Annotated in this window: 52 protein-coding genes and 7 tRNA genes (2 of these 59 running past the window's edge); 33 read left to right on the top strand and 26 right to left on the bottom strand. The window is 35.6% G+C overall.

Annotated elements, in window-relative coordinates; genetic code table 11:
- The 8 genes from ACICP9_RS06110 to der all read left to right on the top strand — a co-directional run.
- On the top strand, positions 1 to 429 hold the 3' portion of the coding sequence (locus ACICP9_RS06110) for a glycerophosphodiester phosphodiesterase (protein WP_071662793.1). 351 nt of this gene lie to the left of the window's left edge; only the last 429 of its 780 coding nucleotides appear in the window; its start codon lies beyond the left edge, outside the window; it ends in the stop codon at positions 427 to 429.
- A 220-nt stretch (positions 430 to 649) separates the two neighbouring features.
- Positions 650 to 1,081 carry a nucleoside-diphosphate kinase gene (ndk, locus tag ACICP9_RS06105; RefSeq protein WP_395497598.1) on the top strand — a complete coding sequence of 144 codons (432 nt, stop codon included), beginning with the start codon at positions 650 to 652 and terminating at the stop codon, positions 1,079 to 1,081.
- Complete coding sequence (gene rlmN / locus ACICP9_RS06100) at positions 1,081 to 2,202, top strand: 23S rRNA (adenine(2503)-C(2))-methyltransferase RlmN (RefSeq protein ID WP_395497596.1); 1,122 nt, start codon at positions 1,081 to 1,083, stop codon at positions 2,200 to 2,202. Before ndk ends, rlmN begins: the two co-directional genes overlap by 1 nt.
- Positions 2,203 to 2,227: 25 nt before the next feature.
- Positions 2,228 to 3,025: a type IV pilus biogenesis/stability protein PilW gene (gene pilW, locus ACICP9_RS06095; RefSeq protein ID WP_071662790.1), complete on the top strand. Its 798-nt coding sequence runs from the start codon at positions 2,228 to 2,230 to the stop codon at positions 3,023 to 3,025.
- 2 nt (positions 3,026 to 3,027) lie between these two features.
- Positions 3,028 to 4,314 carry a histidine--tRNA ligase gene (gene hisS / locus ACICP9_RS06090; protein WP_395497594.1) on the top strand — a complete coding sequence of 429 codons (1,287 nt, stop codon included), beginning with the start codon at positions 3,028 to 3,030 and terminating at the stop codon, positions 4,312 to 4,314.
- A complete protein-coding gene (locus ACICP9_RS06085) occupies positions 4,307 to 4,936 on the top strand; it encodes a YfgM family protein (RefSeq protein ID WP_395497592.1) in 630 nt (209 codons plus the stop codon). Before hisS ends, ACICP9_RS06085 begins: the two co-directional genes overlap by 8 nt.
- Before the next feature lie 11 nt (positions 4,937 to 4,947).
- Entirely contained in the window at positions 4,948 to 6,108 is a 1,161-nt protein-coding gene (bamB, locus tag ACICP9_RS06080) for an outer membrane protein assembly factor BamB (protein WP_395497590.1), read from the top strand.
- On the top strand, positions 6,081 to 7,457 hold the full coding sequence (gene der, locus ACICP9_RS06075; RefSeq protein ID WP_395497588.1) for a ribosome biogenesis GTPase Der: 1,377 nt from the start codon (positions 6,081 to 6,083) through the stop codon (positions 7,455 to 7,457). The genes bamB and der overlap by 28 nt, the downstream gene beginning before the upstream one ends.
- Before the next feature lie 28 nt (positions 7,458 to 7,485).
- Here der and ACICP9_RS06070 read toward each other — a convergent pair whose 3' ends face one another.
- Entirely contained in the window at positions 7,486 to 8,286 is an 801-nt protein-coding gene (locus ACICP9_RS06070) for a Dam family site-specific DNA-(adenine-N6)-methyltransferase (RefSeq protein ID WP_395497586.1), read from the bottom strand.
- A gap of 176 nt (positions 8,287 to 8,462) precedes the next feature.
- Here ACICP9_RS06070 and ACICP9_RS06065 point away from each other — a divergent pair, with 176 nt between their 5' ends.
- Positions 8,463 to 10,742 carry a hypothetical protein gene (locus ACICP9_RS06065; protein WP_395497584.1) on the top strand — a complete coding sequence of 760 codons (2,280 nt, stop codon included), beginning with the start codon at positions 8,463 to 8,465 and terminating at the stop codon, positions 10,740 to 10,742.
- Here ACICP9_RS06065 and ACICP9_RS06060 read toward each other — a convergent pair.
- From ACICP9_RS06060 to hisC, 3 genes are all read right to left on the bottom strand, one after another.
- Positions 10,732 to 11,517, bottom strand: coding sequence for a class I SAM-dependent methyltransferase (locus ACICP9_RS06060; RefSeq protein ID WP_395497582.1), 786 nt, complete (start codon positions 11,515 to 11,517; stop codon positions 10,732 to 10,734). The two genes, ACICP9_RS06065 and ACICP9_RS06060, sit on opposite strands and share 11 nt — an antisense overlap.
- The gene (locus tag ACICP9_RS06055; RefSeq protein WP_071662782.1) at positions 11,514 to 12,071 is read right to left on the bottom strand and encodes a class I SAM-dependent methyltransferase; all 558 of its coding nucleotides are present in this window, start codon (positions 12,069 to 12,071) and stop codon (positions 11,514 to 11,516) included. Before ACICP9_RS06055 ends, ACICP9_RS06060 begins: the two co-directional genes overlap by 4 nt.
- Before the next feature lie 80 nt (positions 12,072 to 12,151).
- Complete coding sequence (hisC, locus tag ACICP9_RS06050) at positions 12,152 to 13,219, bottom strand: histidinol-phosphate transaminase (protein WP_395497580.1); 1,068 nt, start codon at positions 13,217 to 13,219, stop codon at positions 12,152 to 12,154.
- A gap of 58 nt (positions 13,220 to 13,277) precedes the next feature.
- On the opposite strand from hisC, the gene ACICP9_RS06045 reads away from it, so the two are divergent.
- Complete coding sequence (locus tag ACICP9_RS06045) at positions 13,278 to 14,066, top strand: type III pantothenate kinase (protein ID WP_395497578.1); 789 nt, start codon at positions 13,278 to 13,280, stop codon at positions 14,064 to 14,066.
- A gap of 24 nt (positions 14,067 to 14,090) precedes the next feature.
- On the opposite strand, the gene ACICP9_RS06040 is transcribed toward ACICP9_RS06045, so the two are convergent.
- Positions 14,091 to 14,762 (bottom strand): YdcF family protein, encoded by a 672-nt coding sequence (locus tag ACICP9_RS06040; protein WP_395497576.1) that lies wholly within the window; start codon positions 14,760 to 14,762, stop codon positions 14,091 to 14,093.
- 586 nt (positions 14,763 to 15,348) lie between these two features.
- Here ACICP9_RS06040 and ACICP9_RS06035 point away from each other — a divergent pair.
- From ACICP9_RS06035 to ACICP9_RS06015, 5 genes are all read left to right on the top strand, one after another.
- Positions 15,349 to 16,896 (top strand): IucA/IucC family protein, encoded by a 1,548-nt coding sequence (locus tag ACICP9_RS06035; protein ID WP_395497574.1) that lies wholly within the window; start codon positions 15,349 to 15,351, stop codon positions 16,894 to 16,896.
- Positions 16,893 to 18,080 carry an MFS transporter gene (locus ACICP9_RS06030; protein WP_395497572.1) on the top strand — a complete coding sequence of 396 codons (1,188 nt, stop codon included), beginning with the start codon at positions 16,893 to 16,895 and terminating at the stop codon, positions 18,078 to 18,080. The genes ACICP9_RS06035 and ACICP9_RS06030 overlap by 4 nt, the downstream gene beginning before the upstream one ends.
- A gap of 70 nt (positions 18,081 to 18,150) precedes the next feature.
- The gene (locus ACICP9_RS06025; RefSeq protein WP_395497570.1) at positions 18,151 to 19,542 is read left to right on the top strand and encodes an ArnT family glycosyltransferase; all 1,392 of its coding nucleotides are present in this window, start codon (positions 18,151 to 18,153) and stop codon (positions 19,540 to 19,542) included.
- Entirely contained in the window at positions 19,512 to 19,946 is a 435-nt protein-coding gene (locus tag ACICP9_RS06020) for a GtrA family protein (RefSeq protein WP_395497568.1), read from the top strand. Before ACICP9_RS06025 ends, ACICP9_RS06020 begins: the two co-directional genes overlap by 31 nt.
- Before the next feature lie 8 nt (positions 19,947 to 19,954).
- Positions 19,955 to 20,902, top strand: coding sequence for a glycosyltransferase family 2 protein (locus tag ACICP9_RS06015; protein WP_395497566.1), 948 nt, complete (start codon positions 19,955 to 19,957; stop codon positions 20,900 to 20,902).
- A 7-nt stretch (positions 20,903 to 20,909) separates the two neighbouring features.
- Here ACICP9_RS06015 and ACICP9_RS06010 read toward each other — a convergent pair whose 3' ends face one another.
- The 5 genes from ACICP9_RS06010 to ACICP9_RS05990 form a co-directional block, all read right to left on the bottom strand.
- Positions 20,910 to 21,065 (bottom strand): hypothetical protein, encoded by a 156-nt coding sequence (locus ACICP9_RS06010; RefSeq protein WP_395497564.1) that lies wholly within the window; start codon positions 21,063 to 21,065, stop codon positions 20,910 to 20,912.
- A gap of 162 nt (positions 21,066 to 21,227) precedes the next feature.
- Positions 21,228 to 21,303 (bottom strand) — tRNA-Lys (locus ACICP9_RS06005).
- Positions 21,304 to 21,308: 5 nt separating this feature from the next.
- Positions 21,309 to 21,384: transfer RNA gene (locus ACICP9_RS06000), tRNA-His, on the bottom strand.
- Between the two features lie 29 nt (positions 21,385 to 21,413).
- Positions 21,414 to 21,490 (bottom strand) — tRNA-Arg (locus ACICP9_RS05995).
- 218 nt (positions 21,491 to 21,708) lie between these two features.
- Positions 21,709 to 21,785: transfer RNA gene (locus ACICP9_RS05990), tRNA-Pro, on the bottom strand.
- A 321-nt stretch (positions 21,786 to 22,106) separates the two neighbouring features.
- Between ACICP9_RS05990 and ACICP9_RS05985 the strand changes: the two genes are divergently transcribed.
- Positions 22,107 to 25,538, top strand: a complete 3,432-nt coding sequence (locus tag ACICP9_RS05985; protein WP_395497562.1) for an acyl-[ACP]--phospholipid O-acyltransferase — start codon at positions 22,107 to 22,109, stop codon at positions 25,536 to 25,538.
- A 9-nt stretch (positions 25,539 to 25,547) separates the two neighbouring features.
- Here the strand turns inward: ACICP9_RS05985 and ACICP9_RS05980 are convergent, their stop codons facing one another.
- The 10 genes from ACICP9_RS05980 to rplM form a co-directional block, all read right to left on the bottom strand.
- Positions 25,548 to 26,849, bottom strand: a complete 1,302-nt coding sequence (locus tag ACICP9_RS05980; protein WP_395497560.1) for a replication-associated recombination protein A — start codon at positions 26,847 to 26,849, stop codon at positions 25,548 to 25,550.
- A 55-nt stretch (positions 26,850 to 26,904) separates the two neighbouring features.
- Complete coding sequence (gene rimK, locus ACICP9_RS05975) at positions 26,905 to 27,786, bottom strand: 30S ribosomal protein S6--L-glutamate ligase (protein ID WP_395497558.1); 882 nt, start codon at positions 27,784 to 27,786, stop codon at positions 26,905 to 26,907.
- Entirely contained in the window at positions 27,783 to 28,232 is a 450-nt protein-coding gene (locus ACICP9_RS05970) for a RimK/LysX family protein (protein ID WP_071662772.1), read from the bottom strand. The genes rimK and ACICP9_RS05970 overlap by 4 nt, the downstream gene beginning before the upstream one ends.
- 1 nt (position 28,233) lies before the next feature.
- Positions 28,234 to 28,620: a ClpXP protease specificity-enhancing factor gene (locus tag ACICP9_RS05965; RefSeq protein ID WP_071663025.1), complete on the bottom strand. Its 387-nt coding sequence runs from the start codon at positions 28,618 to 28,620 to the stop codon at positions 28,234 to 28,236.
- Between the two features lie 4 nt (positions 28,621 to 28,624).
- Positions 28,625 to 29,275, bottom strand: coding sequence for a glutathione S-transferase N-terminal domain-containing protein (locus ACICP9_RS05960; RefSeq protein ID WP_071662771.1), 651 nt, complete (start codon positions 29,273 to 29,275; stop codon positions 28,625 to 28,627).
- Between the two features lie 37 nt (positions 29,276 to 29,312).
- Positions 29,313 to 29,957: a cytochrome c1 gene (locus ACICP9_RS05955; RefSeq protein WP_395497556.1), complete on the bottom strand. Its 645-nt coding sequence runs from the start codon at positions 29,955 to 29,957 to the stop codon at positions 29,313 to 29,315.
- Between the two features lie 134 nt (positions 29,958 to 30,091).
- The gene (locus ACICP9_RS05950) at positions 30,092 to 31,336 is read right to left on the bottom strand and encodes a cytochrome bc complex cytochrome b subunit (protein WP_395497554.1); all 1,245 of its coding nucleotides are present in this window, start codon (positions 31,334 to 31,336) and stop codon (positions 30,092 to 30,094) included.
- An 87-nt stretch (positions 31,337 to 31,423) separates the two neighbouring features.
- Positions 31,424 to 32,002 (bottom strand): ubiquinol-cytochrome c reductase iron-sulfur subunit, encoded by a 579-nt coding sequence (gene petA, locus ACICP9_RS05945; RefSeq protein ID WP_395497552.1) that lies wholly within the window; start codon positions 32,000 to 32,002, stop codon positions 31,424 to 31,426.
- A gap of 76 nt (positions 32,003 to 32,078) precedes the next feature.
- The gene (rpsI, locus tag ACICP9_RS05940; RefSeq protein ID WP_395497550.1) at positions 32,079 to 32,531 is read right to left on the bottom strand and encodes a 30S ribosomal protein S9; all 453 of its coding nucleotides are present in this window, start codon (positions 32,529 to 32,531) and stop codon (positions 32,079 to 32,081) included.
- Positions 32,532 to 32,534: 3 nt separating this feature from the next.
- A complete protein-coding gene (gene rplM, locus ACICP9_RS05935) occupies positions 32,535 to 32,972 on the bottom strand; it encodes a 50S ribosomal protein L13 (RefSeq protein WP_071663023.1) in 438 nt (145 codons plus the stop codon).
- Positions 32,973 to 33,145: 173 nt separating this feature from the next.
- Here rplM and hemB point away from each other — a divergent pair, with 173 nt between their 5' ends.
- The 10 genes from hemB (at position 33,146) to ACICP9_RS05885 (ending at position 42,757) form a co-directional block, all read left to right on the top strand.
- Positions 33,146 to 34,147, top strand: coding sequence for a porphobilinogen synthase (gene hemB / locus ACICP9_RS05930; RefSeq protein WP_395497548.1), 1,002 nt, complete (start codon positions 33,146 to 33,148; stop codon positions 34,145 to 34,147).
- A 40-nt stretch (positions 34,148 to 34,187) separates the two neighbouring features.
- Positions 34,188 to 34,274 (top strand) — tRNA-Leu (locus tag ACICP9_RS05925).
- A gap of 43 nt (positions 34,275 to 34,317) precedes the next feature.
- On the top strand, positions 34,318 to 35,646 hold the full coding sequence (gene tig / locus ACICP9_RS05920) for a trigger factor (protein WP_395497546.1): 1,329 nt from the start codon (positions 34,318 to 34,320) through the stop codon (positions 35,644 to 35,646).
- A gap of 88 nt (positions 35,647 to 35,734) precedes the next feature.
- Positions 35,735 to 36,400 (top strand): ATP-dependent Clp endopeptidase proteolytic subunit ClpP, encoded by a 666-nt coding sequence (clpP, locus tag ACICP9_RS05915; RefSeq protein WP_395497544.1) that lies wholly within the window; start codon positions 35,735 to 35,737, stop codon positions 36,398 to 36,400.
- Positions 36,401 to 36,601: 201 nt separating this feature from the next.
- On the top strand, positions 36,602 to 37,921 hold the full coding sequence (gene clpX / locus ACICP9_RS05910; protein ID WP_395497542.1) for an ATP-dependent Clp protease ATP-binding subunit ClpX: 1,320 nt from the start codon (positions 36,602 to 36,604) through the stop codon (positions 37,919 to 37,921).
- A gap of 20 nt (positions 37,922 to 37,941) precedes the next feature.
- Positions 37,942 to 40,431 (top strand): endopeptidase La, encoded by a 2,490-nt coding sequence (lon, locus tag ACICP9_RS05905; RefSeq protein WP_071662762.1) that lies wholly within the window; start codon positions 37,942 to 37,944, stop codon positions 40,429 to 40,431.
- Between the two features lie 250 nt (positions 40,432 to 40,681).
- Positions 40,682 to 40,960: an HU family DNA-binding protein gene (locus ACICP9_RS05900; RefSeq protein ID WP_071662761.1), complete on the top strand. Its 279-nt coding sequence runs from the start codon at positions 40,682 to 40,684 to the stop codon at positions 40,958 to 40,960.
- A gap of 42 nt (positions 40,961 to 41,002) precedes the next feature.
- Positions 41,003 to 41,078, top strand: a tRNA-Val gene (locus ACICP9_RS05895).
- Positions 41,079 to 41,089: 11 nt separating this feature from the next.
- A tRNA-Asp gene (locus tag ACICP9_RS05890) sits at positions 41,090 to 41,166 on the top strand.
- Between the two features lie 130 nt (positions 41,167 to 41,296).
- Complete coding sequence (locus tag ACICP9_RS05885; RefSeq protein WP_395497539.1) at positions 41,297 to 42,757, top strand: SurA N-terminal domain-containing protein; 1,461 nt, start codon at positions 41,297 to 41,299, stop codon at positions 42,755 to 42,757.
- A 27-nt stretch (positions 42,758 to 42,784) separates the two neighbouring features.
- Here the strand turns inward: ACICP9_RS05885 and ispD are convergent, their stop codons facing one another.
- Positions 42,785 to 43,492 (bottom strand): 2-C-methyl-D-erythritol 4-phosphate cytidylyltransferase, encoded by a 708-nt coding sequence (gene ispD / locus ACICP9_RS05880; protein WP_395497537.1) that lies wholly within the window; start codon positions 43,490 to 43,492, stop codon positions 42,785 to 42,787.
- Between the two features lie 165 nt (positions 43,493 to 43,657).
- Here ispD and cysQ point away from each other — a divergent pair, with 165 nt between their 5' ends.
- On the top strand, positions 43,658 to 44,455 hold the full coding sequence (cysQ, locus tag ACICP9_RS05875) for a 3'(2'),5'-bisphosphate nucleotidase CysQ (protein WP_395497535.1): 798 nt from the start codon (positions 43,658 to 43,660) through the stop codon (positions 44,453 to 44,455).
- Between the two features lie 36 nt (positions 44,456 to 44,491).
- The gene (locus ACICP9_RS05870) at positions 44,492 to 45,484 is read left to right on the top strand and encodes a malate dehydrogenase (protein WP_395497533.1); all 993 of its coding nucleotides are present in this window, start codon (positions 44,492 to 44,494) and stop codon (positions 45,482 to 45,484) included.
- Between the two features lie 401 nt (positions 45,485 to 45,885).
- Here the strand turns inward: ACICP9_RS05870 and ACICP9_RS05865 are convergent, their stop codons facing one another.
- The gene (locus ACICP9_RS05865) at positions 45,886 to 48,192 is read right to left on the bottom strand and encodes a DNA translocase FtsK (protein ID WP_395497531.1); all 2,307 of its coding nucleotides are present in this window, start codon (positions 48,190 to 48,192) and stop codon (positions 45,886 to 45,888) included.
- A gap of 283 nt (positions 48,193 to 48,475) precedes the next feature.
- Between ACICP9_RS05865 and trxB the strand changes: the two genes are divergently transcribed.
- From trxB to ACICP9_RS05845, 4 genes are all read left to right on the top strand, one after another.
- Positions 48,476 to 49,435, top strand: coding sequence for a thioredoxin-disulfide reductase (gene trxB, locus ACICP9_RS05860; RefSeq protein ID WP_395497529.1), 960 nt, complete (start codon positions 48,476 to 48,478; stop codon positions 49,433 to 49,435).
- A gap of 30 nt (positions 49,436 to 49,465) precedes the next feature.
- Positions 49,466 to 50,197, top strand: coding sequence for a VacJ family lipoprotein (locus ACICP9_RS05855; protein ID WP_395497527.1), 732 nt, complete (start codon positions 49,466 to 49,468; stop codon positions 50,195 to 50,197).
- 99 nt (positions 50,198 to 50,296) lie between these two features.
- Positions 50,297 to 50,776 (top strand): Dps family protein, encoded by a 480-nt coding sequence (locus tag ACICP9_RS05850; RefSeq protein ID WP_071662753.1) that lies wholly within the window; start codon positions 50,297 to 50,299, stop codon positions 50,774 to 50,776.
- Between the two features lie 155 nt (positions 50,777 to 50,931).
- Complete coding sequence (locus ACICP9_RS05845; protein ID WP_071662752.1) at positions 50,932 to 51,336, top strand: RNA-binding protein; 405 nt, start codon at positions 50,932 to 50,934, stop codon at positions 51,334 to 51,336.
- A 37-nt stretch (positions 51,337 to 51,373) separates the two neighbouring features.
- Here ACICP9_RS05845 and ACICP9_RS05840 read toward each other — a convergent pair whose 3' ends face one another.
- On the bottom strand, positions 51,374 to 52,111 hold the full coding sequence (locus tag ACICP9_RS05840; protein ID WP_395497525.1) for a ComF family protein: 738 nt from the start codon (positions 52,109 to 52,111) through the stop codon (positions 51,374 to 51,376).
- Between the two features lie 272 nt (positions 52,112 to 52,383).
- Between ACICP9_RS05840 and glmS the strand changes: the two genes are divergently transcribed.
- Positions 52,384 to 54,210 (top strand): glutamine--fructose-6-phosphate transaminase (isomerizing), encoded by a 1,827-nt coding sequence (glmS, locus tag ACICP9_RS05835; protein WP_395497523.1) that lies wholly within the window; start codon positions 52,384 to 52,386, stop codon positions 54,208 to 54,210.
- Positions 54,211 to 54,218: 8 nt separating this feature from the next.
- Here the strand turns inward: glmS and glmM are convergent, their stop codons facing one another.
- The 3 genes from glmM to rlmE all read right to left on the bottom strand — a co-directional run.
- Positions 54,219 to 55,559, bottom strand: coding sequence for a phosphoglucosamine mutase (gene glmM / locus ACICP9_RS05830; protein WP_395497521.1), 1,341 nt, complete (start codon positions 55,557 to 55,559; stop codon positions 54,219 to 54,221).
- 28 nt (positions 55,560 to 55,587) lie between these two features.
- Entirely contained in the window at positions 55,588 to 57,501 is a 1,914-nt protein-coding gene (gene ftsH, locus ACICP9_RS05825; protein WP_395497519.1) for an ATP-dependent zinc metalloprotease FtsH, read from the bottom strand.
- A gap of 139 nt (positions 57,502 to 57,640) precedes the next feature.
- Positions 57,641 to 57,671, bottom strand: partial view of a 23S rRNA (uridine(2552)-2'-O)-methyltransferase RlmE gene (rlmE, locus tag ACICP9_RS05820; RefSeq protein ID WP_395497517.1) — the final stretch only. The gene runs 596 nt beyond the window's last position; 31 of the gene's 627 nt are visible here — the last part of the coding sequence; its start codon lies beyond the right edge, outside the window; it ends in the stop codon at positions 57,641 to 57,643.

The following is a 57,671-nucleotide window of genomic DNA, read 5'->3' as shown; positions in this document are numbered from 1 at the left end:
AAACAAGTTATTAATATAGAGATAAAGCAGAATGATCCACCTATTGTGGCTGCATTAAGAGAACTTATAAATCAGCATAACAAAACTAAACAGATATTAGTGTCTGCTTTTAATTCGCGTACTATGAAAGTGATGCGTAGACTTTGTCCTAAGATTGCTACAGCGGGGACACAAGCTGAGGTGGATCGCTTTTCAAAATTGAGCAAGCTGTTTTTAACGCGCCCTTTTTTATTGTCTGCTACAGCCCTAGAGGTCCCTTATGAGATAGTAACTGCACATTTTGTAAAGGCAGCACATAAAAAAAATATACGGGTGGACGTTTGGACTGTCAACGAAGTCGAAGAAATGGAAAGGGTATTAGCTTTAGAAGTAGATGGTGTATTAACAGATTTTCCGGATAGGTTGCTTAATTTGGTTCGCAAGGCTTAAGTGAGCTTGGGTTAGGTAGATGGCATTCAAAAGAAGCGTCTAACCTAATTTTGAAATGCGATCGGGTTAGAAGCTTCTAGGATATTCCCCAAAAACCTCAAAACTCCCATTAAAAAGCAATAGACATATAAAAGCCTATATGTGCCTGGCTATTAAGTCTGTATAATACTTTCTATCCTTAAAAATAGATAATTTGTTAGAACAAAAGTAAGAGGCATTTATGAGCATTCAAAAAACCCTTTCTATTATCAAGCCTGATGCGGTTAGAAAAAATTGTATTGGCGAGATTACTAAAAGATTTGAAGATTCGGGGTTAAAAATTATTGCAGCTAGGATGGATCATTTGAATAAAGATCAAGCTGGGAAATTTTATGAAATCCATAAAGACAGGCCTTTTTTTAATGAATTAGTTGAGTTTATGTGTTCAGGGCCCGTGATGATACAGGTTTTAGAAGGGCCTAATGCGATTCTAAAAAATCGTGAATTGATGGGTGCTACAGATCCTAAACAAGCATCCACAGGTACAATTCGAGCTGATTTTGCAGAAAGTGTAGGCCAGAATGCAGTTCATGGATCCGATAGTATTGATACGGCTAGGCAAGAAATAGCTTTCTTTTTTACATCCGATCAATGTTTTGGCGGTTCTGAATAATGAATGCACCACTTAAAAATTTACTCGATTTTGATCGAGAAGAAATGCAACTTTTTTTTCAAGGATTAGGAGAAAAACCTTATCGAGCACAACAGGTTTTAAAATGGATTCATCAAATAGGTATCAAAGATATCGAAATGATGAGTAATTTAAGTAAGCTATTGCGTAACCAACTAAAATTGATAGCACAAATCGATTTACCGGAAACTGTTTTTGAACAGAAGTCGGAAGATGGGACTAGAAAATGGTTATTGCGACTTAGTGATGGTAACTGTATCGAAACAGTTTTTATACCTGAGGTCAATAGAGGAACTTTATGCGTTTCATCACAAGTAGGTTGTGCATTAAATTGTAGTTTTTGTTCAACTGCGCAACAAGGATTTAGTCGTAATTTAACCGTAGCTGAAATAATAGGACAAGTATGGTTGGCAGTGCGGAGTTTATCTGATGAATCTTTACGCCACGATCATACGGTGAGTAATATTGTGATGATGGGGATGGGTGAACCTTTATTAAATTTTGATAATGTCGTTAAAGCAATGAATCTTATGATGGATGATTTTGCTTATGGTTTTTCTAAGCGACGGGTTACTTTAAGTACTTCTGGTGTAGTTCCCGCATTGCGACGCTTATCAGAAATAAGTGAAGTGGCACTTGCGGTATCCTTACATGCGCCTAATGATGAACTAAGAAATCGTCTAGTCCCTATCAATAAAAAATATCCTCTTTCAGAGTTGTTAGAGGTTTGTCGGAATTATTTTAAAGGAGATAGTCGAAGACGTATCACTATGGAGTATGTCATGTTAGAAGGAGTTAATGATCAACCCGAACATGCACGGCAGCTAATTAAAATTTTAGAAGGTATACCAGTTAAAGTAAATTTAATTCCCTTTAATCCGTTTCCTAATACGATTTATCGTCGCTCTTCTTTGGCGGTAATTGAAAATTTTAAAAGTATTTTAATGAGGGCCGGACTGAATACGATAACGCGAAAAACTAGAGGGGAGGATATTGATGCCGCATGTGGTCAATTAGTAGGTCGCGTTCAAGATCGGAGTTACCATAGCAGGCAACATCAAAAAGTGATTCCTATTTTACTTAAATCATTAGCTGCAATTTAATGGAATTAAAAATAACGGAGGATAAATGGTATCGATATTAAAGCAATTCATCATCATTTTTTTTATAATTACGTTGACGGCCTGTAGTATTTTTTCTAAATCAAAAACTCAGCTATCGGGTTCTCAAGCGTCCGATGTTAATGTACAGCTAGGTCTAGCTTATTTACAAAATGGTGATGTGCAACGCGCACATCAGAAATTATTGCTTGCTGAACAGCAAGCACCTGGATCCTTGCAGGCACAAGGTGCCATGGGCTATTTTCTAGAAACTACAGGAAATCTTTCTTCTGCAGATGCTTACTATCGTAGGGCGATAGCACTTAATCCAAAATCCGGTGCCGCACAAAATAATTATGGTACTTTTTTGTGTCGCCGCGGTCGTTATTCTGAAGCAGATCAGCATTTTTTATTGGCATTACAGGACCCGACTTACCTTAACACAGCGCAAGTCTATGAAAACGCAGGTTTATGTGCTATGCAGATACCGGATGCTAGAAAAGCAATGGGTTATTTTACTCAAGCTATTACTCAAGATCCTAAACGTGCGTTGTCTTGGTTGGAATTAGGAAGAATAAGTTATCAAACAAAAAGCTATCAACAAGCTCAGCAATATTTAGATCATTATATGCAGCTCGTTAAAGAGCCTACAGCCAATGCTTTATGGTTGGGTGCTGTTTTAGCCAGAGCTTTAGGGAATCCAATAGCAGCAGGTAGTTACACACTAATGTTACAAACAAGATTTCCTAATTCTGATGCCTATAGGGCATTAATACGAACACCTAAACCAAAACCCAAACAAAAAAGCAAACAACTTTATTATTAATTATGGTAGAGAAAATACAAGCAATACGGGGTATGAATGATATTCTGCCCATGCAAATTTTTATTTGGCAGAAAGTTGAAAGTATATTGCGTAAACTGACCAAGCAATATGGATATCAAGAAGTTCGTTTACCTATAGTTGAAAAAACGGAATTGTTTAAACGTTGTATTGGCAATGTAACTGACATTGTTGAAAAGGAGATGTACACTTTTATTGATCGTAATGGAGATAGTTTATCGTTAAGACCTGAAGGGACTGCGGGTTGTGTTCGTGCCGGTATAGAACAAGGTTTACTTTATAATCAAATTCAACGCTGGTGGTATTTGGGCCCTATGTTTCGGCATGAGCGACCGCAAAAAGGGCGATACAGACAGTTTCATCAATTTGGCGTCGAAGTGTTTGGTATAGCTCAACCATATATCGATGCAGAATTAATTTTGATGACAGCGCGGCTTTGGGATGAATTAGATTTAAACCATCAATTAAGCTTGCAAATAAATTCGCTGGGGTCATCGGCAGCACGCAAGGCACATAAAGAGAGTTTGGTAGATTATTTTACACAACATCTAAAGTATTTAGATGAAGACTCTCATCGTCGATTACAGACCAATCCATTACGTATATTAGATAGTAAAAATCCTGATATGCAGGAGCTTATTGAAAAGGCCCCTCAGTTACTTGATTATCTTGATTCCGAATCTCACCAAGACTTTTGTATTTTACAAGAAATACTCATTAATGCAGATATATGTTTCAGCATTAATCCTCGTTTAGTCAGAGGATTAGATTATTACAATAAAACAGTTTTTGAATGGGTGATTGCCGGTGAACGGCAAGCTGCGCAAAATACAGTTTGTGCAGGAGGACGTTATGATAATCTGGTAGAACAATTGGGTGGGCATGCAACTCCAGCAGTGGGTTTTGCTATAGGTTTAGAACGCTTAATTAACTTATTACCTAAATTAAATTCGGCGACATTTCTCGCAATGCCAGATTTATACTTTATTACGATTGGCGATATTGCTATACAAAAAGGATTGATTTTAGCAGAATATTTGCGTAAAAAGTTAACAGCTATCAATTTGATACTTGATGTGACTGGAGATGGAATTAAATCTCAGTTTAAACGTGCAGATAAAAGTGGGGCGCGTTTTGCTTTAATTTTAGGAGACGATGAAGTAAAGTCTGACACTTACATTATTAAAAATTTAAGGGAAAAAAGTCCACAAGAAATCATACCTCAAGATCAAGTGATACAAAAATTGCAGGATTATTTAGCCTATGAATGAATTAGTTGCAATAGAACAAGCTGAATATGTAAAAAAATGGTGTCGTGAATACGGGTTTGGAATTTTAATAGGCATTATTTTTGCTGTTTTTATTAGTTGGGGTTGGAATTATTGGCGCCAAGCAAAAGAAAATAATTTACTTAAAGCATCGATGCAATATGAACGCCTAATAGCAGCGATAACCACGAGTGAAAATACAGTTATATTAAATAAACTGGCAGATGGATTGTTAAAAAATTATTCATATACGCCGTATGCTTCCTTGGCGGCTTTACAGTTAGCCAAACTAGCAATTAATCAAAATAATTTATCTGATGCTGCGAATAGATTATTTTGGGTTATCGATCATGGTCACAATCACGCTTTACAATCTATCGCACGGTTACGGTTAGCGAGAATTTTCTTAGCACAAAATCAGGCAAAAGAAGCCTTAAATATACTAGCTAAAAATGAAGATAAGACTTATTTTCCAATCTTTTTGGAAGAAAAGGGAGATATTCTTAATAATTTAGGGCATAGCAAAGAAGCATTGCAAAGTTATTTAGCGGCTAAACGAGCTTTTGGAAATAGTATTGGGCGACCTCTATTAGAAATGAAAATTAATAATTTGGCTTACGTTTGATGAGAACTATAATGACTAAAATTTATGTTCATTGCAGTATTTTTTTGTGCTTGTTATTTTTAACAGGTTGTGCAGGTTTAGGCGATGATAATACCCCTGTTCCAGCACCTTTGACTGCTTACCCTTTTCAATTTCAACCCGTATTATTATGGTCTAAAGCAACAGGCAGGGGTATGGATGAAGATTATCTACGGTTAAGTCCAGTCATTAAAGGAGACCAAATTTTTGTTGCGAGTAAATCCGGTCTTGTTACTGCTTTAGAATTAACTCGTGGCCATAAATTATGGCAAAAAAATATTAAACAAATTATAACGAGCGGCCCAGCAGTCGGTGAAGGGGTAGTGATCGTTGTTACCAAGCAGCCGCAAGTAATTGCTTTAGCAGCGGATTCAGGAGATATTTTATGGCGAGCAATATTGCCAAATCAAGTATTAGCCCCTCCCACAATCGGAAAAGGTCGAATTATTTTTAAAACGGTAGATGGGCAAGTAATCGCATTAGAGTTACAAAACGGTGAGTCACTATGGGCTTACGAGCATGGTTCACCACTGTTAATTCTAAGGCCGAGTAGTGCCCCACAAATTATAGGTAATAAAGTTGTGGTAGGTTTTTCTGATGGTAAATTAGCTGCGCTGAACCTAAGAAACGGCAGTTTATTGTGGGAACGAACGATTGCATTTCCACAGGGAGTGACTGCCGCTGATCAATTAATTGATATAGCGGCAGATCCTTTATTATCTTGTGATGTAATTTATGTGGTAACTTATCAAGGTCAGCTAGCGGCTATTTCTTTAAGATCCGGTCAAATTTTATGGCAACGAAATTTCTCAAGTTATTCGGGTCTTACTGTTGGCAATAATTTATATATAGCTGATACCAAAGGCGACGTCTGGGCCTTTGATCGTTCTACAGGTGAGTTGATTTGGCGACAACAGTTTTTAAGACATCGTGGTTTAACTGCGCCAGTTATTTTTGGAAATAGTTTAATTATAGGAGATCAAGAAGGCTATATTCATTGGTTAGCTCAATCTGATGGACATCCATTAGCAAGAGATCTTGTTCATGATAATGCTAGTATCATAGCTAATCCAGTTGTGGATTATCCGATAGTATGTATCTTAACCAGAGAAGGTGGTTTATCTGCGTGGACTCACGCTACTTTACCTGTATGACCACTTCTTCTTTGCCAAGTATTGTTCTTGTAGGCCGACCTAATGTAGGAAAGTCGAGCTTATTTAATCGCTTGACGAAAACTCGGCACGCTTTAGTGGGAGATATTCCCGGTTTAACTCGGGATCGACTTTATGGAAAAGGAGTCGTAGGAAATCGACCTTATATAGTGGTAGATACCGGAGGATTAATTGGGAGTAAAGAAAAAAATATCACTTTTCTAATGGAACAGCAAACCCAACGTGCCATCAGAGAGGCTGATCATGTTTTATTTTTAGTCAGTGCAAGGGAAGGTCTGTCCACATTGGAACAGCAATTAGCACAATTATTACGTCGACTCAGTAAAAAAATTACATTGGTTATTAATAAAGGTGAAGATTTAGAGCCGGCTTTATTACAAAGTGAGTTTTCGCTATTAGGTTTTGATGCAGCATCACTTTCTATTATTTCCGCAATTCATGGCTACGGTATTCAAGAATTAATGGAAAAAGTATTAGGTTATTTTCCTAATATTGAAACCTCAACCACTGAACCAGCATTGACAGAAGAAGCTGTTATTTCAAGAATAAAAGTATCGATTATAGGGAAACCAAATGTAGGTAAATCAACCTTGTTAAATAGAATTTTAGGTGAAGATCGAGCCATCGTTTTTGATCAACCAGGGACCACACGTGATAGTATTGCAAATGATGTTGAGTATCGGGGAAAATTATATACCTTCATTGACACAGCGGGAATTCGTCGAAAATCAAAAACAGTACAAAATATCGAAAAATTTTCTGTCATTAAAAGTTTGCAGGCTATCGAGGCAAGTAACGTTGTTTTATTGATAATTGATGCGCAGGAAGGCATTAGTGAGCAAGACTTACATCTTCTAGGTTTTATTCTAGAAAGTGGAAAAGCACTCATCATTGCTGTAAACAAATGGGATGGTTTATCAAAAGAACAAAGAGATCAAGTCAAAAAAGAGTTGGATCGACGTTTACAATTTGCACCATTTGCTAAACTTATTTTTATTTCCGCACTTCATGGAACGGGTGTTGGTAATTTATTTACATTAATTCAACAAGCTTATCGATCGGCAACACAGAGTTTATCTACTTCACAGTTAACACGCTTATTAGAACAAGCGGTTAATGCACATCAACCGCCTTTGAGTCGTGGGCATACTGTTAAGCTACGTTATGCTCATCCCGGAGGGTATAATCCTCCAATAATTCTTATTCATGGCCAATATGCTAGTTTTTTACCCGAATCTTATCGTCGCTATCTAGAAAATTTCTATCGCAAGTCACTGAAAATTATTGGTACTCCAATTCGGATTGAGTTTAGGGATAAAATGAGTTCGTAGTTTTCTCCTAAAAGAGATATTATATCTTTTAGGAGAAAATTGCTAAGAGCTCCTTAGCTTTTTTTCGTTCTGACCCTTTGCTACTAATGTTGCGTTGCACTATTAATGAAACAATAGTTGCACTTTTATAAATATCTCGCGTAAATTCTGTATCATGATTAGAAATTATTACCTGAATGCCTTGTGAGGCTAAATGTTTTGCAGTGTTTGCTAAGAGCACTTGTTGTGTGTGACTAAATCCTTCCGATGTATATTGAGTAAAATTTGCGGTTTTAGATAACCCGACATAAGGAGGGTCACAATAAACTACATCTCCTTGCTTAACGTACTCCAGAGTAGATAAAAAATCTCCATGGATGAATTTTGCTTTTTTTGCATGCACATAGAAATATTGCATTTCTTTCTCAGGAAAATAGGGAGTTTTGTAGTAGCTAAAAGGAGTATTAAATTCACCTTTTCGATTAAACCGAGCTAAGCCATTGAAGCAGTGTTTATTTAAATATAATAATAAAGCAGCTCTTTTGCGGCGCTCCTTACTATCATTAAATAAACGACGTAAGCGATAAAATGCGTCAGCATTATTTAAATTTTCATGAAAAAAAAGACGACAATAATCGATAAAAAACTGACCTTCTTGCTGAAGATATTTATATAATTGGATTAAATCAAGATTGTTATCACTTAATAGATAGGCTGGATAAGACGTATTAAGAAAAACAGTGGCTGATCCTAAAAAAGGCTCTATTAAACGATCTTTTTTAGGTAAATAGGGTTTTAATTTATTGAGAATGCGATGTTTATTTCCTGCCCATTTCAAAAAAGATTTCATATTAAACAGAGTCTAAACGAAATAAATTATAAAAAAAAGTTTTAAATTTATTTAAGAATAATTAAAAATTATTAATTATGATAATTAAATTTACAAAAAAATTAATATATACTAATAATAAAAAATTATAGATAAAAAACTAGTATTATAATTTACCAATTCCAAAAGGAGCTCATATGGACGAACAAGTTTCCATTACAAGAAAAGAACCTCGGGAAGTAGGAGTGACATCCGAAATTGGTAGAAACAGTTCTCTTTCTAGAAGCTTAGTAAGACAAATAAGTTTATCAGGGCCAGGTTCAGAGGGTGAAAAATCACTGCTAAAAAAGAATCCAGTTTGGTTCGTAAGTTCTAAAGCAAAAACTCCAATTTTTAATGCTTGTCTCAGTTCTTTAGATGAAGTAGTGGCTACGCCTTCTTTCAATGTAAGTGTGATTAAAAGTGCATGTGACCAAGACTGTAAATTTTTTGATGATATTAATAAAAGTAAATATGTCGGATATATCGATGCTGGATTGGCAAGTCTTGGTTTGTTTGCTGTTTCGATAGGTATTTATGTTATTAAATATTGTAAATTACGTGAAATAGAGCGAATGAGTCATTATTTTTATTTTAGCCGATTATTCAAAGCAGATGAAGAAGCTATTAAAAAGAAAATGGGTGAAATTGTTCAGGAAAGTAATGAGATAAAAAAGTGTATCACATACGAGCATTTATGTGCTGCAGCCTACTTTTATCCACCAGATATCCCAAAAATTGCATGCTGGAGACGTCGTTTTTTTGCTTTTGGGAAAGAAAAAAAGCAACTGAAAGCATTAAATAATTTTTTGAAAGAAAATACAAAAAAAGAAATGCTTGATATGTTACACAAAAAAAGCACAGAAAAAGTATGTCAATTATTGAACAAATCCAAAGCAAATAAATTTAAAATAAGTTTATATAAAAATAATTGGATTATTAGCTTGACGAATGGATATGCAGATAATTTTTTTAAACATGTAGATTCTTTAATCAATCATAATTCGAGAACAACGCTAGAAAAAAATAAAGCTAAAAAAAATAAAAAATTTATTCCTCCTATTTTGGCTGCGTTGGGACAGGCTAGTTTTATTTATTGGATTTTAATGTTTATTTTTTGCTTTATTCCTGCAGCTCCTGTTATAACTACTGCGTTGATTTCGATCCTCCCTTTGATTTTTGCTTTTTGTACTGCTTTACCGCTACTGTTATTTTTAAATATAAAAAATGTTCTCGAGATAAATAATACTAATAAAAACATGACAGAGGCTGCTATAAATGAAGAAGATAAACACATGATTGAAAAGAAATTAGTGGACTTAAATAAACAAACCATATTTTTAAAATATTTGGAAAATAAAGAGGCTAACTCCACTATAGAATTAAAAAACTCCCCTTTAATGACTGATTTAAAAGCAGTACTTAAAAATCGTCGTTTTAATAAATATCATGCCAGATGTGTGGCTTTTCTTGACGGTTGTTTTTTACCGTTGTTTGCGGGCTGGTTATTCCTAGACGGAACTAAAGTTATACTGACTTATGCCCTTTGTCCTGCAGCAGTTCCATTAGCAAGCTTTACACCCATAGGCCTTCTAGCAACTGCAATCATAGCCGGAGTCATTCTTCTAATGGGTATCAGTTATGGTATTTATTCAGCGTATAAAGCGAATCAAGTTCATGAAGTTAGATTTAATGACTTACAAAATAAGATTAAAGTATTACAAGATAAGGTGCCTACTAAAAAGATATTAAATAAATCATTAAGAGATTATGATCGTGTATTACGTCGTTTCAGCGATGAGCAACCCCTTTGGACCAATATTAAGAAAGGCTTAAGTCGATTTATAATAATCATCAAACGTTTAGGTACTGGAAGTTTGGTTTTTCGTCTAGTTATATGGAGTCCTATAACGGCAGCAGTTGCAGCCTCTACTATGGTACTGCCCACTTTTTTCCCTATCATTTTAATGATAGGAACAGCGATAGGTGCATGTGCTCTAGCAACTTGGTATTTATATGCTTACAATCTTGAAAGTAAAGCCGCTCAAGCAGGAAGAATAGTCGAGCATTTAGTGCAAAGTGAACAACTAGCTTGGATTGACAAACAATTACCAGCGATACTATCTGAAGAATGTTTAAACTTACATGAGTCAAACTCAAAAAACTTAACAGTAGCACCCGATAAAATAGTTAACTGTAAAAAAGAGGATACGCCCACAGAATGTTTACAAGATAATGTTTCTTCTACTGCTAAAAGTATTAACTCAGCTGGGGTTAATGCAATGACAATTCAAACTGAAACGGGTATACAAAAAAATAATAGTAATTCAAGTTTGCACGCAGGATTATTTGCTAATATTTCTCCCTATATAGAGAATAGGAATCAGAATAGCGATATAGAGCCTGATTTAAGCCGCATAGTTGTTCCTAGCTATTAAAAAAATGAGTTAAATAGACGTCTAAACGATGTTGTTTCCCGAGTAGGCTATGATGAGGTTTTATATCTGCTAAATAACCAGACAAGCGTGGTCGTTTTACTACGACCCGTTGTTTTGCATAGGTGATTGCTAATTTTAATAAGCTAGAGGCATCATTATCATCACCAACAAGGAGTCGAAGAAAACGTATTTCCTTTTTAGCTAATGCAGATTTATTAGAATGAGGATACATAGGGTCGAGGTAAATAATTTCAGGCGATGGGTGCATACGGAGGCTTATTTGCTTTAAATAAATAAGCGCATCAGTTTTTATTAGTTTAATTGACAAGGGTAAAAATTTTGGGTGATTTAAGGCGCGCTTTAAAGCATCTTCCAATAAAAGAAAAATTGTCGATGACCGTTCCAATAAAGTGACGTGGCAACCTAATTGAGCTAAAACAAAACTATCGCATCCAAAACCTGCTGTCGCATCTAAAACGACAGGTTTAAAATTCGGTTTTAATCCAATTGCCTTCGCCAATAGTTGCTTTTGATTTTGAAGATAGCGTAACCGGTAAGCTAGTTTTCCCTGAAGAAAATCGATTTTTAACGAACCCAGTCCTTTTTTGACATCCTCTAAGTATAAACCTGTTGAGCGTAAAGCTAGGACATAATCAAAGTTTTCTTTTTCAAAATAATTTATATAAGGTAAAGTGTTTTTTTTTGCTAACTCGAGTGCGGTAGATAATAAAGAAATTTCAAGGCTAGTTACTGCAATAGAAAGAGGAATATTCATTCGTGACGAAATACATCAATACGAGCAGGAGGTAAATTTTGCCATACCCATTGTTGGTGGATCAATTTTAGTTGTGGGGAAGGGTATAAAGGCTTCCCCCATAAACTATAGGTATACTGAATATATAAACCGTCTTTTATTAAAACCCGATTAATCTCAGTACCAATTTTATTTACAATAGAAGGAGATAAGGTGCGTAAAGGTAAACTAGAAACGATAGCTTGTATTGGGGTAGAGGTAGATTGATTAATTAGTTTATGTAACTGGCGGGCATCTCCTTGGATAATGCTTAATTCAGGAAAGCGCTGCGTTAAATGATTAGAAAGTTTTTCCGATCGCTCAATAACGATAAGTTGATGAAAAAGGTTTTTTTGATTAATTAGAGCAGCTGTAATAGCACCTGTTCCGGCCCCCAATTCAACGACCACCCCAGGTGGATTAGCTGATATTTGTTGGGTTAAGCTATAAGCAAGTCTTTTCGAGCTGGGAAATAATGCTCCCACCATACTAGGATGCATGACAGCTTCGAAGAGAAATAGAGTAAAGGCCCTCATTATTTTTTATCCTGATGAAGTCTATTGTTTTAATTATTCAAAAGCTTATTTTAAATGAAAAGCCCTTATCTAGATAGCACTTACCCCAATTGGAGGGTCGATTTAACTAATATTTTTTCTAATATGCTTAAAAAGTATTGGTTTTGCTTCAGGGTACCGATAGAAACCCGTAAAAAGTTACATAATCCATAGTCAATCAAAGGTCTAACGGATATACCAGATAATAAAAGTTGCTGATAGATCGGCCAACTAGGTGACTTTAAATCTATACATAAAAAGTTAGTATAAGAAGGTAATGTTTCTAAACCTAAATTTTGTAAGCCTTTGGAGAGTTGGGAGTGTCCTTGTCGATTCAATGAACGGACTAAATTAATATGCTCTTGATCTTCGAGGCTAGCTTCTGCTGCGGCTAGTACAACAGCGTTAATCCTGAAAGGTAAGGAGCTAAAATTTAAGATAGAGGTTATTTCAGGCCGGCTAATGGCATATCCTAGTCTCAATCCCGCTAAACCGTAGAGTTTGGAAAAGGTCTTAAGGATAATTAAATTAGAATATTGCCTTAACAATTGGATACTATTTGGGTAATCATTTGCTTCAACATATTCAGCATAGGCCTCATCTATCACTACTAATGTATTTTTCGAGATATGTTTCAATAGATATAACAACTCTAATTTATTCATATAATTGCCAGTAGGGTTGTTTGGATTAACAATAAAGATAATTTTGGTCGTAGGTTCTATTGCTTCTAGTAAGCTTAGTGCTGAGATATGGGACAGTGAATTTTTAGCGATTTTAATTTTTACATTTGCTTTTTTTAAGATTTTTGAAATCCCTGTAAAGCAAAAATTTGGAATAACAGCTGAATTTAATGGGCCTAAAGTATTATTGACAATAAGTTCTAATAAACTTTCTGAGCCATTGCCTAGAGTAATATTTTCAAGGAGAATATTTAAATGTTTCGCTAGAGATTTTTTTAAAGAGAGCCCATGGCTATCTGGATAACGATGGCAGTTAAGCAGGGCCTTCTGACCCGCAGCTATCGCAAGGGGGCTTGCACCTAAGGGATTTTCATTAAGATCGAGCTTTATAATTCCAACGGATTTTATTGGACTAAAATTAGAGTTTTTCTTTGATGAGATTGTCATTGGGAAGATACTTTAAGTATAGTGGGTTAGTTATTTTATACTCTTTTAGGTTTAATTTATGCTGTTATGTTTGGATGTAGGCAATACGCACATGTTATGTGGTGTATTCACTAAAGAAAAACTTATTTTACGTTTTCGCTATGCGACCCCTTTATTGGGAACAGCCGATCAATTCGGAATTTTTTTAATAAATATACTTAAATATAATAAACTGGACCCTTTGAAAATTAAGGCGGTTGCTATTTCTTCTGTAGTTCCAAATTACGATTATACGTTGCGACGTAGTTTTTTCCAGTATTTTAAAGATGCTGATTATTTTATCTTACAGCCGGGCGTTAAAACAGGCTTAAATATCCGCTGTAAAAATCCAAACGAAGTAGGAGCTGACAGGATTGCGAATGCCATAGGAGCAATAGCTTCTTTTCCTGAACAGGCACTCATTGTTGTTGATATGGGGACGGCTACGACCTTATGTGCCATTACCAAGGATCGAAATTATTTGGGCGGTGCTATTTTGCCAGGGTTACGACTTTGTATGGAAGCCCTAAGAAATAATACCGCTAAATTGATGACTGTGGACATAGAAATGCCCAGCAGTTATATGGGTAGAACAACACGTGAAAGTATACAAAGTGGTCTTTATTATGGGCATTTAGGATCACTTAAAGAAATTATTTTAGGGTTTAAAAAAGAAGTTTTTCATGGTGAAGCCGTCAAAGTCATTGGTACAGGTGGTTTTGCTCAGCTTTATGAAGAAACCTGTTTATTCGATACACTTATTTCAGATTTAGTTTTACAAGGCTTACGTAAAGCATATGCATACAGTCAAATAGAAAAAAATAATTAAATTAATCAGATTTTTTATCTGAAGTTATTTTTTGTTCCATCCCAAAAAATTATAAATATAAAAACGGAATATTCCTATATTTTCGTGAATTGCAAAATCATTCATCGCAAAGTTGTAACCTAATGGGAATTTAGAAATTGGGATAGTAATAAAATCTGAAGGAATAGGTTTTGGATAAAGATTAAAAAAAGAAAAGTATAAAAGTGCACGTTTTAAAGCTAATGCAGAATTAACTAATAACAGTTGTTCGCTAAATTGTTTTTTTAAGAGAGTACTAGAAAATTTAGCATTTTGATAAGTATTTTTACTTTGAGTCTCCAATTGAATATCTTTGGAATCAACGCCTAAAGATAATAAACTTTCTTGATAGGTTGTTGCTTCTGATTTTCCATGATGTAATGGGTCGCCACCGCTAATTAGAATATAACAGCTTACCTTAGCTTTTTTACATTGCTGATAAATTATTGCAGTTTCTGCAATTCTTGAAAATGCCAATATGCTGGGTTTTATTTTATTCGATCTTGGATCTTTACTGGTGCCTCCCCCTAATAAAATAATGGTGTTAGTTTTTTTCCATTTGATAGGAGTAAATTGATTATAGGGTGATTGTAAATTGTGTAATAGATAAGCAGGGAAAAAGCCATCACCTATAACGAGATAACTTAAAACTAAAATTGATCCTGTTATTAAACTCATTTTTTTATAATTAAATAGACTTAAGACAACACATATTAGAATTAACAGAAACATAAAAAATGTTGACATATTTAAGTTTTACTTAATCTGTAAAAAAACATAAAGCATATATTAAAAGATAAGAAAACCAAATAGTTCAGTTGGAATTCTTGACTCAACTCTAAAACCATGAATAATAGCTATCTTAATATATATTATTGGAATATTTAGTAGTTAATTACTACTCAGATAATCTGATTTGGCTTCTAAGGAATGAATTATGCATGTGATAGACAGGATATCTGCTCAAGAAATAAACTTCAATGAGCAATACAAGCTTTATTCAAAAACTTTTAATCTTTCAATCAAAGAATGTATTTCCGAAGTCAATAAGCACTCTCTAAAACAATTTTTATTGGCATTTTTACGGGAAGCTATTTTACCCTATCATTATCAAAATGCTACTGTAATTTTTGATCTTCAACGATCCAATTATTTTATGTATGTTACTAATGTTAAATTACAGTCACTTTTACGTTTTACAAATTTTGATAATGTAATTTTGAAACATAAACCAACAAGTTTGAAACAAATCATTAGTGACCCCATGAAATTATTGCAAATAGCAAAAGAGGAATTAGAAAATATTTTAAATATGGATCAGTGGTATAAATTTTCAAATGAAGTTGCAAATCACCTTCAAAATTCTTTACTTACTACCTGTAAAAAATATAGTATAAGAAAATTATTTGAGACCGACCAAAAAAAATCTAATGATCCGTATAATGTTTTTTTAAAATCCCCTAAGCATATTATTAATAGTTCATTAGAATTTGAACAATCGGTATTTATTGGGCATCCATATCATCCTTGTGCAAAAACAAAAATATGGTTTTCTATTGAAGATATACTAAATTATTCCCCTGAATTTAGCCCTCGAGTTTCAGTTATTCTAAGTGCAGTCCATAAAAAATATGTGCATATACAGAAATTGAGCGATAAACCAAATTTTGTTGACTGGTTTGCTGAATATTTTCCCGATATCTATGAAAGTTGGATGAGAAGATTGCCCAGTCTACATTTAGATGAAAATGATTATATTCCTTTTCCCGTCCATCCTTGGCAAGCAATTAATATTATACCTAATTTATTTTTGGATTATTTAAAAGAAAAAATTATTTTTTTATTTGAAAACATCAAACTGGATATGAGTCCAACTTTATCTTTACGTACCTTAGTACCTATTGAATATTCGCATGCACCCTATATTAAATTTTCAATTGCCATTCAAGCGACAAGTGACATGAGACCTTTAACAAAAGCTTCGACTGAGAATACGCCTAAAATGACTTATGTTTTAGAAGAAGTTTTAAAAAAAGAAAATTATTTCTCTCAGAAACTATTTATTTTGCCTGAATATTATGGGTTAAATCTAAAAGATATTCCCGAGGATAAATCAAAACATTTTACTGCTATTTTTAGAGAAAATATTAACAAATATTTATTTAAAGGCGAAGATGCTGTTACAGTTGCTTGCTTGTTTGAGGATTTTTATCCAAAAAAAATAAATTTGTTTATTGGGTTTCTACAAGATGCAGGATTTTTTACAAAACAGGATGCGCTCAATTACTTTAAAAAATATGTTGACTTAGTTTTGAATGGATATTTAGATCTTTATTTATTATATAGTATAGCTTTAGAAGGCCATCAGCAAAATACGCTAGCTATTTTTGAAAAAGGACAGATTAAACGGTTTATAACAAGAGATTTAGATGGAACTAGAGTTTTCGCTAATACTTTAAAATTTCAGAATGACAAACTTAGTAATCACCTTACAGAACCATTTAGAGATAAGATACATGTTCGTAACTTATTATTGCATACGGTTTACCAAATGCATCTTGGAGAGCTGGTTTTATTAGCTCGATATTATAACTGCGAAGATATTTTTTTTTGGGAAATAGTTCGAAAAGAAACAGTTTGCCGGTTTGATAAATTGAAATATAGAATGGATCCTGAAACTTGGGAAAATGAATTTGATGCTATTTTAAAAACGGATTGGCCAGTAAAAGCATTAATGCGTAGGCGTTTGGAAAAGCAACATATACAAGGAGGTATGTTTTCTCATATAGCTAATCCATTAAATTTTAAATGAGCAATTTGAAAGGTTATTCGTGGCGTAACCAAATAAATTTAATCATTGTTGCACAGTTTATTGTAATAGCCGTACTGGGCATGAGTGATCCATACTGGCCGCTTATTTTAGCTTCTTTCAATTCATTTGAGGCAACTACTTTGCAATATTGGAGTGGAGCAATATATATGGCTCCACTATTAGCAATTATATTTACTACACTATTTTGGGTAAAAATTGGGGAGCGCATAGGTTATAAAAAAATGATTTTGCGCGCTGGATTTGCTTTGGCAGCAAGTCAATGGGCTTTAATTTTTTTCCATAAGCCCTTGCTAGTTTTTTTGATACGATTAATTCAAGGGGCTTTTGCCGGATTTACAACAGCAACGCAGGTATGGTCACTTTCGATAGCACCTATTAATGTACACAGCCAAATTGTAGGTCGTATTCAAGCTGCGACAGCTGGAGGAACGATTGTTGGCCCAGTTTGTGGTGGAATTTTGGCAAATTACTTTGGATATTTATCTATTTTCATTACAGCAGGATTTACTTGCTTATTAATTTCAATCGGATTAATTTATTTCCTTGAAGAAACTAGAAATAAACAATCTTTAAAAGGTAAATTAACAAAAATAAAAAAAATTTGTGCTAATGAACGCTTTTTATTATCATTAATTTGTTTGACGCAAATTGCAAAATGGATGTCCAAACCCTTTTTTGCTTTATATGTGGCAAAGCAGTTACATGCAAGTACGTTAACTTTAGGTTTAATTTATGCATTAATTGCTTTGGCTATGTCTTTAACAACGCCCAGTGTAGGCTGGATTGTTGACCGAAAATCTCCTAGGTTTGTCTTTACCAAGAGTGCTTTGATTATTTCTTTTTTATTATGTGGCGCAGTTCAATGGTGCTATGCCTACATCTCACACGCCTATTGGGCTTTTATTTTGAGTATTGTGTTGGGAATAAGTTTAGGAATTATTGCACTATTGTTATTCAGCTTTTTGCTCAAAGGTGCTGAGGAAAGTAGTAGAGGAAAATTAGTAGGGTTAGCAAATACGACGTTAAAGATTGGAAACCTATTCGGCATTATCATAGGAACTATTGTGCAAGCTCAGTATAATTTTTTTATAAGTTTTTTATCTATTGGTTCTTGTTATTTTGCTTTAGCGGTTTTAACTACGCGCTTTAAACAAACCAATTAAATAATTTGATTAAATAAATATAATTCTTTTATTAAAGCTTGTTTTATTTTTTCGCAAGAGATTTATATAAATGCAAAGTACAAATTTGCCAACTATTTTAAAATTTCTTTTTTTATTAGCTTTAATTAGTTTTTTTCTAACTTTGTTTTTTCCTTATTTGGGTGAAGAAGCGGTGTATACTATTTCATCTTATGAAATGTGGTATCAGCATCACTACCTTTATCCAACAACTTACGGATTACCTTATTGGCGACCTCCACTTTTTAATTGGTTGATCATTTGTTTTGCCAGTTTGATAGGCTGGAAGCATATGTTAGTTGCTTCTCGTTTAGTTGCAGCGTTAGCAACGATCGCGACAAGTTTTATGCTAATCTGGTTTGCAAATCGTTTATTTAAAACACCTTATTTTGGACTATTTGCCGCATTAGTGTATCTCACTAGCGATGCTTTATTTTATCATGGCTGGCTTGCTTACTCGGATCCATTATTTGCTTTTTTTGTAGTGAGTGCAATTTCCTTTTTATGGATAGCAAATTTAGAACAGCGATATACCTTTGTATGGCTATCTGTAATTGCCTTAATTGCCGCTTTTATGACGAAAGCATTAACAGCCTATGTATTTTATATAGTTTCGTTTATTTTAATTGTTTATTATGATGGAAAAATTAAAGCGTTTCTTTTAAAGCCTATCAATTTTTTACCTTATTTTTTTTCCATTTTTTTTTATTTTTTTTGGAATATAGCCTCGCATAAAATAACCGAAATAGGTATGTGGACTGATATTTTTAGCAAGTTTCATACTGATTATTGGCGCGGATATATTCAGCAGCTGATAATTTTTCCCTTGGAAGTTTTCTGTCGTTTTTTGCCCGCATCAGGGCTTGCAGTTTATTATTTTTTCAAGAAAAAAATTGTAAAAATAAAGTTTAATCTATATCTAATACAAATACTATTAGGGGTAATTTTAGTTAATTTTATCCCCTACTGGTTGGCCCCGCATACCAGTATTCGATATATACTACCACTATATCCGTTTATTGCTTTATTATTGGCGATAGGGCTTTGGTATTTGCCTATAAGACAAATAAAAACAGTCATTTTTTGGTTAGCATTCGCTATTTTAGTTAAGTATGTTGCATTAGCGCTAATATATTATTATCAGCTTTATTATAGAGGAGATTATACGGTCGCTGCTAAGCAAGTTATACTACTAACAGAAAGGTTTCCAGTCTATTCAAATGATGCTGTGGCTACAGGATTAAGTATCACAGCTGAAATTGATAGATTAATTTATCCTAGCCCTCCTTTAAGAGATGCTCAATTTGCGAAGGAAAAAAATTATTTTGTCATTAATGATAAAATAGATTCTAAATTGGGGAAATTGTACAAGCATTTAAAGTTAGGTCAGCAAGGGACGGCTATTTATTTATTATGTCAAGGCAATGCGTGTTATTCCCACTAGGCACCATAACTTTTATGAAAGCGATTACAAAACAATTTTCACATTTTTTTATAGTAGGTGCGCTATCCGCATTAATTCAGTTTTCAATTTTAATAAGTTTTGTTGAATTTCTCTTTATAAAACCTATTTTGGCTTCTACTGTGGGTTATATTGCTGGAGCTTTGCTTAATTATACTTTAAATCATTACTTTACTTTTAAAAGTAGTCTATCGCATAAAAAATCATTAGTAAGATTTACAATAAATTCCTTGTTTGGACTTTTTCTTAATTTTTCATTAATGAAAATTTTTCTTATTTATTATACCTATATTATAAGTCAAATCTTAGTATCAAGTGTTATTTTATTCTGGAATTTCTTGATACATCGATATTGGACCTTTGGTCCTAACAAACATTCTCTATGAAAGAAACTATGTCTTTACCTATATTTTTAACTGTAATAATTCCAGTTTATAACGAGCATGAAGTTTTAAAAAATTTTCATTCGCGTCTTATTGCAGCTATAGCGTCTATTCATAAATCTATCGAGATCTTATATGTTGATGATGGAAGTCAGGATGGCTCTGACAAAATTATTAAGCAATTGAAACAACATGATTCACGCATTTCATATTTGGCCTTAAGTCGAAATTTTGGTAAAGAAATTGCATTAACTGCTGGTTTAAATTATGCTCAAGGCGAATTTGTTATGATTATGGACGCAGATTTACAGCATCCTCCAGAATTAATTCCAAAATTTATTCAAGTTGCCAAACAAGGATATGATATTGTTTATGCTAGACCCATGAATCGTGAGATTGAATCATGGCTTAAAAGAAACTTAACCGATATTTTTTATAAAACTATTAATTCAGTAGCAAAAATTTACATCCCTAGCCATGCAAGCGATTTCCGACTACTAAGTCGTCGTGCGGTTGATGCAGTAAAAAAAATAAAAGAACAACATCGTTTTATGAAAGGTTTATTTGCATGGATAGGTTATCCACAAAAAAGTATTGATTATAAAATGGATGGGCGTTTTGCAGGGAAAAGTAAATGGAGTTATTTCAAACTATGGAATTTTGCTTTAGAAGGAATAACCTCTTTCACTATTATGCCACTTAAATTGGCTAGTTATTTGGGTCTAATTACTGCCTTCATTGCATTTATTTATGGGATTATTATTATTAGTAAAACCCTATTGTTTGGCGATCCTGCTAGAGGCTACCCTTCTTTAATGGTGGTTATTTTATTTTTAGGTAGTATACAACTATTTACCTTAGGTATTATTGGTGAATATTTGGGGAGAACTTTTAATGAAACTAAAAGTAGGCCTCTTTATTTTATAAAAAATTATTTTCCAAATAATTTTGATATTTAAAAAATAACTATTTTTTTCTTTTGATTGTCTTGGTTTTTTTTCTTGCCATACTATAAGCAATAGCAACGGCTTGTTTTTGGGGCTTCCCAGCTTTAATTTCCTGTGTGACATTGGCTGAAAATCCTTTGCGAGTTTTGGCGGCTTTTCCTTTAACAAGAGGCATATTGATTTCCCTAGATAAAATTAACGATACACTTTCAGCTTAGTGAAAAAAATTGCAATATACCAATTATCTAGTTTAAATAGTGCGCATGCGGATCCCTTCGTAAATAATTAAAATTATTAAGTTATTTGCGTAAGTTTTTTTATTAATTAAAATATCTTTTGGTGGGCCGTGATGGGATCGAACCATCGACCAATAGATTAAGAGTCTACTGCTCTACCAGCTGAGCTAACGGCCCAAAAATGGGGTGAACGATGGGGATCGAACCCACGACAACCGGAATCACAATCCGGGGCTCTACCAACTGAGCTACGTCCACCATTGAAAGTGTGAAGTCTGCTAGGATATTGGTGCGCCTGGCAGGACTCGAACCTGCTACCCTCGGCTTAGAAGGCCGATGCTCTATCCAGATGAGCTACAGGCGCTTTCCTGAAAAATTATCATCTTATTACTAAAAGTTTAAATAACAGGGTTTGTTTCCTAAGTCTAAAGCTAATTTCTACAATATTTTTCTTTAAATGATTATCCTTGAATGCTAACAAGACTAAAAATAGTACTAGTATACCTTGTTTTACTTAATTATCTTGATATAGTTAATTGACTCGATTTTACTGATTAAAATTTAAGTATCAATACCAAAATTTGGTCGGGGTAGAGGGATTCGAACCCCCGACATCCTGCTCCCAAAGCAGGCGCGCTACCAGACTGCGCTATACCCCGTAATTCACCAAACTAACGTTAGTGTTGGCTAATTAAGTCCCTTTAATGAGCAAAAACTTGTGCCAACTGCGGGTAAGGATAATACCTGCGCAATCGATTAATATCAACTGGTCTATCTATCATATCTTTGCTTGGTGTCTAATTGTCTAATAAGCATCTAAAATATTTATTCAATTTTTTTAATCCACTTAATTTTTACTAACTCGAATTAAAATTTCTATCAGAATTTAAAAAAATAGGTTCTAAAGCGAGTGTTTTTCATATGATATACTAGTAAAAATTTTTTAGAGGAGGCTAAGTGCGCCTCATTAAAGAGGGTTTATGCCCGGATTTACGCAATTTTCTTTGCTAAAGAATCGACGATTTGTGCCCTTATTGTTAGTTCAATTCTTGGGTGCATTTAATGATAATGTTTTTAAAAATGCTTTAATCATTTTAATTACTTATCAGTTCATCACACAATCCCTATTACTGCAGCAGCTTTCAGTCACTTTCGCGGCTGGATTGTTTATTTTACCCTTTTTTCTTTTTTCAGCATTTGCGGGACAGTTAGCCGATAAGCTAAGCCGAAGATATTTGACAATGATTATCAAAGGATTCGAATGCATTTTTATGTTGTTGGCAAGCTTAGGTTTTTATCTTCACTCAGTTAGTTTACTGATGTTAGTTTTATTTTTTATGGGTATGCATTCAAGTTTTTTTGGCCCTATTAAATACGCTATTTTACCTGATTTGTTAGAAAAAAATGAATTAATTGCAGGCAATGCATTAGTGGAGGCGAGCACATTTATTGCTATTTTGATAGGAACTATCTTAGGTGGATTATTAATCGCTAATCATACGGATTTAAGATGGATTTCAACCATAATAATTTCTATCGCAGGCCTGGGATTATTCGCTAGTTTTTATATTCCAACAACTACTAAAGCAAACCCTAATTTAAAATTAAATTTACATTTCATTAAGTCTTCAGTAAAAATAATTCAGAAAGTAAAAGCTGAAAAAAGGGTTTTTTTAGCGATACTTGCTATTTCTTGGTTTTGGTTAATAGGCGCTACGTTTTTAACGCAATTTCCTAGTTTTACTAAAAATATTTTGCATGCAGATGCGAGCGTGGTGACACTTTTTTTAGTTATTTTTACAATAGGAATTGCTTGTGGGTCATTAGTTTGTAATCGATTGTTAAAGCATAGAATAAGTATGAAATGGATACCCATTAGCCTTTGGTTGATGAGTATTTTTATGATTGATCTTTATTTTGCTTCCAACCATTTAATCTATAATACGGAAAAACTGACTAATTTCGCTGGCTTTTTTCATTCGATAACACATTGGCGAATTTGTATAGATTTATTAGGTTTATCAGTTAGTGGCGGTATTTATGCGGTGCCTCTGTATACCTTAATTCAAACAGATACGGCTACCGAACATCGTGCTAGGACTATAGCGGCTAATAATATTATTAACTCTTTATTTATAGTCATTGCTAGTATCATTATCGTTTTTTTACTTAAAATTGATTTAAATGTTACACAGATTTTTTTATTATTAGGAGTTATTAATACAGGATTGGCCATATATGCAACACGATTAATACCCCAAGGATTGATTAAACCATTTTTACGAAAAATATTAAGGTGTCTTTATGATGTTAAGTTAAGTGGTTTTGAGAATTATAAAGGCGCAGGTGAAAGTGTAGTTATTGTAGCCAACCATACATCTTTTCTAGATGTTGTCTTAATTTATGCATTTTTGCCTGATGAACTTTTATTTGCGATTAACAGTTTTACATCACGTATTTGGTGGATACGGCCTTTTCTATATTTTTCTAAAGTTTTTGAGTTAGATCCTTTAAATCCTTTAGCTATTAAAACTTTAATTAAAGAGGTAAAGAAAGGACAAAAATGTGTAATTTTTCCTGAAGGAAGGATTACTACAACAGGCGCGCTGATGAAACTTTATGAAGGACCAGGATTAATAGCAGATCATGCTAAAGTTAATTTGCTGCCTATTCGTTTACAGGGTGCCCAATATACTCCTTTTTCCCGCTTACGAGGTAAAGTTCAAATACGTTGGTTTCCAAAAATTTATATTTCAATTTTACCACCCAGGAAGTTTATTGTTGATCCTACCATGAGCAGTCGAAAAAGAAGGCAGGTTATTAGTAATCAGCTTTATGACATGATGGTGGAGATGTTATTTCGAAGCACAGATTACAATAAAACCTTGTTTCAATCTTTATTAGAAGCGAAGTCAATTCATAAGGGGCCTACAAAAATATTAGAAGATATTACTCGAGTAGCGATGAACTATAATCAACTAATAACGCGCTGTTTTATTTTAGGTCCTTATATTTGTCGTTATATTAAATATCAAGAAACAGTAGGGCTTTTGTTGCCTAATATGACGAGTGCAGTCGTTAGTTTTTTTGCATTACAAGCCTATGGAAGGATACCCGCTTTACTAAATTACACAGCAGGTTCTGCACAAATAGAAACAGCGTGTCATATTGCTCAAATTCATAGCATACTTACTTCCAGAAAATTTATTGAGGTAGCTAATTTATTCGAACTCATTAACCGCTTGAACGAAAAATCTATTCAAATTATTTATTTAGAGGATTTAAAGGAAGAGATTACTTGGAAAGACAAATTAAAAGCGAGTTTACTCAGCCGATTCCCTCAGTATTACTATTATAAAAAATTAAAAAAAATAACCAATCCACAAGATCCAGCAGTGATTTTATTTACTTCTGGGTCAGAAGGTGACCCTAAAGGAGTGGTTCTCAGTCATAAAAATATACAAGCTAATCTTGCGCAAATGACTACACAGGTCGATTTTAATCAACGAGATATTTTCTTTAGTTCATTACCACTATTTCATGCTTTTGGATTAACCGCTTGTATCATTTTACCTATCTATCATGGAATAAAAACATTTATTTATCCATCCCCCTTACATTATCGTAAAGTCCCTAATATGATTTATGAATGTAATGCAACGATTATGTTTGGAGCGGATACCTTTTTAGCAGGTTATGGTCGTTATGCCCATCCCTATGATTTTTACAGCATTCGGTATGTTTTCGCGGGCGCAGAAAAATTAAAGGAAAAAACCCGTAAACTATGGATGGAAAAATTTGGAATTCGTATTTTTGAAGGTTATGGCGTAACGGAAGCGTCTCCAGTTATTAGTGTTAATACACCGATGCAAAATAAACCGGGTACCGTAGGGAATTTTTTGCCAGGTATTCGCTATGAGATTGAACCTGTTCCTGAAATTAAGCAGGGAGGACGTTTATTAATATCTGGTCCTAATGTGATGTTAGGTTACCTAAGCAAGGAACAAATTGGCGAAATTATTCCCCCCAGCCATGGTTGGTATGATACGGGAGATATTGTGGAGGTAGATGCCGAAGGATATCTGACTATAAAAGACAGAGCCAAACGCTTTGCAAAAATTAGTGGGGAAATGGTTTCTTTAACAGCAATAGAGAATATAATTTATGACTTATGGCCAGATAAACATCATGCAATATTAAGTGTCCCAGATGCTAAAAAAGGAGAACAACTTGTTTTAGTCACGGATTATAAACTTGCAACTCGGCCTATGCTTATTAAAGCATTCAAAGAAAAGGGATTACCTGAATTAAGTTTACCGCGAAGATTATATTTTATTGATAGCATGCCATTATTAGGTAGTGGTAAGGTAAATTATATGGCGGTTAAAATTTGGCTAGAAGAACAAAATTAAAAGCATTTTTTATATTTTTTCTGATTTTTTTAAACGTGCAAGTTTTTCTGCGATTTTAAGTTCCAAACCGCGTGGGACGGGAAAATAATATTGCCGATCCTTTAATTCTTTAGGGAAGTAGTGTTCTCCATCCGCATAAGCGTTAGGTTCGTCATGAGCGTAACGGTAGTTTTTTCCATAGTCTAATTTGCGCATTAATTGAGTAGGGGCATTCCGCAGATGTAAAGGGACTTCCATCGTACCGTTTTCTTGTGCATCTTTCATCGCCGCATTAAATGCGGTATAAACAGCATTACTTTTTGCAGTACAGGACAAATAAACTATAGCCTGAGCTAAGGCAAGCTCACCTTCAGGACTACCTAAACGTTCTTGTGCCATCCAAGCATCTAAAGCAATTTGTAAACCACGCGGATCCGCATTGCCAATGTCTTCACTAGCCATTCTGACAATTCGCCTTGCAATATATAATGGATCGCATCCGCCGTCCAGCATACGTGCTAACCAATAAAGGGCAGCATCTGGATCGGTTCCGCGTACTGATTTATGTAATGCAGAAATTTGATCATAAAAGAACTCTCCATTTTTATCAAAACGCCGTAAATTAGTTTGAGTGATCGCTTTTAAAGTATTTTCGTCAATAATGTTATTTTCTGCTAAGTCTGCGGAAATTTCCAGAAGGTTTAAAACCTGACGGGCATCTCCGTCAGCAATATACGCTAATTGTTTTTTTACAGAAGATTTCATCATTAAATTTTTACTACCTAATCCATTTTTAGTATCACTTAAAGCTCGATCAATGATCTGAAGGATTTCTTCTACACGCAATTTTTTTAGTACATAGATGCGAGTTCGTGAAAGTAAAGCATTATTAATTTCAAAAGAGGGGTTTTCTGTCGTAGCGCCAATTAATATGAAGAGTCCGGATTCAACAAAAGGTAAAAGTGAGTCTTGTTGAGATTTGTTGAAACGATGAATTTCATCAATAAAACATATCGTTTTTTTTTTGGGTGATGTCGTATTGAGTTGAACTTTTGTATGCTCTGCAAGTTTTCTTATTTCTTTAACGCCTGATTGTAATGCGGATAAAGAGACAAATCTGGCTTGAATGTGATTTGCTATTAATGAAGCTAAAGTTGTTTTTCCTGTTCCCGGAGGTCCCCATAAGATCATTGAGTGTAATTGACCGCTCAATAGGGTTAGCCGCAATGCTTTTTGGGGTCCCAATAAATGAGTTTGACCAAAAAATTCATCTAAATGTTGGGGGCGTAATCGCGCTGCCAAGGGTGAAAATGGGTATATATTCGTTATCATCTCTTGATTTATACGATGACAGCATTATAGAGTCAACAGTTATGCTAATTAAGGATTAATGCTTGTTGGATCTTTTTTCGATAGATTTAATAATAATTTCAGCAACATTTTTTTGTGTGGCTTTTTCTATTCCTTCTAATCCTGGAGATGAATTTACTTCCATTACTAAAGGACCTCTGTTGGATCGTAATAAATCAACGCCTGCAATATTGAGACCAATAACCTTAGCCGCTCGAACTGCTGTTGCACGCTCTTCAGAGGTTATTTTAGCAAGCCGCACAGTACCTCCGCGGTGAATATTAGAGCGAAATTCTCCTAATTTAGCTTGGCGTTCCATTACAGCAATAACTTTACCATTGACTACAAAACAACGAATATCTGCCGCTTTAGCTTCTTTAATATATTCTTGGACCATAATGTGGGCTTGTAAATCTAAAAAGGCTTCAATAACACTAATAGCAGCTTGTTGAGTTTCAGCAAGTACTACACCAATACCTTGTGTCCCTTCTAAAATTTTAATGACTAAAGGTGGACCACCTACCATGCTGATTAGATCCTGAATGTCATCAGGAGAGTAAGCAAACCCGGTAATAGGTAAACCTACTCCTTTTCGAGATAGAATTTGTAAGGAACGCAGTTTATCTTGAGCTCTGGTGATAGAAATTGAGTTATTTGCAACAAATACGCCCATCATTTCAAATTGTCTGACCAATGCGGCGCCGTAAAAAGTGATTGAAGCTCCAATCCTTGGAATAATGGCATCGAATTTATCCAAAATCTTACCTTTATAGTGAATATATGGATTTTGTGTCGTGATATTCATGTAGCATCGTAGGGTATCTATAATTTTAACTTGATGCCCTCTTTTCTTAGCTTCTTCTTCTAAACGACGCGTTGAATAGAGTTTTGGACGGCGAGATAAAATTGCAATTTTCATGGGATTATAGTTCTTTTGCTGTATAAATAAGAATGAGTGGGATTAACAATAAAGCGGTGCTTTAATGCAGTTCGGCCTAATAACATTCTAAAACGCATGTTATCTCGGCTTGTTAAAGTAATTTCGATGGGCCAGCATTGTGTGCCGAGAACGATAGAGGTTTGGATAACACATCGATTTTCTTTATGGCCACCAGAATCGGTAACTTCACGTATATCGATTAAATCAGCAACACAGCTAATTGATTTTTCGGGGAAACGTCGTGGTTGAGGATGTATGATAAAGCATACTTTCTTTTGATGGGGAGTTCTTTCAATAATTTCTACGCGGCAGGCATGTAAAGCTGAGGTTCGTGCGCCAGTATCTACCTTTGTTTTCAGACGAGGTATCCCTAATTCAGGTAAAGAGACCCATTCCCTCCACCCAATTATGATTGGCGATGACATTTTATTTAACAATAGAGAGTTTAGGTTTTGTACCTGGTCTAACTCTAGGAGGGGGATTATTTCCACCCTCATCACTGCTTTCTTCTTCTGTAAATACCATACCTTGACCATTTTCTCGCGTATAGATGGCCAATACCGCTTGAATAGGTGCGTAAATAAGCATCGATTGTCCATTAAAACTCGCTTCAAATTGTATCGCTTGAGTATCTATTTTTAAATTTAATATAGCGTCAGTAGATATATTTAAAGTAATTTTACCATCTTTAATACATTGCTTTGGTACTTCTACATGAGGTAGTTCAGCATCTAAAAGAATATACGGGGTTAATTGATTATCAATAATCCAATCATAAAATGCACGTAATAAATAGGAACGATTTGAGGTCATCATTTTAAATTTTCACTCCAAATTCGACCTCATTTAAAGTTGCTTTAAATGAGGGGCGTTTAAATAAGCGCTCTTCGTATTCTTTGATAGCACTTGGCATAGGTGCTAGTTTAATATTTAAACGATGTAAACGCCATAATAACGGCGCCATACAACAATCTACTAAAGTAAATTCGTCACTCAAGAAAAATGATTTACCAGCAAATATAGGCGCTAGACTAGCCAAACTACCTTCTAATTTCTTTTGAGCAGCATGCATAGACTCTGTAGGCTTGGTTGTTTTAGTATTATTTAATGTACTTTCTATTTGTTGTAATAGAGGATACCAATCACGCTCAATTCGATAGATCATCTGTCGACTTTTGGCACGAGCTACTGGATAAACGGGTAATAAAGGAGGATGAGGAAAACGCTCATCCAAATATTCGGTAATAATATTTGTTTCGTAAAGGACGAGATCTCGATCAATAATAGTAGGCACAGTACCATAAGGGTTGTGTTGTAACAAACCTTCAGGTAATTCTGTAGGCGATACCTCTATAATTTCTGCACTAATCCCTTTTTCCGCCAAAACAATACGTACCCTATGACTATAAGGGTCATTGATATTTGCATATAAACACATAGTTGAACGTTTACCGGCAGGTTGTGCCATATAAAAGGTTCTCCATATTAATAATTTAAAATACTTTTCATGGGTTATGAAAAATGTTTATTTTTTCTATATTTCCCCAAATTTGCTTTTTTAAAAGATAAACAAAATAGGTTAATAACAACAAAAATCCGCATACTTTTTTACCCAATGATTGGCGATTATTTTTTGTAGGTTCAGCTGTATAAGCTAAAAAATTCACTAAATCAATCACTATTCCTTCTAACATAGGAGTTTTTAATCTACTTTTATTAGAATGTGAGTAGGTACGATTGATAATTTTTAGGGATGATCTATCGTTAATATTAGTATGATAGGTATTGGTATCCATACGTATTATCGCTAATGGATCCGGCATCGCGGTGTTTTTAATGAAACTATTGTTAACTCCAAAAGGCCTCGTATCATCCAAGTAAAAGCTAAGTAAGTAATTATACACCCAATCAGCACTTCTTGCCCGAATACTCAAAGAAAGGTCTGGAGGAGGCTTTCCAAACCATAATAAGCTTTCTTTTTTATGTAAGCTTGATTTTATTGTATCGCTAGTTTTAGCCTGAGTAAAAACAAGATTATCTTTTAACCGTTGTTGAGGGGCTGAATTGGATGGATCATCAATGTTCAGATCAACTCCAAGTCGATTATAACGCATATACTGCAGCGAATGACACCCTGAACAATAATTCATAAAATATTTTGCTCCACGTTGTACTGAAGCAAGATTAGATGGTGGAATTGAGAATTTTACTCGTTTATTTTCAAAAGGATTTGCTATCCTGAAAAATAAAAATATAAAGATAAATAGAAAAAAAACACTAACTATTATTTTCCGCATAGAGGTCTTGGTAATAGTTTATTTTTTTCATATTTTGTATAGAAGGGCATCAGTAAAAAAAAAAGAAAATAGTTGAGCAGTAAGATCTGTACAAAAAGTGTCTTATCTGGCGTCAGTAGGGTTGTACTCATATAGGTAAGTAAACCAAAACTGAGTATAAAAATTGCTAGAGCGAAGCGAGAATAACAACCACGATATCGCATCGATCGAACTGGGCTGAGATCGAGCCAGGGCAACATAAATAGCATGAAAAGAAAAGCCCCCATAACTAAAATACCTAATGATTTATTAGGAATAACACATAACACACCATAAAAAGGTGCTAAATACCATAGTGGTTTAATATGGCTAGGAGTTAATAAAGGGTCTGCTGGAATGAAATTATTTGCTTCAAGGAAATATCCATTCATTTCAGGAACAAAAAATACAATAATGGAAAAAATAAACAAAAAAATTAGTAAAGCATACAATTCTTTGACCGTGTAATAAGGGTGAAAAGGGACTCTAGAGAATGTTTTATTAGGTAAGATTGATTTTGTTGATATAGAAATTCCTTCTGGATTATTACAGCCAACTTTATGTAAAGCAATAAGGTGTAGTCGAATTAAAAATACCAATGATAAAGGCATAGCTATCACATGGAGTGCAAAAAAACGATGTAAAGTTTCTGCTGATACGATCGTATTACCGCGAATCCAAAGTGTTAGCGTTTGGCCAACCTTAGGAATTGATTCGAGCAATGAAGTGCCAATTTGGCTTGCCCAATACGATGTTTGCCCCCAAGGAAGTAAATATCCGAGAAATGCTTCGAGTAACAAAATAATGTAAAGGCATACGCCTAACAACCAAACCAACTCCCTAGGTTTTTTGTAGGATCCATATAAAAGGCTTCGAAAAATGTGTGCGTAAATTAGGATAAAAAAAACTGAAGCACCAGTAGAATGTAGATAGCGTAATAGCCACCCATAAGGTACTTCTCGCATCATTATTTCGATGGAATTAAATGCCTCTGCAGGTGTAGGGGTATAAAATAGGGTTAGCCATATACCCGTTAAAATTTGTAAAAAAAAAGTAAATAGACTTAAAGAACCAAAGAAATACCAAAAATTAAGATTTTTAGGTAGATAATATTGTGTTAAATGTTGGTGAATATACTCATTAATTGGTAAACGTTCGGATAACCAATTGAATATACTGTTTTTACCGGAATTTTTGTCTGTGTTTCCGTTCAACTCGTAATCCCCATGGTTATATGCACTCCTTGCTTAACTTGCGTATTGTCAAAAATTCAATTGCTGCAAGTATAGTGATATTTGCATTTATACTAACCTTGGGTTTTCACCTATGACAACAGTATGTTCATTTGTGAACCGATAAGGAGGAATTTTGAGATTAGTTGGAGCAGGAACATTTTTCATAACCCGCCCAGCAAGATCAAACTTAGAGCCATGACATGGACAATAGAGTCCTCCAGGCCATTTGCGATTTAATTCTCCTTGCTTGGGTTTAAATTGTGGGGAACATCCTAAATGTGTACATAAGCCGATAAGTATTAAATATTCTGGATTAAGTGAACGGTATTCATTACGCGCGTAAGAAGGCTGCTGTTCAGTTAAAGAATCTGGGTCGCGTAATAAGGGGTGAATGTTCAGAAGATTATCTAACATCGCTTGGGTTCGTCGGATTATCCAAATAGGCTTATTTTGCCAAGCAACCACCATGGATTCCCCTGGCGCTAAATGACTTAAATCAACTTCAATAGAAGCAGTAGCTAGTGCGAGAGTTTCTGCGCTTGGCTGTAATGATGCTAAAAATGGGATACTGCTAGCAGTAGCTATACCAAATCCAGCCATGATAGCTATTATAATAACTAGTAATTGGCGACGATCTTCTTCCATTTCTTTCGTCGTTGAAAAATATATAATTATTTATAAATACACTTAGGTTCAAACATTCCAATAAATAATATGATGATTATCGTTTTGAATATTGAGTTCCTTTACGGGCTTTGTGTCGACCTACTTTTTTCCGCTCAACTTTTCTTGCGTCGCGAGTAACTAAGCCAGCGTGCCGCAATAATCGACGAAATGACCTATCATTACTAGCTTGACCGCTATCAGTATCGCCATCGTTAATATCGGTTGTAGTTACTTCATCATAATTGATTAGAGCTCGGCTGATCCCATGTCGAACTGCGCCAGCTTGACCACTGCTTCCCCCGCCAGAAACTGTCACTGTGATATCAAATCTACCCATCTGGTCAACAACTTCTAGAGGTTGATTAACAACCATCTGAGCGGTTTCACGGCCAAAATAATTTTCTAAAGTACGACCATTTACTTTGATAATACCAGTTCCTTTTCTGAGGAATACTCGAGCAGTCGCTGTTTTGCGACGACCCGTACCATAATTCTGTTCTAGTGCCATAATTTATAACCTATCAATACTAATTGGTTCAGGGTTTTGAGCGCTATGAGGATGTATAGAGCCAGCATAGACTTTTAGCTTACTTATCATGGCATAACCTAAAGGATTTTTAGGTAGCATGCCCTTAACAGCTTTTTCAATAATTCGAGTAGGAAAACTTTTTTGTAACTTTTCAAAAGTAATGGATTTTAACCCGCCAGGATAACCTGTATAGCGCTCATATAATTTATTTTTAGCTTTTGCGCCCGTTACAGTTACTTTTTCTGCATTAATAACGACGATATAATCCCCAGTATCAACGTGAGGCGTGAATTCTGGCTTATGTTTTCCCCGTAGAATATGAGCTATTCTAGTAGCCAGATGACCTAAGGTTTTTCCTGAGGCATCAATCAAAAGCCATTTTTGTTCAATAAGGCCAGGTTTGGCCATCAATGTTTTCATAACTGGGAAGCTCCGAAGCTCTCTAAAAATGCGATTAGCTACTTTATGAGTAGAGGCGGTGATTCTAACAAAAATAAAACAAACAATACAAGTATAGCGTGAAGTATTGTTTGTATATGTGATTTTATAAGTTAAAGTACTCCAAAACATAGAATAAGTTAAAGGGGTACTCTATGCGCCAGTTTCCTCATACGCGATTACGTCGTTTAAGAGAAAATCAATTTAGTCGACGCTTAATGCGTGAAACTAGACTGAGCTGTGATGATTTAATTTGTCCAGTATTTTTGCTTCCAGGGGATAATCAAAGACAGAAGATAGCCACTATGCCTGGGATAGAGCGATTTTCTTTAGACTATTTGTTGGATGAAGTGGCTGTTTTACAACAGTTGCGAATTCCTGCTATTGCTCTATTTCCAGTTATACCTATAAAAGATAAAAGCTGGGATGCTTGTCAAGCTTATAATCCAGAAGGTTTAATTCCCCATGCAGCAAGGGAATTAAAAAAAAATTTTCCAGAAATGGGAATAATCACAGATATTGCTCTTGACCCTTATACAACACATGGTCATGATGGTCTTTTATCTAAACAGGGAGTTATTTTAAATGATGAGTCGATAGAAATTTTGGTTAAACAAGCGCTTTGTTATGCACAAGCGGGTGTGGATGCTTTAGCTCCTTCTGATATGATGGATGGTCGAATTGGTTGGATTCGTAAGTCTTTAGAGGAGAAGCGTTATACAAATACCCAAATCATTGCCTACTCCGCTAAATACGCCTCCCATTTTTACGGACCTTTTCGTGATGCAATAGGAACTTTTGGGCAGTTAAATGGGGGTGATAAAAAAACCTACCAAATGGACCCTGCCAATAGTAATGAGGCTTTACAAGAGGTAGCATTGGATCTTGCTGAAGGAGCAGATATAGTCATGGTAAAGCCAGGAATGCCCTATTTGGATATTCTTTATCGTATTAAGCAACAATTCGGTATACCTACTTTTATTTACCAAGTAAGCGGCGAATATGCGATGCAAAAAGTAGCTATTATGCAGGGCTATTTAAATGAGCGTGAAAGTATTTTGGAAGGATTATTGGCTATGAAACGGGCTGGAGCTGATGGTATTTTGACCTATTTTGCCAAGCAAGCAGCTAGTTGGCTGACAAATTCACTAGATTGATTTTTTTCATGATAAGATACCTGTATAATTAACGACCTTTGCGAAAGTGGCGAAATTGGTAGACGCGCTGGATTTAGGTTCCAGTGGGTTTAAACCCTTGAGAGTTCGAGTCTCTCCTTTCGCACCAGCATTGCCCAAGGATTTTTACAACGATAAGAGCCTTAAAATTTATGAATGAAATACAAGTTTCGGTAGAAAGTGTCGATGACTTTACTCGACGTCTAAAGGTCATAGTACCTATTAGCCAGTTAGAAGAGAGAAAGAAGCGACACCTTCTTGAATTGGCAAAGAAGACTCGTTTAGATGGATTCCGACCCGGAAAAGTGCCAGCTAGCCATATTGAGAAACTCTATGGAACTAGCATATGGCAAGAGGTCATAGAAAAGTCTTTACAAATGAGTTTATCCAATGCTTTAGAGCAAAAAACTTTAAATCCAGTAGGACAGCCCCATATTGACTCCATAAAAGCGGAGCCGGGTACAGATCTTACTTATACAGCTAGTTTTGAAGTTTATCCGCATGTAGAAGTCCCTACATTAAAAGGTGTTAGTTTAGAAAGACTTCAAGTTAATATAACCGCAGAAGATATTGATAAGGTATTAGAGCAAATGCGTAAGCAATATGCTGAGTGGGTTGAAGTACCTGATAAAGCTTCTTATGGGGATCAGATTAGTTTTGATATAGTTTTTCCTGGTGCAGAAGAAAAAACACGTAGAGATTTACAATGGATTCTCGAGGAAGATAAAATTCCCGAGGGATTTTCAGTACTTCTATCGAGTGTAGCGGGGGACATTTTATCGATTTCACTCCCGAAAGAGCGTGGATCTGAACAAGTTTACTCGGCAACAATAAAAGTAAAAAAGGTTGCTAAAGCTAAACTACCCAAATTAGATAATGCTTTTGCAAAAAAGCTTGATATTAAAGAAGGAACTATCGAAGCTCTAAAAAGTCAAGTTAAAGAACATATGCAGATAGAATTAGATAGAAAGTTGCGTGAAAAATTAAAAACTCAGGCTATAGATAAATTAGTTACCCTACACGCTATTAATCAATTACCACAGGGAGCACTTAATCAAGAATATCAACGTTTAGAACAAGATATTTTTAGGCAACGGAAACAACAAGATAAGGATAAAATAGGCTTATCTGAAATTCAAAAAGCAGATTTAATGCAAATGGCGCGCCGTCGAGTTACGCTCGGGTTATTATTTAATGCACTGATTGAAAAGCATCACTTGCATGTCGACGAATTACGAGTTCAACAACATATTGATAAATTAGTGGGAGCATTTCAATTTGATCAAATGGTGCGGGATAAGCTGTATAAAGATAAGAATATGATGATGAACATTCGTTCTTCAGTTTTAGAAGAGCAAGTCATTGATAAGTTGCTAGAAGAAGTAGAATATATTGAAAAAGCAACTGAATATTCGGAGGTCATGGATCTCACAGGGAAAAATCGTGTGGGGGAGAGTATTGAAGTGAGGAATAACAGCTAATTGGTTAATGAGATTAGCTTTTTTAAATAGCAGATATGTTATATCTTAGTAGTAGCAATCAATTTATTTTTATCTTTAGAGAGTAACTATGTATTTACGCAGTTTACCAAAGGAAATAACGAACTCATTATTAGTCCCTATGGTCGTTGAGCAAACCGGTCGAGGAGAAAGGGCTTATGATATTTATTCTCGTTTATTAAAGGATCGTATTATCTTTGTTGTGGGCCCCATTGAAGACCATATGGCAAATTTAATTATTGCGCAAATGCTTTTTTTAGAATCTGAAAATCCTGATAAAGATATTTCACTTTATATTAATTCACCGGGCGGTGTGGTGACTTCTGGTTTAGCTATTTACGATACCATGCAATTTGTCAAGCCCGATGTAAGTACGATGTGTATCGGTCAAGCGGCTAGCGCAGCGGCTTTATTACTTTGTGGCGGGACGAAAGGAAAGCGCCATTGTTTACCCCATGCGCGGATGATGATCCACCAACCATTAGGGGGTTATCAGGGGCAAGCAACGGATATTGAAATCCATACTCGTGAGATGCTGTTAGTTAGAGAAAGAATTAATAATATAATGGCTAAACATACAGGAAAAAATACGGAACAAATTTTGCGTGATACCGATCGTGATAACTTTATGGGAGCTCATGAAGCCATAAAATATGGCTTAATTGATGCGGTTTTAACAATACGTACAGAAGCTGGGAAAACTAAAGAGTCTTTAGCTACTTCGTCAGTTGATTAAGTAGGTTTTTATTCGAAAGTATTTTAAAAATTTGTTTAAATACAGTCACAGCAATTGAGTTTTTGGCAACGCCGTGAGAATGAAGTAACCGGAGTGTATTCAAGATACATGAGGATTTCGAGTTGAGCGGCAACGCAGACAAAAAATTCAAGTGCGAAGAATATATCAATATATGAATAATAGTTTGTTGAGGTAATAAATATGAGTAGTTCCATAAACGATAAAACCTCGGGGCCTCTTCACTGTTCATTTTGCGGTAAAAGTCAGGATGAAGTGCCAAAATTAATTGCAGGTCCTTCTATTTTTATTTGCAATGAGTGTGTGCAGCTATGTAGTGATATTTTGCAAGAAGAGTTTCAACAGGAAGTTCCGCGTCAGGAAGGGTGCATATCGATCCCCAAGCCATCGGAGATCCATGAAGTATTTAACGAATTTGTCATAGGCCAAGAATTTGCCAAGAAAATATTATCTGTAGCCGCTTACAACCACTATAAGCGTCTAGAATTAATTAAAAAAGCACGCCTTCATCCGCTAAATGTAAAAGACGATACGGAACTTAGTAAGAGTAACGTATTGCTTATAGGTCCTACCGGAAGCGGTAAAACTTTACTCGCAAAAACTTTAGCGCGGGTTTTTAATTTACCTTTTGCTATCGCCGATGCAACGACCTTAACTGAAGCGGGTTATGTGGGTGATGACGTAGAAAATATTTTACAAAAATTATTACAAGCGGCCAATGGAAACATTGAAAAGGCTCAGCTAGGAATTATTTACATAGATGAAATTGATAAAATTAGCCGTCGTGCTGAAAATCCATCGATTACTCGAGATGTCTCAGGTGAAGGTGTTCAGCAAGGGTTACTCAAATTACTTGAAGGGACTGTTGCTTCAGTACCTTTACAAGGTGGGCGTAAGCACCCTAATCAAGAAACAGTACAGATAGATACGACTAATATTTTATTTATTTGTGGTGGTACTTTCTCTGGTTTAGAAAAAATTATTCGTGAACGTACCGAGAAAACAGGAATTGGATTTTCTGCTGATGTGCGTAGCAAAGGTGATAAGCGAAGTTTAACAACTTTGTTAAATCGACTTGAGTCAGAAGATTTGATTAAGTATGGAATTATACCCGAGTTAATAGGGCGTTTACCTGTCATTTCAACTTTAGAAGAACTTGATGAAAAAATGCTGATTCAAATCTTAAAGGAACCCAAGAACGCTTTGATCAAACAATATTTCAAATTATTTAAAATGGACAATGTCGATTTAGAATTCCGTGAAGATGCTTTGCAAATGGTGGCGAGAAAAGCTTTAGAGCGCAAAACAGGCGCAAGAGGTTTGCGTGCAATCTTGGAAAGTGTTTTATTAGATACGATGTATGAATTGCCTTCTATGCAGAACGTAAATAAAATTGTTATTGAAGCAAGCACCGTCAGCAAGGGAGTAAAACCCTTGGTGATTTACAAGCAAGAAAAAGAAATTGAAGTAGATAATAAAGAAATAGCGGCGGGTAGCGAGTAAATCTTTCAAAGGTTGAATTTATGGCAAAGCAACTAACAAGCGGCGGGGCAACGACTTCTAAACTTTCAGAGAAGCTTCCTCTACTCCCTCTTCGGGACGTCGTAGTTTATCCTCATATGGTGATACCACTATTTGTAGGTCGAAAACAATCGATAAAAGCTTTGGAAACTGCCATGACTGAATCCAGCACTGAGAAAAAGGTTTTACTCATTGCGCAAAAGAATCCTGCTGAAGATAGCCCTACTATCGAAGGTTTTTATCAAGTTGGAACAATCGCTACCATTTTACAATTGTTAGAATTGAAAGATGGTACTGTTAAAGTGTTGGTTGAGGGTTCCCAACGAGGTAAGGTTAAACAGTTTTTTCAAGAGAAGGATTATATAGCTGCAGAGATCGAAGTCGTAGGTATACCCCCTGTTGAGCCTGATCAAGAGATTGAGGTTTTGACACGAACAATTCTGAGTCAATTTGAGCAATACGTTAAATTAAATAAAAAAATTCCCTTAGAGATTTTAAGCACTTTATCGAGTATTGATAATCCAGGTCGGTTGGCCGATATGATCGCAGCACATTTGACGCTTAGAATTCAAGAGAAACAAGAGATACTTGAGATTTTTCCATTAAAAAAACGTCTAGAACGCTTATTAGCTTTTCTTGAAAGTGAAATTGATTTGCTGCAAATACAAAAGCGAATTCGTGGGCGCGTTAAAAAGCAGATGGAAAGAAGCCAGCGCGAATATTATTTAAATGAGCAGGTAAAAGCGATTCAAAAGGAATTGGGTGAGTCTCAAGGCGTTACTAATGAACTTGATGATCTCGCAAAGCGTATCGAAAAGGCAAAAATGCCTAAAGAGGTAAAGGATAAGTCAATCTCTGAATTGAATAAATTAAAATCTATGTCGCCTATGGCCGCAGAGGCGACTGTGAGCCGAAATTATTTAGATTGGATTTTATCTCTTCCTTGGAATAAGCGGAGTAAGGTTCGTTACGATTTAGACAAAGCACAAAAAGTTTTGCAAGAAGCGCATTACGGATTAGAAAAAGTCAAAGAACGTATTATTGAGTTTTTGGCAGTTCATCAACGTGTTAAAAAATTAAAAGGCCCTATTTTATGTTTGGTAGGACCACCAGGAGTCGGAAAAACATCTTTAGGGCAATCGATTGCTGAGGCTATAGGGCGCGAATTTGTGCGTATGTCTTTAGGTGGTGTGCGTGACGAAGCAGAAATTAGAGGACATCGACGTACTTATATCGGTTCTATGCCCGGTCGAATTATGCAAAAAATGGCTAAAGTGGGAGTCAAAAATCCACTATTTATGCTTGATGAAATCGATAAAATGGCGATGGATTTTAGGGGCGATCCTGCAGCGGCATTACTAGAAGTATTAGATCCTGAACAAAATCATGCTTTTGATGATCATTATCTAGAAGTAAGCTATGACTTATCTGAAGTTTTATTTATTGCTACGGCGAATACGTTGAATATTCCGCCGGCATTATTGGATCGTATGGAAGTTATTCGTATACCTGGATATACTGAAGATGAAAAAATTAATATTGCTAAACAACATTTATTACCTAAACAACTTAGCCAAAATGGTTTAAAAATTACGTCAAAAAACAAAGAATTAATTTTGGCGGAAAGCGCATTGCAAGATATTATTCGTTATTATACTCGTGAAGCGGGTGTTCGTAGCCTTGAGCGCGAAATTGCTAAAACTTGCCGGAAGGTTGTTACAGAAATAGCGCGTAAACCTAGTGTGAAATCAATTACCGTCACTAGTCATAACTTAGAAAAATATCTTGGTGTAAGACGTTATCGTTATGGATTAGTCGAGCAACATGACCAAGTAGGACAGGTAAGTGGTTTAGCTTGGACAGAAGTCGGCGGTGATTTATTAACTATCGAAGCCGCAGTTGTTCCTGGAAAAGGAAAAACAAGTTATACAGGTCATTTGGGCGAGGTGATGCAAGAGTCAATACAGGCGGCATTAACAGTGGTTCGAAGTCGAGCTGAAGTATTAGGTATTCCTATTCATTTTTATGAGAAAAAAGATATACACGTACACGTTCCTGAAGGCGCAACACCTAAAGATGGACCTAGTGCAGGGATAGGTATGTGTACTGCATTGGTTTCTGCGATCACTAAAGTACCTGTACGGGCTGATGTCGCGATGACAGGAGAAATAACTTTACGCGGTGAAGTTTTGCCGATTGGTGGTTTAAAAGAAAAATTACTAGCGGCGCATCGTGGAGGCATACGTGAAGTTATTATTCCAGAAGAAAATAAACGGGATCTGAAAGAAATTCCTAAAAATATTAAAGAAGGCTTAATTATTCACCCTGTTCGTTGGATAGATCAAGTTTTGGATATCGCTTTACAACATGCAGAAAAAGCTTCAGTTAAGTCTAATGCTAGAAAGAAGGGTGAAAAAAAAATGACTGTACCTATCAAGCTAGTTGATAAAAAAAATCAAGCGAAAATTAATCCTACGACAAATACTCGCTAGCATGCTCACAGCAATTGGATTTTTGGCAAGGCGCCGCGAGAATGAGCAACCGGAGTGTATTCAAGATACTTGAGGATTGCGAGTTGAGTGGCAACGCAGACAAAAATTCAAGTGCGAAGAGTATATAACTCTTATTCCCTTGACAGAGGATTCACGCTATTGATATAAACAGTTCCACTTATAATCTATAGCAAGACGCTTAAAATTAATTTAAAGGGTTGGGTCTTAATTTCTACCGTTGTGAGGGTATATGAATAAATCAGATTTAGTTGATGTTATTGTGGAAGCAGCACAAGTTCCAAAAAATGTTGCTGGAAAGACTTTAGAAAAAATTCTAGATTCTATTACTAAAGCGTTATGTAAAGGAGAAGATGTTAGTTTAGTTGGGTTTGCTACACTTTGTGTTCGTCATCGTAAAGCACGTACTGGACGTAATCCTAAAACTGGAGAATCTTTACATATTAAGGCAAGTAATGTTGTAGCATTTAAAGCAGGAAAGGCACTAAAAGATGCTGTGCAAAAAGAGTAGCAATATCTTGTAAATAAGTTTAGAATGACGTCCCTTTCGACAGGGTGCTTAGCTCAGTTGGTAGAGCATCGCCCTTACAAGGCGAGGGTCGTAGGTTCGATCCCTACAGCACCCACCATATATATTGCGGGAGTGGTAGTTCAGTTGGTTAGAATACCGGCCTGTCACGCCGGGGGTCGCGGGTTCGAGTCCCGTCCACTCCGCCAGTTCTCTAAAAATTTAAATATAAATCTAAAAAAGATTAAAGCCAGAATAATAAAATGTTCTTACTAGAGTTTAGATAGTATTATATTTCTTAAATCTCTTTTAGATTGGTTTAACTAAAGTTTCTTTACTATGTTGCAATCCATTCGTGATAGAACACAAGGTTGGATAACCAATACCGTAATTGGATTATTAATTATTGTTTTTACTCTATGGGGTATCCATGGCTATTTAGAGCTTAATGCAGGAAGAAATAATAAGGTAGTCGCTAAGGTCGCTGGCCAAACATTACTTCAGAGTGATTTTGATAAGGCGTATCAACGTGCCTATCAGCAAACACGGGATCGTTTCGGTGAAAAATTTTCTAATGATGGAAAAATGGCGAAGGAATTAAGACGGCAAATTTTGCGGGAATGGGAAACAACACAAGTTTTATTTCAGGCTGCTTTACAATCCAAATACCGCATTAGTCAGTCTTTAATAGATTCTGTTTTATTGCAAATTCCAGCATTTCAATCTGAAGGTCGTTTTTCTATTGAAAAATTTTACGATGTATTACATGCCCTCAATTATACTAAGCTTGAATTTCTAGGTGATATAAAAAAAACATTACTTATTAATCAGGTCAAGCAAGGAATAACACAAAGCGAATTTGCGTTACCTCAGGATATTAGTAACTACATAAAATATAGAGATCAAAAAAGAGATTTTGCTTATCTTATTATTCCTCATTCAAGATTTTCAGAACAGAAAAACCTCCCTGACTTCAAAATTTTTGCATATTATCAGAAAAATAAGCTGAGTTTTAGTCAGCCAGAGCAGGCTAGCATTGAATATATCGAACTTTCCTTCCAAGATGAAAAAAAATTTCTAGAAAATAGAGGTAAATTAGCTAATTTAACTTATATGCACCCTGATTCTTTAGCCATCGCAGCAAATAAATTGGGTTTGGAGATACATTCCACCGCTTTTTTTGATAAAGCAGGTGGAAAAAAGGGCTTGAGTAAAAATTCAAAAATACTTGCTGCCACATTTAGTCAGGATGTTTTACAAGGAAATAATAGTCCTGTGATTGATATTAATTCAAATACCGCGATCGTTTTACGAATTAAAAAATACCAGCCTGCGGGTATACAGCCCTTTAATAACGAGGTGCGAGAAAAGATAAAGGTAATCTTGAATAAACAACTAGCTATATCTAAAGCGCGGCAATTTGGAGAAAATTTACTCAGAAACTTGGAAAAAATGGGTTCTACGCCTATTAATTTAGAAAGCAAAAAATTAAAATGGAAGTTTATTAAGCAGGCAAATCGGTATGATAAGAAATTAAATAAGGAAGTTATAAATACGGTATTTACTTTAACTCCACCTAATAAGCATATCCTTGCTTTGTTATCAATGAAAGGTTTTAGTTTGGAAAATGGAGATTATGTATTGGTCAGACTAATGGCTGTTTACGATGAAGCTTCTCCACCGCTACTAAATAATTCAACAAAAAAGCTTTATCGTGAAGAAATAGCTAAAAATTTGGGCCAGTTAGATTATACTCTTTACACAAATAACTTATTGAAAAAAGTAAAATTAATTCCATAGTCGTTGATAAGCACTTTAAATTTTAACTTAAGAAGGGAAGAGGTCTGGTCGAATAGAAAGATAATAATTAAGTAAATTTAAGTCTTCCTTATGGGTTACTTTAATATTATCTGTACGTCCTTCTACCATTTTAGGTTGCTGGCCGATTAACTCGATGGCATTAGCTTCATCCGTAGTGAATTGGTTTTTTTTGATAGCAAAACCAAGCGCGTTAACCAGCCAATGGTAGCGAAACATTTGTGGAGTTAAGGCTGCCCATAATTTTTTTCGATCCAATGTTTCAAATCGCTGATTATCTATATATTTAACGGTATTTTTTATCGGATGCCCTAATAACCCACCTACAGGATGATCGTCTAAATGGGCAATAAGTTTATCAATATCGCTTGGATGTAAAAGTGGTCGAACTGCGTCATGTACCAATATCCAATCATTTTTTTTTGCAAAGTTTTTTAAAGCCAATAAGCCAAAAAATACCGAATGAGAGCGTTCTTCGCCTCCTAATACGGTGAGTAGATGAGGGGAACTAAATTGTAGATCTGACCAATGGTTATCATTTTTATTGATTACTACAACACATTTTTTAAATTGGGGATAGTTTAGTAGAGTGGTTAATGTGTATTCAAGTATTTTTTTTCCATTAATAGATATATATTGTTTAGGTAAATCTATTTGCATGCGATTTCCCACACCTGCGGCTGGGACTATTGCAAAATAATTAATTAGGTTTTTCATTATAATGTATCAGTAGAGTATCTTCGAATAGGATAATAATTATCAGCCAGTTTATGGGAGGCTAATAAAGCATCAATTGGGTGGGATCCCTTGTTTATTTTACTCCCGTCCCTAATCAGGTTTAATATTTTCGTATTTTCTTAATGAGCTGTATACTGCCAACTTATGAATTCTTTGCTTAATGAAGTAGTTTCTCTCGCTAAAAAAGCCGGAAGTCAAGTTCTTAATATTTACCAAAATGATTTTAAGGTTGAATATAAAATAGATAAATCCCCTATAACTGTTGCTGATTTAGCCTCTCATCATTGTATTTGTCAAGGATTACGCCGATTAACGCCTGATTTACCTATTATTTCTGAAGAATCAAAACCTATTGTCTATCAAAAAAGACAGGCTTGGGAGAAGTATTGGTTAATTGATCCTTTGGATGGAACAAAAGAATTTTTGGAAAAAAATGGCGAATTTACTATTAATATTGCTTTAATTGAACAAAATAAGCCAAGCTTAGGCGTTATATTTGTTCCATATACGAATATTTGTTATTTTGCCAGAAAAGGTTCGGGAGCCTATAAGCAAATAGGTCAAACCCAACCAAAAATTATCCGTAGCCGAGTTTGGAAAGAAAAGCAGCTTATCACTGCGGTAGTGAGTCGACGGCATGGCCGGGAGGAGCTAAAGAATTTTTTAGCTCAGTTTTCTAGTTTAAATTTATTGTTTTGTGGAAGTGCGTTAAAATTTTGTTGGGTTGCTGAAGGTTTAGCCGATATATATCCGCGTTTTTCATCTACGTTTGAATGGGATACAGCAGCAGGTCAATGCATACTTAATGAGTCGGGAGGTCTAGTTATAGATAATACGGGTCAGGAATTGCAATATAACCTGTCAATTTCTTTACAGAAAGCTAATTTTTTAGCTGTAGGGGATAAAAGACATCCTTGGTTACATTATCTTAAGTCCAGATAAAAAAATTAACTACATATTAGTCTTATAGGAATCTGTATGAATAAAAAACCAATTAAAGTAGCCGTTTCCGGAGCAGCTGGCCAAATAGGTTATGCTTTATTATTTCGTATCGCTTCAGGCCAAATGTTTGGCCCTGATCAACCCGTGATACTCCATTTATTAGAACTGGATAGAAGTCTTCCTGCTTTACATGGAACCGCTATGGAGCTTGATGATTGTGCTTTTCCGTTGTTAAAAAATATTATTTGTACTAGTGAGCTAAAGGAATCGATGAGGGATATCAATTGGGCTATTTTAGTGGGCTCTATGCCACGTAAAGAGGGCATGGAACGTGCGGATTTGTTAAAGATAAATGGCAGCATATTTGCCCCACAAGGAAAGGCGATCAATGCCTATGCTGCTGCGGATGTAAAGATCTTTGTGGTAGGTAATCCCTGTAACACCAATTGTTTAATTGCCATGCACCATGCACCCGATATTCCCAAGGCCCGTTTTTTTGCTATGACTTTATTAGATGAAAATCGGGCTCGTGCACAATTGGCAAAAAAAGCGGTAGTTTCAGTTGAAGAAGTGACCCAAATGGCAATTTGGGGAAATCACTCATCAACACAATATCCTGATTATTATAATGCTAAAATTGCGGGAAAACCTCTCATGGAAGTTATTCGTGATGAACAATGGCTAAAAGATGATTTTATCTCAATAGTGCAGACTCGAGGAGCCGCTGTCATTAAAGCTAGAGGGGCTTCTTCTGCTGCTTCTGCTGCCAATGGGATAGTCGAAAGTATCTATCATTTAACACATGATACTAAAAATGATGATTTTTTTTCTGTTGCTTCATGTTCGAGAGGTCAGTATGGAGTGGATGAGGGATTAATATTTTCTTTCCCTAGCCGGATTGAAAATGGTCAGTTTAGTATAGTAACGGATATTCAGCATAATTCATTTGGAGAGGAAAAAATTAAACTGAGCTTAAATGAATTACGTGCTGAAAAAAATGAAGTAAAGGAAATGGATTTAATTAACTGAGGCATTTAAGTGAAAAAAAATTGTACGGTGGATTTATTTTAATTGAAGTATCTTCCCGTACAATTACAAAATATTTTTTTCTTTTGCAAAGAAGCCGAAAATTATTATTTTTATTCTCTAATTTTAATTATTTGTAGAACCCCTTTAACAATTAAAAAATAATACCGAATTATATTCTAATTGTCTAAATAAAAAAGTTTTTATAGAAATAGTTTTCTAATAAAATATTATCTTGTTTATTTAAAATTGATTTATAAATAAACTTAAAAGTATTTATACAGAAAAGATGAGCTTTTTGAGACACTAAAAATACTATTTTTTCATCAGAGTTAGAAAAAATTTTTGGGTTGGTAGCCTCTCTAAGAAATCTAATAATTTATATGGAATAAACTATGTGAAGTTTATTCATTTAATCTATCAGGGATGAGGATGTCACGATTTCCATTACTTTCCATAGCGCTAACTAACCCTGCTTTCTCCATATCTTCCATTAACCGTGCTGCACGGTTGTAGCCAATTTTCAGTCGTCGCTGAATACTAGAAATAGAAGCTCTGCGCGTTTCTATAACAATTTGTACGGCTTGATCATACAGCGCATCTTTTTCACTTGAAGTATTATCTAAAAAATCCAAATCTCCGCCTTCATTAAGGTTAGTTTGAGTGAGATCAAGTCTATATTCTGGAGCAGCAGATTTTTTTAATGCACTGACAACGTGATGGACTTCCTGATCAGCTACAAAAGCACCATGAACTCGAATAGGAACACCAGTCCCTGGTGCTAAATACAACATATCTCCATGACCTAATAATTGTTCAGCTCCTTGTTGATCCAGAATAGTGCGTGAATCAATTTTCGATGAGACCTGAAATGAGATACGTGTGGGAATGTTTGCTTTGATTAAGCCAGTGATAACATCGACAGAGGGTCTTTGCGTGGCTAAAATCAAATGGATGCCTGCCGCTCTGGCTTTTTGCGCGATTCTTGCAATTAACTCTTCAACTTTCTTGCCAACCACCATCATCATGTCAGCAAATTCATCGATTAATACGATAATATAGGGAAGATGTTCTAAAATTTCTGCTTTATCACCTTGTTCTGGCTTCCAAAATGGATCATTAAGTGGTTGTCTTTTATCAGTAGCTTCTTGTATTTTTTGATTATATCCTGCTAAGTTTCGTACTCCTAAATGTGCCATCAATTTATAACGGCGTTCCATTTCTGCCACACACCAGCGTAAGGCATTCGCTGCTTCTTTCATATCGGTAACAACAGGGGCTAAAAGATGAGGAATACCTTCATAAATAGCTAGTTCTAACATTTTTGGATCTATCATGATGAGCCTTACTTGCTGAGGTGTTGCTTTATATAGAATGCTCAGCAGCATGGCATTGAGACCGACCGATTTTCCTGAGCCTGTTGTTCCAGCAACCAGTAAGTGTGGCATTTTCCCTAGATCAACGATAACTGGATGGCCGGCTATATCTTTGCCTAAGGCCAGCGAGAGCGGTGATCGTGCTTGTTGGTAAGCGGTTGAACTTAATATTTCACTGAGCCGAACAATTTCTCGGTGTTTGTTAGGGACTTCGAGTCCAACGACGGACTTACCAGGAATAACTTCCACAATACGTACACTTACTACAGATAATGAACGAGCTAAATCTTTAGCGAGCCCTGTGATACGGCTTACTTTAATTCCTGCAGCGGGTTGCATTTCAAAACGAGTGACTACGGGTCCCGGGTGTACGGCTACAACTTGTACTTGTATCCCAAAGTCTTTTAAACGCAGCTCAACATCTCTTGATAGCTGTTCTAGTTCATCGCGTGTGTATCCTTCTTTACTCAATTTTTCAGCGGGATCTAAAAGAGTTAATGAGGGAATAGAAGATTGAATAACATTTTTTTTATTCGAAACTAAGGTGGTAGGTGATGAGTAAGGTTTAATAGAAAGTGGATTATGATGAATTTCTTCTGAGTTAGGTATAGGGGAATTAATTATGGGATTAAATTGAGACGAAGATTTGCTGTTAGAAGTGTTTAGTGTATCGGATTTATACAAAGTACTTACACGAGGCTTAATTTTTTCAGCCCCTCTTTTTTTTATTACATAAAGGGTGAGTTGTTTTAATTTTTCTACGATTTTTCCTGGCATTACCATAATGTAGCTGCTTATTTTATCGATAATACTTAACCAAGAAAAACCGGTTGCAAGCGTAGTGCTAGCTAATAAAAGCGCTAATAGAAATAATGTACTGCCCACCACATTAAATTGGACAACAAAACTTTTTGTAACGATATTTCCTAATTGCCCACCTGGAGTGTAGCCGTGCGTAGTCTGTGTACTGTGCAAAGCAGCGAGTCCACAAGCTGCAATGAAAATAGTAATAAAACCTAATAGACGTAAAGCTAAAAAAGGATAACTAAAAGATAAACTGGAAAAACTACCTTTAAAACATTGCCATCCTCCATACAATAATAATGCAGGAAATAAATAAGCTAAGGAGCCAAAACTATTAAAAAAGAAATGGGCCAGTTGATCTCCTAAACGGCCTGCTATGTTTATTGAGCTTTTAACAGATAGCATAGGATGATAAGTCCATAAAGCTAAAAATAAAAAAAGAGCCAAGGCTCCACTCACGATGAGTAGACCTTCTAGTAGACGTTGTTTAAGACTTAACTGTAAAAATTCTTCAGTTCTGGTTTTTTTCAAGAGTGCTCCTTATTTAGGTCATACATAAGCATACAGTCTTTTTGGAATATACTCTTCGCACTTGTGAATTTTTGTCTGCGTTGCCGTTCAACTCGCAATCCTCATGGTTATTATATACACTCCAGTTGCTTTATTTCATGGCGCCTCACCAAAAAAACCAATTGCTGTGAATATACTTATAGGGGTATAGGTACTATTTATAGCGTTCTTTGTTATACTTTGTTAGCAAATTTAATTATAACAATTTTTTTCTTATCTGGGTTTTCATCCTAAAGTGGGGATTATGAATAAGGCTAAAAATCATCGATTAATTATTTTAGGTTCCGGACCTGCAGGATATACAGCGGCACTTTATGCAGCAAGGGCAAATCTTGAGCCAGTCATTATTACTGGGTTGCAAAAGGGTGGTCAATTAATGACCACTACTGATGTTGATAATTGGCCAGGTGATATAAAAGGGCTGCAAGGACCCGTTTTGATGGAACGTATGCATCAACATGTGCAGCGATTTAATAGCAATATTATTTTTGACCATATCAATAAAGTTGACCTATCCTTAAGGCCTTTTGTCTTAAAAGGGGATGAGAAAATTTATTACTGCGAGTCATTGATCGTAGCTACCGGTGCATCAGCTAAGTATCTAGGTTTACCTTCTGAAAAAGAATTCATGGGCAAAGGGGTTTCAGCGTGTGCTACCTGCGATGGTTTTTTTTATAAGGGCCAAAAAGTAGCAGTCGTGGGAGGTGGTAATACCGCTGTAGAAGAAGCCTTATATATGGCTAATATTGCCGATCATGTTTTTCTTATTTATAGGGGCAGTGAGTTTTTTCGTCCTGAAAAAATTTTGTTGGATAAATTAATGGCAAAAGTGAAAACTGGAAAGATAGCTTTAGTGTTAGAGACTGAAGTGGATAGTATTTTAGGAGATGAAAAAGGAGTTAATAGTTTAAAACTTATTAATAATAAAACAAAGGCTATTAGTCAATTAGACGTTCAAGGTGTTTTTATCGCTATTGGCCATACGCCCAACACAGCGATATTCAAAAATCAAGTAGATATGGAGAATAACTATATTTTAGTCCGAGGAGGAAGTAAGGGTTTTGCAACAGCAACTAGTGTAAAAGGAGTCTTTGCCTGTGGTGATGTCATTGATTCTGTTTACCGTCAAGCTATTACATCCGCTGGGACAGGCTGTATGGCGGCACTGGATGCTGAGAAGTATTTAAGTGAAAGTTCTAATTAAAATTAGAAATTATAATATGAGGCATCGGGAATGCATAACAGGTTATTAGGATTTTACCTATTGTTATTGGTGGCATCACCCGTTTTAGCTGTTGATTTGGATAGTGATTTAAATAACGATCCTTATGAAAATTATAATCGGCATGCTTTTAAACTTAACCAGACATTAGATAAAATTTTTTTTAAACCGATAGCTACAGTTTATAAAACAATTTTACCGTGGCCTATTACTAAAGGTATTAGTAATTTTTTTAGCAATTTAGAACAAGTTCCTACTATTATTAATGACTTACTACAAGGTGAGTTTTATGATGCAACTTCAGATACATGGCGCTTATTAATAAATAGTACGATAGGGGTTGCAGGATTTATTGATGTGGCTACTCGAATTGGATTACCTGATCATCATCAGGACTTTGGTCTTACTTTAGCTAAATGGGGTTATACCTCTTCAGCTTATCTAGTCGTCCCTATTTTAGGTCCGCGAACCATACGAGATACAATTTCTTGGGGAATGGATTATGGGGTTTTTTCTGTTTATCCTTATATAAATGATGTCCCCTGGCGAAATGGTTTAATATATGGGAGTTTCATTAATGCCAGGGCGCAATTGTTGGATTTCGATCAGGCGATAAAACAAGCCTCTTTTGACCCCTATGTATTCCAACGCAATGCCTATTTACAACGCAGAAATTATTTAATTCGTGAGCGCAATAATTTAATAACGGATGAAGATGATGAAGAGGATGATGTGACTGAATAGTTTTTATAAGTCTTTCCCAAAGCGTCATTTATAATTGCATGGATAGTTTGGTTTGAAAAAAAGCAGTCTAAAAATATAAATTTTAATTTTGGAGGTTTTATGAAAGAGGCACTTAATGTTGGATTGACTGAAGCTAAACGAAAAAAAGTCGCTGAAGGTTTGATTATATTATTAGCAAATAATTATGTATTATATTTAAAAACCCATAATTTCCATTGGAATGTTGTAGGCCCTATGTTTCAACCCTTGCATAGTGTATTTGAAGGGCAATATATTGATCTTTGGAATGCAGGTGATACTATCGCTGAGCGCGTTCGTGCATTAGGGTTTCCTGTGCCTGCTAGTTATGCCGATTTTGCAAAATTAAGCAAAATTAAGGAAGCTGTTGGGACACGCACGGTAAAAGCTAAAGATATGATTAGCCAGCTAGTCCATGATCAGGAAGTTATGATTCGTTTAGCGCGTGAATTATTACCAGAAACCGAAGAGGCGGATGATCAAGTGTCTGTGGATTTACTTTCTGACCGTATGGAAGTTCATGAAAAAAATGCCTGGATGTTACGTAGCTTTTTAGAATAGAGAAGTTTTAAGCAACTTTACGGCCCCATATACCCTAGAGGATTGTCCTGTGTTACTATGATTGCGTTTAGTTTATCTCTGCCATCGCCGGATAGGAAGCGTGAAAGCGATTAATATTCTGGAAATGGCTTTTTTTAGCCTTTTGGAGGTTTTGCGTGAATAAAAGATTGTATGTGGGTGGTTTAAGCTATAGCGTCGATGACGATGGACTAAGAGAGCTTTTTACCCCTTTTGGGACAGTAAACTTCGTTAAAGTTATCCGAGACTTCCATAGTGGCCGTAGCAAGGGCTTTGGTTTTGTTGAAATGTCTACACCTGAAGAAGCGAAAGAAGCGATTGAAGCGCTTCATGGTAGTATCCACGAAAGACGTACCATTACAGTTTCTGAGGCTAATCCACCAGATTCTAATGCAGGTGGTACAGGCGGCGGACGTCGTACTGGCGGTGCTGGTGGTGGTCGTCGTACCGGCGGCGGCGGGCGTGGTGGCATGGGCGGTTCTGGCGGTGGCAATGGTGGTGGTTATCATCGTGGCCGTGAGCAACGTGAAGAGCAGTATTAAGAGATTTAGTACCTTAGTATATAATAGAAAAGTAGGTTTAATTCCCGTCTAAGTAAGTGCGGGCACAACACCATACATCTATTCTTTTTACACCCACATCGTATAAAGCGCGACTTATCTCGATGAACGTATGGCCAGTGGTCATTACATCATCGAGTAGCGCTATATGCTGCTGAGCAAGATCCTGATGCGCAAAAAAAGCATTTTTCACGTTATTTGAACGTTGATTTGAAGGTAACTTACTTTGAGAGGCCGTATTTATTACTCTTTGGCATTTTTTATACTCAATAGGTATATTTAATTTTTTAGAAATAGGTCGGGCTAATTCTATCGCTTGATTAAAACCGCGTTCATTTAGCCTTTTTTTATGTAAAGGGACGGGAATAATTCTATCTGGCAGCTGCTCACTTTGGTACCGTGAACTGATTTTTTCAGCTAATAGAGTGCCAAAAATTTTTGCATAAACTAATTGTTGCTGGAACTTAAGGCCAATAACCCATTTTTTAATTATTTCTGTATAAGAAAAAAAAACACATAACTTATGAAAAGGTAAGGGAGTTTTTAGACAAGCGCCGCAAACAGATTGTCCTTGAAAAGCTAAAGGGATCGCACAAGAAGTACAGGCATTTTTTAACCAAGGTAAAAATGTCTCGCATTCCATACATAAATCAAGTTCCCTATTCGCCTTATCGTTACAAATAATGCAATGATAAGGAAAGAAGCCATGAGTGATACCTTTATTTAATTTTTTTAGTAATATACTGATATTCATCATATACAATCCTTGTTAACCTAATTGAAAGAGGGATAGAAAAGACTAATTAATCCATAATAAACTTTTTTCATCATCATGATGAATCAAACAATTTAAATTTCGCATTTGATTAACAATGCCTAGACTTAAACAGTTATACTCATAACAATTGGATTTTTCGCAAGGCACCGTGAAAATGGAGCAACTGGAGTGTATTTAACCATGAGGATTGCGAGTTGGGCGGCAACACAGACAAAAATTCAAGTGCGAAGAGTATATAAAGGTATATAAGTATGTGTGGAATAGTAGCGGGAATAGCACAACGTAATGTAGTCCCTATTCTTATGGAAGGTTTGAAAAGACTAGAATATCGTGGATATGATTCGGCTGGAATCGCCATTTTGGATTCAAAGCATCATTTAATATGCCGACGTACTGTAGGTAAAGTTGAAGCTTTAGAGAAAACAATAATGCCTGAAGCCTTATCAGCTACCATTGGCGTTGCACACACGCGTTGGGCGACTCATGGGAAACCGAGTGAATCTAATGCGCATCCACATATATCAGACAATATTGCCTTAGTTCACAATGGCATTATTGAAAATTATTTGCCTTTAAGACAAGAATTGATAAAAGTAGGTTATTCCTTTGAATCTGAAACGGATACCGAAGTTATTGCGCATTTATTAAATCAAGCGCTGAAAAAAAATAATAATTTCTTGCTTGCTGTTCAGAAAACAGTAGCACGTTTAGAAGGTACTTACGCCATAGTTTTCCTTTATCAAGATGATCCTAAATCTTTAATAGCTGTTCGTAAAGGGAGCCCTTTAATGGTGGGGCTTGGATATGGTGAAAATTTTATTGCATCAGATCATTTAGCATTATTATCGGTTACGCAACAATTTATTTATTTACAAGAAGGTGATATTGCTCAGGTCACCGCTGAAACAGTTAGTATCTATGATAATAACGGGAAGAAAGTTCATCATCCTAAGCATTTAATTGATTTACCAACAGAAGTGGTGAGTAAAGGGAAATACCGTCATTTTATGGAAAAGGAGATTTTTGAGCAGCCCAATGCAGTTAATGCTGCACTTGAAGGTCGTCTTGTGAACCCATCAGAAGTCTGGGATGAAGTTTTCGGACCTAATTCTATACAGCGTTTTGCTCAAATTAAACACGTACAAATAGTTGCTTGTGGTACTAGTTACCATGCAGGCTTGATTGCGGCGCAGTGGTTAGAACGATGGGTAGATATTTCTTGTCAGGTAGATGTTGCCAGTGAGTTTCGATATCGACCGCATATTATTCAGCCAGAGACATTATTTATTGCCTTATCTCAATCAGGAGAAACAGCAGATACATTAGAAGCATTAAGGCAAGCTAAAACTGAAAACTATGTAGCTACATTAACAATTTGTAATGTTCCTGGAAGTACTATGGTACGAGAATCTGATTTTGTATTATTAACTCGAGCCGGTCCTGAAATTGGTGTGGCATCGACTAAAGCATTTACCACTCAATTAACCGTTTTATTATTATTAACCTCTTTTTTAGGTCTAGCCCATGGTTGGGATGAAAAACAAGAAACGATCTGCTTGTCTGCATTAAGAAGCTTACCTAAGCTTATAGAACAAACATTAAAATTAGATCCTGCGATAAAAAAATTAGCTAAATTATTTGTCGATAAAGAACATGCCTTATTTATTGCTCGAGGAATTCATTTTCCAGTAGCGCTAGAAGGGGCTCTCAAACTTAAAGAAATTTCTTACATCCAAGCCGAAGCTTATCCGGCTGGGGAGTTAAAGCATGGACCGCTTGCTTTAGTCGATAGTAATATGCCAGTAGTTGTTTTAGTCCCATCCAATGAGTTGCTAGAAAAACTTAAGTCAAATATCCAAGAAGTGCGTGCCCGGAATGGTCAACTTATTTTGTTTGTACAAGAAGAGTTAGATAGTCATGATGATAGCAAGAGTATTCTACTTCCCAAAGCAGACGATGTGATTAGTCCGCTAATTTTTGCAATTCCACTACAACTTTTAGCTTATCATGTAGCGATTTTAAAAGGCACTAATGTAGATCAACCGCGAAATTTAGCAAAATCAGTCACTGTCGAATAAAAGAAGATTTATTTTACTGAAATTTTAACAGTTTCAGCTAATTTATTTGCAATAGATTGTACTTCCGATAATTTGTTACCTTCAACCATGACACGAACTACAGACTCTGTTCCCGAGGGTCGTAATAATACACGTCCTCGATTTTTTAATAGAAGCTCTGCTTCTTGTACTGCTTTTTTTATGTTAGGTGCGCTCATGGTCGATAAAGGATTTTCAGTCGGAATGTTGATTAATATTTGAGGAATTTTTTTCATTCCTTTTTTGGCAATATGTAACGATAGGCCCGATGATTGGACAGCCTCTAATACTTGTAGGGCAATAATAATTCCATCTCCAGTTTTAGTTAATCGACGAGAAATAATGTGCCCAGAAGATTCTCCACCTAACTGCCATTTTTTGGTTTGTAACGCATCATTAACATATCGGTCTCCCACGGAGGTGCGAATAAAATTGAGACCTAATTCTTTTATAGCTAATTCTAAGCCGAGGTTACTCATAGCAGTGCCAACAATGCCACCTTTAATGTAACCTTTTTTAAAACCATGTTGGGCTAATAGAAATAGTAATTCATCTCCGTCAACAATCTCACCTAAATGATCTACCATTAATACTCGGTCACCATCACCATCGAATGCAATGCCTAAATCTGCTTTTTGCGATAAAACAGTTTTTTGCAAATGTTCTAAATGAGTAGACCCACAGTCTTTGTTGATATTTAAACCATTTGGTTTTGCACCTAGCACAGTTAAGTCTGCACCTAATTCAGAAAATAATGATGGGGCAATATGGTAAGTAGCACCATTTGCGCAATCGATAACGATTTTTAGGCCGTTTAATTGAAAAGAATGTGGAATGGTTGATTTACAAAAATTAACGTAACGAACTTTTGCATCTTCTACTCGAATTGCTTTTCCTAATTTAGCAGAATCAACAGTATAAATAGGTTGGGCAAGATGGGCTTCGATTTGCAATTCAATGCTATCAGCTAATTTAGTTCCCTCATGCGAAAAAAATTTAATTCCATTATCATAGTAAGGATTGTGCGATGCGCTAATTACAATTCCTGCTTGTGCGCCTAAGTCCGAGGTTAAAAAAGCAATAGCAGGTGTTGGGATAGGACCTAAAAGGTGGACATCGACTCCAGCAGCAGATAAACCCGCTTCCAAGGCAGATTCAAGCATATAACCAGAAATACGAGTGTCCTTACCAATTAAAACTTTGTTTCGACCATTCGCTAAAACTTTCCCTACAGCCCAACCTAATTTTAAAATAAATTCTGGAGTAATAGGTTTTGTACCTACCTTGCCGCGAATCCCATCTGTCCCAAAATATTTGTGGGCTTTTGTCATGGTGAATCCAAAAAATTATTTCGATCAATTACAGGCTATCTGCAGCTGGATCGTTGCTAGTTACTGTTGAGTCTTTTTTCGAAGGTGATTTTTTTTCAGAAGGGTGAGTATCTTTTTTGCTTCCGTTACTCCATCCCTTGGGTTCTCTAGGAAGTTTGCCTTCCATAATGTCATTTATTTGGCTGGAATCAATCGTTTCATATTTTATTAGAGCTTCTGCCATGAGATGTAATTTTTCAATGTTGTCTTTTAATAATGTTTCAGCAAGCTTGTAATTACGATCAATAATATTACGGCTTTCTTCATCTATTAATTGAGCAGTGTCATCAGAAAATTTATTATTTTTAGTTATTTGGTGACCCAAAAATACTTCTTCATTTTCTTGATTATAGGTTAAAGGACCAAGGCGTTCGGATAAACCCCATTTAGTTATCATGTTCCGAGCAATTTCAGTGGCTCGTTGTATATCGTTTGATGCACCTGTAGTGATTTGTTCGGGCCCAAAAATCAGGTACTCGGCAATACGCCCACCAAATAAACTGGCTATCTGGCTCTCTAAACGCTGTTTGGTATAGCTATAACGATCTTCTTCTGGTAAGAACATAGTGACGCCTAAGGCTTTACCACGCGGAATAATAGTCACTTTATAAACAGGATCATGGTCTGGGACTAAACGTCCCACAATGGCATGTCCGGCTTCATGGTAAGCCGTTAATTTTTTTTCTTTTTCATTCATTACCATGGAGCGTCTTTCACTACCCATCATGACTTTATCTTTGGCTTTTTCTAGATCAATCATATCAACGGTAGATTTATTTTCGCGTGCTGCAAATAAAGCGGCTTCATTAACTAGGTTAGCCAAATCTGCGCCAGAGAAACCAGGCGTGCCTCTAGCAATAATGCCTGGCTTAACATCTTTTCCATAAGGAACCTTCCTAAGATGAACTTTTAGAATTTGTTCTCTACCACGGATATCAGGCAGCCCAACAATCACTTGTCGGTCAAAACGACCGGGGCGCAATAAGGCAGGGTCTAAAACATCGGGCCGATTAGTGGCCGCCATAACGATAACGCCTTCATTACCTTCAAAGCCGTCCATTTCAACTAATAATTGATTCAATGTTTGTTCACGTTCGTCATGTCCGCCACCTAAACCAGCGCCACGATGACGCCCAACGGCATCGATTTCGTCGATAAAAATAATACAGGGGGCTTGCTTTTTAGCTTGCTCAAACATATCCCTTACGCGAGACGCGCCTACGCCTACAAACATTTCAACAAAATCAGAACCAGAAATAGTAAAGAAAGGAACTTTTGCTTCACCTGCGACAGCACGAGCTAAAAGCGTCTTACCAGTTCCGGGAGGTCCCATTAATAAAACGCCGCGTGGAATTTTTCCACCTAACTTTTGAAATTTAGCCGGATCCTTTAAAAAATCAACTAATTCATTGACTTCTTCTTTAGCTTCTTCAGCACCAGCCACATCGGCAAAAGTAACCTTAACTTGATCTTCACCTAATAAGCGAGCACGGCTACGACCAAATGATAAAGCACCTTTTCCTCCAGCACCGCCCATTTGTCGCATGAAAAATATCCATACTCCAATGAGCAATAACATAGGAAACCAATTAATGAAAATCCGCATCAAGAAACTTTCTTGTTGCGGTGGTTCGCCTTTTACATTGACATTCTTTTTTAATAATTCAGGGAGTAAATACTGATCAGGAATAGGCATGTAACTGGTGAAAGATTTATCACTATGTAACTGACCTTTTATAACTTGGTTGCTTATTGTTACAGATTGCACATTACCTTGCTGAACGTCTTTCAAAAACTCAGAATAGGTTAAGCGTTCTCCGCCGTTATTACGAGGTTCGAGATTATTAAATACGGAGATAAGTATGACAGCAATAATTAGCCATAAAAATAGATTTTTCAGCATGTCGTTCAAGCTAGACTACCTCGCAATTCTCACAAAGAGGGCATTATATACTAATTTTTGTGGGTTTCGATTATTTTAAGCTCTTTTTTTAGTGTTCTAGGCTTAAACGGGAGAATAAATTAAAAATAAATACAAAAATTTACTTTCCCTTATGATAGCCTACGGCCACT

The sequence above is a fragment of the Rickettsiella endosymbiont of Litargus connexus genome, from assembly GCF_964277335.1.
Classification (GTDB): domain Bacteria; phylum Pseudomonadota; class Gammaproteobacteria; order Diplorickettsiales; family Diplorickettsiaceae; genus Aquirickettsiella; species Aquirickettsiella isopodorum.
Note: the sequence above shows the minus strand (reverse complement) of the source record. Positions and strands in the feature narration are given on the sequence as shown.

Bases quoted from the DNA above. Each gene is read 5' to 3' on its own strand.
- ndk (WP_395497598.1), top strand. From the start codon at position 650: ATGAGCATTCAAAAAACCCTTTCTATTATCAAGCCTGATGCGGTTAGA.
- rlmN (WP_395497596.1), top strand. From the start codon at position 1,081: ATGAATGCACCACTTAAAAATTTACTCGATTTTGATCGAGAAGAAATG.
- pilW (WP_071662790.1), top strand. From the start codon at position 2,228: ATGGTATCGATATTAAAGCAATTCATCATCATTTTTTTTATAATTACG.
- hisS (WP_395497594.1), top strand. From the start codon at position 3,028: ATGGTAGAGAAAATACAAGCAATACGGGGTATGAATGATATTCTGCCC.
- ACICP9_RS06085 (WP_395497592.1), top strand. From the start codon at position 4,307: ATGAATGAATTAGTTGCAATAGAACAAGCTGAATATGTAAAAAAATGG.
- bamB (WP_395497590.1), top strand. From the start codon at position 4,948: ATGACTAAAATTTATGTTCATTGCAGTATTTTTTTGTGCTTGTTATTT.
- ACICP9_RS06070 (WP_395497586.1), bottom strand. From the start codon at position 8,286: ATGAAATCTTTTTTGAAATGGGCAGGAAATAAACATCGCATTCTCAAT.
- ACICP9_RS06065 (WP_395497584.1), top strand. From the start codon at position 8,463: ATGGACGAACAAGTTTCCATTACAAGAAAAGAACCTCGGGAAGTAGGA.
- ACICP9_RS06060 (WP_395497582.1), bottom strand. From the start codon at position 11,517: ATGAATATTCCTCTTTCTATTGCAGTAACTAGCCTTGAAATTTCTTTA.
- ACICP9_RS06055 (WP_071662782.1), bottom strand. From the start codon at position 12,071: ATGAGGGCCTTTACTCTATTTCTCTTCGAAGCTGTCATGCATCCTAGT.
- hisC (WP_395497580.1), bottom strand. From the start codon at position 13,219: ATGACAATCTCATCAAAGAAAAACTCTAATTTTAGTCCAATAAAATCC.
- ACICP9_RS06045 (WP_395497578.1), top strand. From the start codon at position 13,278: ATGCTGTTATGTTTGGATGTAGGCAATACGCACATGTTATGTGGTGTA.
- ACICP9_RS06040 (WP_395497576.1), bottom strand. From the start codon at position 14,762: ATGAGTTTAATAACAGGATCAATTTTAGTTTTAAGTTATCTCGTTATA.
- ACICP9_RS06035 (WP_395497574.1), top strand. From the start codon at position 15,349: ATGAAATTATTGCAAATAGCAAAAGAGGAATTAGAAAATATTTTAAAT.
- ACICP9_RS06030 (WP_395497572.1), top strand. From the start codon at position 16,893: ATGAGCAATTTGAAAGGTTATTCGTGGCGTAACCAAATAAATTTAATC.
- ACICP9_RS06025 (WP_395497570.1), top strand. From the start codon at position 18,151: ATGCAAAGTACAAATTTGCCAACTATTTTAAAATTTCTTTTTTTATTA.
- ACICP9_RS06020 (WP_395497568.1), top strand. From the start codon at position 19,512: ATGTCAAGGCAATGCGTGTTATTCCCACTAGGCACCATAACTTTTATG.
- ACICP9_RS06015 (WP_395497566.1), top strand. From the start codon at position 19,955: ATGTCTTTACCTATATTTTTAACTGTAATAATTCCAGTTTATAACGAG.
- ACICP9_RS06010 (WP_395497564.1), bottom strand. From the start codon at position 21,065: ATGCCTCTTGTTAAAGGAAAAGCCGCCAAAACTCGCAAAGGATTTTCA.
- ACICP9_RS05985 (WP_395497562.1), top strand. From the start codon at position 22,107: ATGCCCGGATTTACGCAATTTTCTTTGCTAAAGAATCGACGATTTGTG.
- ACICP9_RS05980 (WP_395497560.1), bottom strand. From the start codon at position 26,849: ATGATAACGAATATATACCCATTTTCACCCTTGGCAGCGCGATTACGC.
- rimK (WP_395497558.1), bottom strand. From the start codon at position 27,786: ATGAAAATTGCAATTTTATCTCGCCGTCCAAAACTCTATTCAACGCGT.
- ACICP9_RS05970 (WP_071662772.1), bottom strand. From the start codon at position 28,232: ATGTCATCGCCAATCATAATTGGGTGGAGGGAATGGGTCTCTTTACCT.
- ACICP9_RS05965 (WP_071663025.1), bottom strand. From the start codon at position 28,620: ATGACCTCAAATCGTTCCTATTTATTACGTGCATTTTATGATTGGATT.
- ACICP9_RS05960 (WP_071662771.1), bottom strand. From the start codon at position 29,275: ATGGCACAACCTGCCGGTAAACGTTCAACTATGTGTTTATATGCAAAT.
- ACICP9_RS05955 (WP_395497556.1), bottom strand. From the start codon at position 29,957: ATGAATTATTGTTCAGGGTGTCATTCGCTGCAGTATATGCGTTATAAT.
- petA (WP_395497552.1), bottom strand. From the start codon at position 32,002: ATGGAAGAAGATCGTCGCCAATTACTAGTTATTATAATAGCTATCATG.
- rpsI (WP_395497550.1), bottom strand. From the start codon at position 32,531: ATGGCACTAGAACAGAATTATGGTACGGGTCGTCGCAAAACAGCGACT.
- rplM (WP_071663023.1), bottom strand. From the start codon at position 32,972: ATGAAAACATTGATGGCCAAACCTGGCCTTATTGAACAAAAATGGCTT.
- hemB (WP_395497548.1), top strand. From the start codon at position 33,146: ATGCGCCAGTTTCCTCATACGCGATTACGTCGTTTAAGAGAAAATCAA.
- tig (WP_395497546.1), top strand. From the start codon at position 34,318: ATGAATGAAATACAAGTTTCGGTAGAAAGTGTCGATGACTTTACTCGA.
- clpP (WP_395497544.1), top strand. From the start codon at position 35,735: ATGTATTTACGCAGTTTACCAAAGGAAATAACGAACTCATTATTAGTC.
- clpX (WP_395497542.1), top strand. From the start codon at position 36,602: ATGAGTAGTTCCATAAACGATAAAACCTCGGGGCCTCTTCACTGTTCA.
- lon (WP_071662762.1), top strand. From the start codon at position 37,942: ATGGCAAAGCAACTAACAAGCGGCGGGGCAACGACTTCTAAACTTTCA.
- ACICP9_RS05900 (WP_071662761.1), top strand. From the start codon at position 40,682: ATGAATAAATCAGATTTAGTTGATGTTATTGTGGAAGCAGCACAAGTT.
- ACICP9_RS05885 (WP_395497539.1), top strand. From the start codon at position 41,297: ATGTTGCAATCCATTCGTGATAGAACACAAGGTTGGATAACCAATACC.
- ispD (WP_395497537.1), bottom strand. From the start codon at position 43,492: ATGAAAAACCTAATTAATTATTTTGCAATAGTCCCAGCCGCAGGTGTG.
- cysQ (WP_395497535.1), top strand. From the start codon at position 43,658: ATGAATTCTTTGCTTAATGAAGTAGTTTCTCTCGCTAAAAAAGCCGGA.
- ACICP9_RS05870 (WP_395497533.1), top strand. From the start codon at position 44,492: ATGAATAAAAAACCAATTAAAGTAGCCGTTTCCGGAGCAGCTGGCCAA.
- trxB (WP_395497529.1), top strand. From the start codon at position 48,476: ATGAATAAGGCTAAAAATCATCGATTAATTATTTTAGGTTCCGGACCT.
- ACICP9_RS05855 (WP_395497527.1), top strand. From the start codon at position 49,466: ATGCATAACAGGTTATTAGGATTTTACCTATTGTTATTGGTGGCATCA.
- ACICP9_RS05850 (WP_071662753.1), top strand. From the start codon at position 50,297: ATGAAAGAGGCACTTAATGTTGGATTGACTGAAGCTAAACGAAAAAAA.
- ACICP9_RS05840 (WP_395497525.1), bottom strand. From the start codon at position 52,111: ATGATGAATATCAGTATATTACTAAAAAAATTAAATAAAGGTATCACT.
- glmS (WP_395497523.1), top strand. From the start codon at position 52,384: ATGTGTGGAATAGTAGCGGGAATAGCACAACGTAATGTAGTCCCTATT.
- glmM (WP_395497521.1), bottom strand. From the start codon at position 55,559: ATGACAAAAGCCCACAAATATTTTGGGACAGATGGGATTCGCGGCAAG.
- ftsH (WP_395497519.1), bottom strand. From the start codon at position 57,501: ATGCTGAAAAATCTATTTTTATGGCTAATTATTGCTGTCATACTTATC.